The organism is Methylobacterium sp. D48H (genome assembly GCF_053345715.1).
Window position 1 is genome coordinate 219,377 of record NZ_JBKFAP010000003.1, and the last position, 53,232, is coordinate 272,608.

Below are 53,232 nucleotides of genomic sequence, written 5' to 3' on the forward strand. Positions count from 1 at the left end.
GCGGGGGTGCCTGGCGTTCGATGCGGTTTCCGGGTCACCGACCGGTTCCGCCATCCTCGCGAGCGGAGCGAAGCAATCCAGCAGCGCCACACTCTGCACGATGGCGCGACCCTGGGTCACTTCGCTGCGCTCGTGACGACGGAGCGCGCCGTCTGAACCGAGAACCGCCTGAGTCGATGTGGAAAGGCGTCAGGCGGCGGCACCGCGGGACGGTCGGGTGCCCGGCCGTCTCCCGCCCGGCGGACCCGGCGACGCCGGCCGCCGGGCCCCGAGGCGTCAGTTCTTCAGGACGACGGTGAAGTCGGCCTCGGTCTTCCCGCGGATCTCGTCCTCGGTGACGCCGTCGGCGAGCTCGATGAGCCTCATGCCGCCGTCGCCCTTCTTGTCGATCTCGAACACGCCGAGATCGGTGATCACCAGGTCGACCACCTGCGTGCCGGTGAGCGGCAGGTCGCAGGCCTTGAGCAGCTTCGGGCTCTCGGTGCCGTCCTTGTTCTTGGCGACGTGCTCCATCACCACGACCACGCGCTTCACGCCGGCCACGAGGTCCATGGCGCCGCCCATCCCCTTCACCATCTTGCCGGGGATCATCCAGTTGGCGAGGTCGCCGTTGCCGGCCACCTGCATGGCGCCGAGGATCGACAGGTTGATGTGCCCGCCGCGGATCATCCCGAAGGAATCCGCCGAGGAGAAGTAGCTCGTCGTCGGCAGAGCGGTGATCGTCTGCTTGCCGGCGTTGATCAGGTCCGGGTCCTCCTCACCCTCGTAGGGGAAGGGGCCCATGCCCAGCATGCCGTTCTCCGACTGGAGCTGCACCGACATGCCCTCGGGGATGTAGTTCGACACCAGCGTCGGGATGCCGATGCCGAGGTTCACGTAGAAGCCGTCCTCCAGCTCCTTGGCGGCGCGCGCCGCCATCTGCTCGCGGGTCCAGGCCATCGTTCTCGCTCCCTTCCCGTCCGATCAGTGCGTGCCGCCGCCGGCCGCCGCGGCTGGGGTGCTGTCGCCGCGCTTGCGCGTGGTGCGCTGCTCGATGCGCTTGTCGCGCTGCCCGACGTCGATGATGCGCTTCACGAAGATGCCGGGCGTGTGGATCGTGTCCGGATCGATCTCGCCCGGCTTCACGAGGTGCTCGACCTGCGCCACGGTCATCTTGGCGGCAGTCGCCATCATCGGGTTGAAGTTGCGCGCGGTCATCCGGTAGCGCAGGTTCCCCTCGGTGTCGCCCGTGTGGGCGTGGACCAGGGCGAGGTCGGCGAACAGGCCGCGCTCCATGACGTATTGCTCGCCGTCGAACTCGCGGACTTCCTTGCCCTCGGCGACCTTGGTGCCGACGCCGGTCTTGGTGAAGAAGGCCGGGATGCCGGCGCCGCCGGCGCGGATCCGCTCGGCCAGCGTGCCCTGCGGGTTGAACTCGATCTCCAGCTCACCGCCGAGGTACTGCCGGGCGAACTCCTTGTTCTCGCCCACGTAGGACGAGATCATCTTGGCGACCTGGCGGGTGTCCAGGAGCTTGCCGAGACCGACCCCGTCGATGCCGGCATTGTTCGACACGACGGTGAGGCCCTTGACGCCGGAGAGGCGCACCGCCTCGATCAGCTCGTCGGGGATGCCGCAGAGGCCGAAGCCGCCGCACATCACCATCATGTCGTCGCGCAGGAGGCCGGCCAGGGCCGCGGCGGCATCCGTGTAGACCTTCTTCATCGAATCGTCCTTTTCCCGCCGGACCCGACCGGCCGAAACCTCGGGACGCGCGTGTCCTCGCGCCTGCTCTTCCCGATTCCGCGCGCGAAATCCAGTGGTGCACCGCACCGGCCGGCGCGGTCCCGGGCGATCCGTAACCGGCACTGCGCTGGGGAGGGCAGGGCGGCCCTGCGCGGGCGCGGCAGACAAAACCGGCCGGGGACGCTAAGTTGCCCACTCGACGTGCAGACCCTGCCGGGCCGTGGCAGCCCGAGGGGCCGGCGCGGCGCCCGGCTTCCGGCCACAGCCGCCGCCCTCTCGGAGCATGATGTCGCTGCGCCGCCCGATCTTCATCCTCGCTCTCGGGAGCCTGATCGCGGCCGGCCTCGGCCTGCGCGACTGGCCCCTGGAGGATGGCCGGGCCACGGCCTTCGCCCGCCGCGCCTTCGACGCCTACGGACTCGGGCTGACGCTGCAGGGGCCCGCGCGCCTCGCGGTGCTGCCCTGGCCGCGCCTGACCCTCGACCGCGTCCGGCTCGCTGCCGGTTCCGACGGCCCGGTCCTGGCGGATGAGGGCCGTCTGACCATCGATCTCGACCCGCTGAGCCTCCTCGGCGGCCGCGCCGCGGTGAGCGGCTTCCGCCTGGAGGGCGCGCGGCTGTCGGACGATCCTGCCGGCTGGGACGCCCCCCTCGCGCGCCTCGCCGAGCAGGCCCGGTCCGGCGAGACGACCCGGCCGCGCCGGATCGTCGTGCGCGACGCGCGCCTCGCCGCCGGCGACACGGCCCGGGACATCGACCTCGACATCGCGTGGCCGCTCTGGGGCAAGGCCGCCGAGGGCCGCGCCAGCCTCATCTGGCGCGGCGTGCCGACCCGGATCGCCCTCAGCCACCTGCGTCCGGCCGAGATGGCCCAGCGCCGCGGAAGCCCGTTCACCGCGGAGATCACGTGGCCGGACGGCCGCCTCGCGGCGGACGGAACGGTGGCGCCGCCGGCGGAGGGGAGCGCGCTGCCCGTCATGTCCGGGCAGGTCCGGTTCGAGACGCGATCCCTGCCGGAGAGCTTGGCCTGGATCGGCCGCGATATGCCGCTGGCGCCGCTCGCCGGCGCCTTCTCGGTCGACGGCCGGTTCGAGACTGGCGAGCGGTCCGTCTCGTGGCCGAGCCTGCGCATCGGCCTGGGTCAGAACGTGCTCGAGGGGGCCGGCGCCGTCGCGTTCGGGCCCGGCAAGGCGCCGCGCCTCTCGGTGCAGGCGACCCTGGCGGCCGAGACGCTCGATCTCACGCCTCTCGTCGCGGATCTGTCGCGGCTCCTCGACCCCGCGCCCGCGTCGATCGCCCTGGCGCCCTTCACGCGCGGCGACCTCGACCTGCGCCTGTCGGCGGCCGAGGGGCGCGCCGGCGCCGTCCGGGTGCAGGATCTGGCGGCGAGCGTCCTGGTGCGGGAGGCCGCCCTGGAGGTCGCGGTGAACCGGGCCCGGATCCAGGACGGCACGTTCAAGGGGCGCGTCAACCTGACGAGCGGGTCCGATCCGGCCGCGACCGAACTGCGCACGCAGGGAAGCCTCGACCGCGTCGACCTCGGCGCGCTGCTCGGCGAGATCGGCGCGGCCCGCTGGGTGGTGGGGCCCGTGCAGGGGCATTTCGCCCTCGAATCCAGGGCCCGGGACACGGTCGGATTGCTGGCGCACCTGAATGGCCGGGCCACGCTCGCCATGGACGGTGGTGCCATCGCGGGCCTCGATCTCGCCGACGTCATCCACCGCAACGGCGCGGTGGCGTCCGGCGCCCTGGCGCGCCGCAACGGCCGGACGGCCTTCGAACGGGCCGTGGTGACGCTGCGCTTCGCCGACGGCGTGGGCGAGATCGCCGAGTCGGGTCTCCTGGGGCCGAGCGTCGGGGCGACCCTGCACGGCCAAGTCTCGCTGCCGGAGCGTCGGCTCGATGCCAAGGGCGACCTCGTCCTGCGTCCGCCCGGCGATTCCTCCCGCGGGATCCTGTTCGCGGTGACGGGCCCCTGGAGCGCCCTGACGGCTCAGACGGTCGCGCACAGCGAGATCCCCGACCCGGTCGGCCGGTACGGGGGCGCGATGCTCCCCGACCCGCTCAAGCTGCCCGCCACGCTCGGCCTGCCCGGCAACGCCCGCGCGTACGCGCCGTGACCGCGGCGCCATGGCGCTGGCTCCGGCCAAGCTCTAAGATCGGGCCTCGAACGCCTTCATGATCCCCATGCGCCGCCTGCTCATCGAGGAACCCGTGACCCGCGCGGGGCCGCTGGCCCGGCGGCTCGCCGTGTTCTCCGTCATCGCCACCGGGATCGCCCTGGTCCTCGTCCGGGATCCGCGCTCCGACACGGACGCCGCCCTCGTGGCGCTCGTGGCCGGGCTCGGCGTCGCGCTGCTGGCGGCCGCGGCCGCGATCTTCGCCTTCGTGCGGGTCTGGCGCGAGGGCGCCCGCGGTCTCGGGGCCGCCCTCGCCGGATTGATCTTGGCGCTGGCGGTTCTCGGCTACCCCGCCTTCCTGGGCCTGCGCGGCCTGCGTCTTCCCGCCCTGTCGGACATCACCACCGACATCGACAATCCGCCGGCCTTCTCGCGCTCGCGGGCGGCCTTCGCGGCCCGCGGCGGACGCTACCCGGCGAACCCGAGCCCGGCTGCGCGCGAGAGCCAGCGCGGCGCCTACCCGCAGATCGCGCCGCTGACCCTCGATATCGGCGCCGACGAGGCCTTCGAACTCGCCCGGCAGGCCGCCCTGAAGCGGCACTGGCAGATCGTCGAGGCGATCCGGCCGGGCGGCCGGACCGGCAACGGCCGGATCGAGGCCGTGGCGCGGGGGCTGATCCTCAACCTGCCGGACGATGTCACCGTGCGCATCCGCCCCCGCGCCGACGGGGCGCGGATCGACGTGCGCTCGGCCTCGCGGCTCGGCGGCCGCGATTTCGGCAGCAATGCCGACCGGATCCGGGCTTATCTCGACGACGTCGCCAACCTCGCCCTCGCGGTGAAGTGAGCCGCCGCGCCTCTCAGGCCGGCGCGTAGGTGCCGTCGAGGCGGGGGGCGCCGTCGCAGGACGCGAGCCCGCGTCCGACCAGATCCTCCAGGTGGGCGAAGACCGACAGCGCCGCCGCGCCGCGGAGCCGGGGATCGAGCCCCTGGTAGATCGCAGCGACGATGTCGGCGATCCGCCCGTCGCCGGCGGCCAGCCGCGCGCGGATCGCCGCCTCGCGCTGGCGGCGATGCCCGGCGAGCCCGCGGAGGAACCGGGCGGGCTCGCGCACCGGTCCGCCATGGCCCGGCCAGTAGACCGTCTCGTCGCGCCCGCGCAGCTTGTCGAGGGAGTCCATGTAGGCCCGCATCGCGCCGTCGGGCGGCGCCACGATCGTGGTCGACCACGCCATGACGTGGTCGCCCGAGAACAGCGCCCGCGCCTCCGGCAGCGCGAAGGCGAGATGGTTCATCGTGTGCCCGGGAGTCTCGACGGCCACGAGGGTCCAGCCCGGGCCGGAAACGGCGTCGCTCTCCACCATGATCCGTTCCGGCGCGTGGGCCCGGTCTGCGCTCGCGTCGAGCATCGGGGTCTCCGCTTCCGACAGGGCCCGCGCGGCCCTGTGCGGCGCGCATCCGACGATCGGCGCGCCGGTGCGCGCGGCGAGCAGCCTTGCTCCGGGCGAGTGATCCCGATGGGTGTGGGTGACCACGATGGCCTCGACCCGCTCGGTGCCGAGATCCCGAAGCAGCGCGTCGACATGGCCCGGATCGTCCGGGCCCGGATCGATCACCGCGACGCGATCCTGGCCCACCACGTAGGTGCAGGTGCCGCTCGCCGTGAACGGGCCTCCGTTCGGCGCGACCCGCCGGCGAATCAGCGGCGCGACCCGGTCCAGCCGGCCGGCCGGAGGCATCGACGGATCGAAGGTCAGGGTGGTCTCGTCGGTGTCCGCCATCGCGATCCCGTGCGATCGATACGGCGGTTCCTTGGACGGTTCGCGGCCGCGTGGCAATCGCCCCCGGGGCCTAGGGGATGGGAGGCCGCGGCGCGAGGCATTGTGGGATGGCGGCAGGACCTGCCCGCCGTCCTGCCGGTGATCCGGACGCAGGAGTGATGCCGTCCGGCTCCTGTGGTGGGACGCGGAAGGGGGCGCGTCCGCCCCGGGGTCGCGCGCGTCCCGCGATCAGTCCTGCCGGCGCGGTTGCCGTGCGCGCACGCGGACCGGTACGGGCGCCGGTGCCGGCATGAGACCGAGTGCGGCCGCGCGCAGGGCGTCGCCGGCCCTGTCGACGATCTCGGTCACGCGCGCCGCCATCGCGGCGGCCTTCGATCGAACGGCACTCTTGGCAGATTGCAGCATCGCAAATCCCGGATCGAGCCTTAAGACCTATCTTCGAACGCTAGCGCCCCTGTCTCGTTCCGTCACCCCATGTCGCGGCCGGCGCTCGCGCCCGCGGGGACTCACAGGACTTCGCGATGGGGGCGGAACCGGAGCGAAACCTTGGCGTTTTCGTGTTCAGAACGACGCGGCCCGCCCGCGTTGGTACTTTCTAAGGATACGAACCATGCTCGGTTGGGCCGTAACTTTTCTCGTCGTCGCTCTCGTGGCCGCTCTGCTTGGGTTCGGCGGCATCGCCGGCACCGCCATGGAGGCGGCCAAGCTGGTCTTCTTCGTAGCGATCGTCCTGTTCGCCATCTCGGCCGTCGTCGGCCTGATGCGGGGCCGTTCGCCGACACTGTGACCGAGGGCCGGAGCGGCCGGCTCCGTTCAGCGGGCCGGCGCACGGACCCACGGAAGAGCCGTCGCCGCAGGGCGGCGGCTTTTTCCATCGCGGCGCTGCCATCGCGCCTTTGCAGGGGTAGATTGTCCCGGTCACGGGACGAGCGGTTTCAGGCCTTGCGGTCGGCGCTGTCGAGCTTGGCGATCAGTTCGGCGAAGCGATCGGGTACGGGCTGCTGCGTGACCGTGTCGTACATCGCGCGCAGCTGCGCGGCGATGCGGTTCCGGGTCTGATCGCTGAGGCCGCCCTTGCTCCTGGCGCGGTCGGACGGGTCGGAAGCGGCCGTGCCGCCGGAGCTGTTCTCGGACTCCGACAAGCGATCCGAGGCGGTCTCGACGTGCGGATCGCGCGCGCGAAGACCGGCCTCCTTTCCCTGGTCCACCATCAACACGCCCCTTGTTGCCGAAGTCGGCCCGGCCGCATTGTGCTGCGGCTCGACATACGCCATGGCTGCGCCGGCAACGCCTGCGCGCCGGCATCGGTTCCGCTGGGGGGTGGAACGGAGTGCGGGCCTCCGCGTTGGGCGGTAGGCTGCGCAGGACAGAAAGCCGGCCCCGGCAGGCCCTCGGTGACGGATCGAGGCGCTCGCGGCCGGGCAACACGGCGAGGCACAGGGGATCTAATGTCGACATCGCAACTCGTGGTACAGCACCTGCCGTACCTGCGCCGCTACGCGCGCGCGCTCACGGGTAGCCAAGTGGCGGGTGACGCGTACGTCGCCGCCACCCTGGAGACCCTCGTCAACGAGCCGGACACGCTCGGTCGCAGCACCAACATCAAGGCCGACCTGTTCCGCGTCTTCACGCGGATCTGGAACTCGCTCTCGGTCAACGGCCGCAGCGAGCAGGTCCAGCACGACCTGCCGGCGGAGGTCCGCCTCGGCCAGATCACCCCGCTGCCGCGCCAGGCCTTCCTGCTCTCCTGCCTCGAGGGCTTCTCCGAGGAGGACGCGGCGATCATTCTGGGCGTCGACGTGTCCGAGGTTCGCGACCTCGTGGACGAGGCTGGTCGCGAGCTCGCCGCCGACATGGCGACCGAGATCCTCATCATCGAGGACGAGCCCCTGATCGCGATGGATCTGGAGGCGTTGGTCGAGGGTCTCGGCCACAACGTCATCGGTGTCGCCCGCACCCGCACCGAAGCGATCAAGATCGCCGGCGAGGGCAAGCGCCCCGGCCTGATCCTGGCCGACATCCAGCTCGCCGACGGCTCCTCCGGCCTCGACGCCGTGAACGACCTCCTGAAATCCTTCGAGGTGCCGGTGATCTTCATCACCGCCTATCCCGAGCGCTTCCTCACCGGTGAGCGGCCCGAGCCGGCGTTCCTGATCGCCAAGCCGTTCCAGCCCGCCAACGTCTCGGCGGTGATCAGCCAGGCGCTGTTCTTCCAGCAGACCGCCCGTCGGCGGGAAGCCAAGACGGCCTGAGCTGACGGCCTGAGATCCGGCCTGAGGTCAGGCTCGGCGGTTCGCCCCCGGGAGTGACCCGGGGTGCCCGCGACCGAGAGTGGCGACAACGAAAAAGCCCCGGCTCACGCCGGGGCTTTTTCGTTGTCGGACCGCGTGCCCTCATCGGTCGCCGCGCACAAAAAAACGGGCCGGAGAGAGCTCCAGCCCGTCGCGAAGGTTCCGGCCGATGCACAAGGGGAATGCGGGGAGGACCAGGTGGCCGGGTGCACAGAGAACGGGTGCCGGCGCCGGAGGTTCCAGAAGGGGCGCTTTTTCGTGGGGCGTGCCTTTTGTGCAACGAGCCGGGGCTGTGGATAGCGGGCGTGCGCCGCCGCACCAACAGCCGAGCTGCGTTCGAATACTCAGGCTTCGTAGACGCGAGACAGTCTAGGAACCTGCGATTGCAGGGCGCGTTGTACGAACATCCTGTCAAGCTCTCGCAATGAGGTCGGGGCGATGCTGCGGTCTGGTTTCATCCTGGGCGTGAGTGCTCCTGCGGCTCTTCTCACCGTTCTGGTCCAGCCGGTGGTTCGCGACACGGCGGATCGGTGGACGATGCCGGTCCCGACCACGCAGACCATTTCGGCGCCGCTGCCCGGGATGCGACCCGTGTCGCTGTCGATCAGCCCGACGCGGGTGGCGGGGGTGCAGCGCCTCGACAGCCGGAACGCCCCGGTGGCCGGCGAGGCGCAGGATCTCGAGATCAAGCCGATCCTGCGGCAGCCGCCGCGGCGCATGCGCGAGGGGTGCGAGGCGGCGCTGAGCTCCCTGGTCGGTCCCGAGGCGCGCCGCATGACCCCCGGCCGCTGCATTTCCTGATCGGCGCCGACAAGGTCTGGAAATCAGAAGGCCCCGCCGTCTCGGCGGGGCCTTCTGCTGTGTGGATCGGCCCTAGATCGCGATCCCCGGCCTAAACTTGAAACGAAAACGGCGCCCGTCCCGAGGGACGCGGCGCCGCTACGCGGTACGAAACGGCAGCGGCCTCACTCGGCCCGGCCGGTCCCTGTGGACTGACCGCCCTTGCGGCCGGCGGACGAGGCGAGCTCACGGTCCTGCGAGAAGGAGCGCTTCTCGGCCGGAACGCTGCGGCCGCCCTTGCTGGCGATCTCGCGCTGCCGCTCCAGGTCCATCGAGGCAAAGCCTCGCTTCGAGGTCGAATTTCCGGACGCCATCAGTTCCTCCTCAGGCTTCGCTTCACCCCGCAACAACCTTCAGCAATAACCAAGGTTCCTGTCCCGAGACCTGCTCAAGCTTCCGACAGCTAAGCTTGGCAGCAACCCCGACTTGTGTGCCGCGTTGGTCGACATTCGACCTTGGTTGAAGTCCGCGTCGGGTCCGACAGGCCCGGAGGCCCGGCGACTCGTCCCGGGCGGACGGCGCGGCCTCACGGCACGAGAGAAGGGTTTTCGCGCATGACGAACCGCAACATGGTCAAGGATGCCGCTCCGGGGGCACAGGCCACGCAGCCCAACACGCCGTCGCTGCCGCCGATGCCGGCGCCGGAAGATTCCGCCACCCCGACCACCCGCGAGGAGCCGACGGATTCGCCGCACCTGAATGCCAGTCTCAAGCGCGACGCGCCCCCTCCCGGGGGACAGGGGCTCTCGACGAAGCGCTGAGCCGGGCGAGGGCGTTCTCAGGTCCGGCGCCGGTGCGCGAGGCGCGTCAGGCCCGCGACGAGAAGGGCGATCACCAGGATCGTGACGATCCCGGCCACCGTCAGGATCCGCTGGATGAGGGGCGTGTAGACGCCGCGCGCGGCATCGTAGCCGTAGCAGAGCAGGGTGAGCCGGTCGGCGATGCTGCCGACCCGGCCCTCGCCGGCTTCCGTCAGGGCGAGGCGCAGGTCGCGCCCGGTCAGCGCCAGGGGCGACAGCACACGGGCTACCCGGCCGTCGGCGGTGAGGAGAAGCGCCGCCGCGGGATGCGCGAAGCTGTCGGTCCCAGCATCATAGACAGCTTCATAGCCCAGCGCGCCGGTGAGGCGCGCGAGCGCGGCATCCGACACGATGAGCGCCCGGGGCCGGACGGATCCCGCCCGATCCCCGAGCGTCTCCGTCAGCATGCGCCGGGCGGCCGCGGCGTCGTCGCGGGGATCGATCCCGACCAGCACGAGTGCGTAGTCGTCGATCGGCAGGCCGGTGGCCGCCAGCGCGTCCACCGACAGGGACAGCATGGGGTCGCAGACATTCCCGCAGGTGTAATCCACCGGCAGCAGAAGGGCCGCGCGGCCGCCCAGCGCCTGCCCGAGGGTGGTCGGCCGGTCGGTGCGCGCGTCGGTGGCGGCGAGGTCGAGCGAGGCCCGGGCACCCGGGGGCGGCGCGACCGCGACGCGGGCGAGGTCGGCCTGGACGAGGCGGGCCGCTGCCGGCTCCGGTGACAGGACGAGGCACAGTGCCAGGAGGGCGCCGAGACCACACCGACAGGTTGCGTAAGGCGCGGGGCTGGACAAGTGCCTGACGAACCGCATGGATAAGCGGGCCCGTCCGGCCCCGCCGTCCTGGGCGTGAGACCCGTCGCGGAGCCCCCGAATGACCCTCGACACCGAGGTTTCCTCCCTGAAGCAGGTGCCGCTGTTCCGCGAGGTGGAACCGGCGCGCCTGAAGCTCCTGGCCTTCACCAGCGAGCGGGTGCATTTCGAGCCGGGGCAACGCTTCTTCGCCCGCGGCGACGTCGCGGATGCGGCCTACGTGATCCTCTCGGGTACGGCGGACGTCAGCATCGACGGTCCCGCCGGCCCGGTGCGGCTGGCGCTGCTCGGCCAGGACGCCCTCGTCGGTGAGATGGGCATCCTGGCCGAGCAGCCCCGCTCCGCCACCGTGACGGCGCAATCCGCGGTGACCGCCCTGCGTATCGACCGCGGGGTGTTCCTGGAACTGCTGGCCCAGTTTCCACAGATCAGCATCGCCCTGATGCGGGTGCTGGCGCTGCGGCTGGAGCAGACCAATCAGGCGCTGGCCGAGAGCCGGGGCTGATCATCCCGCGTAGGTGATGAATTCCAGGAGCGAGCCGTCGGGATCCCGGAAGTAAACGCTGATCCCCGCGCCCGCGGCGCCGTGCCGCTCCACCGGGCCGAGTTCCACCGGGACCCCGGCGGCCTCGAGATGCGCGATGGCGGTCTCGATCGCGCCCGACCAGCGGAAGCACAGGTCGCTGTTGCCCGGCTGGACGGGTTTCGCCGCGACCGGTACCGGCTCGACGCCCGGCCCGTGGCAATTGAGCTGGACGCCGCCGAACCGGTAGGCGAAGCCGGGACCGCGCTCGAGGATCTCGGCACCCACCACGTCGCGGTAGAAGGCGTTCGAGCGTGCCCAGTCGCTCACGTGGATCACGCAGTGATCGAGGTGTATCGCCGGGCTGAGCGGGACATCGGGAGCGACCGTCGCCTCGGTGGGAAGAGTTTCGGTCTCGGCCATCGTTCACCTCCGCTCCGGGCGCAGTAGAGCACCGCTGCGATTCAGAATTAGGGCACAACCGTGGCCGTGGGAGCGGCCCGCGCACGGCCGGCTGCGGCGCAAAGGCTACATCGTCACAGGCGCAGAGGCGGTAGGCATGGCGCGACGACCGTATCCCGCACGACAGGACCTATGATCGCCACGCTTCCCTCGGCCTGGAGCCGCCTGCGCCGGATCGTTCTCTCGCGAATCCTCCTCGCCGTCGTGGCGATCGCGCCCCTCGCGGCCTGCCAGACCCGTCCGGTCCAGGTCGCCCAGGACGACGAGGCGGCGTGGTACGTCGGCAGCAAGCCCGACAAGCCCTTCGACATTCCGCTGGTCGACACCCAGCGCCTCGATCCGAAGTACCGCCGCCAGCAGGTGAGCTACAACGGCCCCGAGCAGCCGGGGACGATCGTGGTCGACATCGACAAGCGTCAGCTCGTCCTGGTCCAGGCCGACGGCACGGCGATGCAGTACGGTGTCGGCGTCGGCAAGGCCGGTTTCTCCTGGAAGGGCGAGGCTCGGGTCGGGCGCAAGGGCGTCTGGCCGGACTGGAGCCCGACCGTCACGATGGTCTCGCTGCATCCTGACCTGCCGCGCACCCGCAAGGGCGGCCTCGACAATCCCCTCGGCGCGCGCGCCCTCTACCTCTACCAGGGCAACCGCGACATCCTGTTCCGCATCCACGGCACCAACGAGCCGTGGAGCATCGGCGAGCAGATGTCGTCAGGCTGCGTCCGGATGCTGAACGAGGATATCGCCGACCTGTATGAGCGCGTGCCGGTGGGCACCCGCGTGCTCATCAAGCGCAACGGCAAGTACAGGACCTGATCGGGCAGGTGCCGGACCTGAGCGGGCGAGGCGCGGATTCCTGACCGGTCAGCCGGCCGGCGTCCCCGCGGCCGACGCGTCGCGGACCTCGCCGGAGACCCGCTTGGCGAGGCGGTCCAGAGCCGCTCGATCCAGATCGCCCCGATCCGGGCCGCCGGGGGCCGCGGCCGGCTCGCCCGGTCGACCGTCCGGCCCCATGCCGTCGCTGGCCAGCACCGCGGCGGTGGTCAGGCCCGGACTGGTCCGGTCCGTCGGCCGCTCCGGGCCGATCGCGAGGCCGGCCCAGACGAGGAGAGCCGCGCACAGGGCCAGGCTGGCCAGCAGGGTCTTGAGAAAGGTCATGTTTCATAACGAGCGGCTCCGGGCCGTCGTTCCGTTGCCAAGCTTCGCTCCGACGGGCGGAACGCTTTGGCAACCACGGCGGTCGAAACTCGGCATCGCGCTCTCGAGGCCGATTCGGTCGCCCGGCAAATTCGCCACATTGGCCGGGCACCGTCGCGGCCTCGACGCCCCCGTCACCAGCTGACTCGCCACGCGCGTGGACATTCCCGCTATGATCAGACCGATGCTCGCCCTGCTCCTCCTCTGCGGCCCCGCGGCCGCGGCCGGGACGGTCAGCGGCCCCGCGACCGTGATCGACGGTGACACGATCGAGGTGCAGGGCACGCGTATCAACCTTTACGGTATCGACGCTCCCGAGACCGCGCAGCGCTGCGAGACCGCCAATGGCCAGGAGTATCGCTGCGGCAGCAAGGCCGCGCAGGCCCTGCGCGCGCGGATCGGCGGCGGCGCGGTCACGTGCGAGCGGCGGGAGGGCGGCGTGCCCGGTCGCGTCACCGGGATCTGCCACGTCCACGGCGAGGACCTGTCCGCCTGGATGGTCGGACAGGGCTTGGCGCTGGCCAACCGTCAAGTGACGGCTCCCTATATCCGCCAGGAGGGCCACGCCTGGGCGACCCGCCGCGGCATCTGGGCCGGCACCTTCGAGAAGCCGGCCGACTGGCGCCAGGACCGGCGCCGAGTCGAGGCCGCGGCCGGCACGAGCGCGGCCGACTAGCCGCTCCGGCGGCTCAGGCCGTCGCGTCCTGTCCCTCGGTGAATTCCCGCCAGAGGAGGACCAGGGCGGCCATCACGGCCGGCCCGAGGAACAGGCCGAGGAGCCCGAAGGTCTCGACGCCGCCGAGGATGCCGAGGAGCACCCACAGGAAGGGCAACTTGGTCGTGCCGCCGATCAGCGCCGGGCGGATGAAGTGGTCGGCCACGAAAGTCACGACGAGGCCCGCCGCCGCCACCACGAGAGCCGCCGTCACCGACCCGGCCGCCACCAGGAGGAGCGCCGCGATCGCGATGGCCACGGCGGCGCCGAACGGGATCATCGCCGCCACCGCCGTGAAGGCGCCGAGCAGGACCGGGTGGGGCACGCCCGCGAAGTGGTAGACGATCCCGAGCACGAAGCCCTCGCCGAGGCCGACCAGCACCAGCCCGTCGACCGTGCCGTGCACGGAGGCCACCATCTGGCGGGCGACGCGCTCGCCGCGCGGCCCGAACAGCCGGTGGCAGGCGGTGAGCGACTGCTCCCGCACCGTCCGCCAGTCGCGGAACAGGAAGAACAGCGCCACGAGGCTGAAGCCGAACAGGACGATGCGGTGCAGCACCTCGCGGCCGACATTGCGGGAGGCCCCGAGCACCGAGTGGTTCTCGAACCGGCGCAGCAGGTCGGAGCCCGCCTGCGCGTGGCCGAGATTGTCGTTCCACCACGCGGTCGCCTGCGCGGCGCCGTAGGGCAGGTGCTGCAGGAATTCCGGCGCCGGCACCCCGTTCGCCTCGGCGTTCCGAACGAACTCGGCCACGTCGTGGGCCTCGCGGGCGGCCTGGATGCCGAGGATCGCGAGCGGCGCCAGGAAGACCAGCGCCACGGCCGCGGTCATCAGCGTGGGCAGGAGGATGTTGTGCTTGCCCGGCGGGAAACGGTGCTCGAGCCGCTGGTAGACAGGCCAGAGGGCGATCGCCAGGACCACCGCCCAGGCGAGCGCCGGCAGGAACTCGTGCAGGATCCAGAGGCCGAGCGCCGTCAGGGTCAGGACCAGCAGGACCCGGGCCGCTCCCTGGGAGCGCGCGCGCTCCTGCGGCGGCAGGGGCGGCGTCTCGACGCGCGCCGGCGGGGCGGCGGGCTTGGTGATCGGTGGCATCCGTCTGGTCTCCTGAGGACGCGCCTCGTCTCGCCGTCAAGCTAGGGCCGGCGCGTCCGGAGCGTACGCGCGTCCCCGCAGCCGGCGGCGCACGCCTGTGGACAGGCGCTGAAACGCCGGGGAAGCGCCGCGGTTGCCGCTTCTGACACCCTCGTGTAGAGGTCGCCGCCATTCGACCGGGCCGCGTTCCAGGCCCCGTCCACGCGTCGGGCGGCCGCCCGGGCGGCGAGGGGGCTCCCGCACGACCGATCCGGAACTCGAACAGCCCGCGAGAAGACATGTCCGACGAGCCCGCCCACGGCAGCGCCACCTTCGAGCGCGTGGCCGACATCATTGCCGAGACCGCCGACATCCCGCGGGACAAGATCACGCCCGAGAGTCACGCCATCGACGACCTCGGCATCGACAGCCTCGCCTTCCTCGACATCGCCTTCGCGGTCGACAAGGCCTTCGGGATTAAGCTGCCACTCGAGCGGTGGACCCAGGAGGTCAACGAGGGCAAGGTCCCGGCCGAGGAGTACTTCGTCCTCAAGAACCTGTGCGCGCGCATCGACGGCCTCGTGGCCGAGAAGGCCGCCAAGGTCTGAACCGAGGCCGATCCGACCCGTCATGCGCCTCGAATACTTCGAGATGATCGACTCCGTGCGGCTCCTCGACAGGGCCGCCGGCCGCATCGAGGCGCTCGCCCGGGTGCCGATGGCGAGCCCGGTCTTCGAGGGCCACTTCCCCGGCCACCCCCTCGTGCCGGGGGTCCTCCTGACCGAGACGATGGCCCAGGCCTCCGGGTATCTCGTACTCGCCCATCTCGACTTCGCCCGGATGCCGTTCCTCACCGGGGTCGACAAGGCGCGCTTCCGGTCCTTCGTCGGGCCCGGCGCGGACCTCCTCGTCACGGCCACCCTCGAGCACGACGGCTCGGGCTACGCGGTCACCAGGGCGGCGATCAGCCACGACGGCAAGGCGCTGTGCGACGCGGAACTCCGCTTCCGCACCATGCCGTTCCCGGACGGACTCGACGCGCCGATGCGCGAGCGCGCGCGGACCATCGGCCTGCTCCCCGATCCGGCTCCGGCCGAACGCGAGCCCTGAGCCAGCCATGAGCCAGCCATGAGCCGCCCCGTCGTCGTCACAGGCCTCGGCCTCGTCTCTTGCGCGGGCGAGGGCGTCGACGCCCACCTGGCCGCCCTCGCCGGGGAGGCGGCCCCGCGCACCGACAGCGAGACCTTCGCGCCCTATCCGGTCCATCCGGCCCCGGCGATCGTCTGGGACGGCCAGATCCCCAAGCGCAGCGACCAGCGCCAGATGGAGGCGTGGCAGCGGCTCGGCGTCTACGCCGCCGGCCTCGCGCTCGACGCGGCGGGCGTGAAGGACGACGCCGCCTTCAAGCAGGCGCTTCACCTCGTCGTGGCCGCGGGCGGCGGCGAGCGCGACTACGCGGCGGACGGAGCGATCCTGACCGGCCTGCGCGACGCCGCCGATCCGGGCGCCTACCTGAACGAGCGGCTCCAGAACGATCTCCGCCCGACCCTGTTCCTCGCCCAGCTCTCGAACCTGCTCGCCGGCAACATCGCCATCGTGCACGGGGTGACGGGCGCCTCGCGCACGTTCATGGGTGAGGAATCCGCCGGGGTCGACGCCCTGCGGATCGCCCAGGCGCGGGTGGCGTCGGGCCAGATCGACGCGATTCTGGTCGGCGGCTCCTACAGCGCAGAGCGGCCGGACGTTCTGGTGATCCACGAGATGGGCGGCTACCTCGCCCGCGACGCCTACCGCCCGGTCTTCGCGCGGGGCGAGTCCGGTGGCGGAGCGGGCGGGTTCATCCTCGGGAGTTGCGCGGCCTTCCTGATGCTCGAATCCGCCGCTCACGCCGCGGCGCGCGGCGCCCGCGCCCTGGCCCGGCTGGAGCCGGTGGCGAGCGATCGGACCCGGCGCGCGCCGGGCAGTGTCGCCGGCAACCTCGAGACGCTCTGGCGACAGGCCGGCCTCTCGGCTCCCGACACCGTCCTCTCCGGCGCTACCGGGGTGGCCCCGATCACCGCGGAGGAGCGCGGCGCGCTGGCGCGGCTCGCACCGGGCGCGCGCCTGCGCGCCCTCGGGGACGTGATCGGGCACGGGCTCGAAGTGGCGGCGCCGTTCGGGGCGGCCCTCGCCGCCGCCCTCGTCGCCGCCGGCGGTGCGCGCGAGGTCGCCGTGACGGCCGTCGGCCACCGGCGCGGCGAAGGGATCCTGCGCCTCGTCCCGGCCTGAGCGAACCCGCGTCACGGGGCGCATGTCGGCCGCGTCCGATCGTCCGGTCGGCAGCACAGCTTTCGCGCGGATGCGCCGTATTGAAATCCCTTATCCCGTTGTTCAAGCGACCGTTCCGGCGCCGCTCAACCGGAATTTCCGGAAAGAGTTTCCCGCATCGCTGCGGCGCTGGCCGAGGGAAATATTTCTCTGCGCTTGCCAAAGAACCGCCGGCGGTCTACTTCTACCGCATCGGCACGTGTCCGGATATCTTGGACCGTTACGCCTTCGCAGGGCGGTTCTGACTTTCCTATCGCTATCGGTCGATGCCGGCGCCCCCTCGTTCGGGCGGGTGCCATCTCTCACTATGCCTGCGAAGATCAAGGACTTCCATGAGCACCGGAACCGTCAAGTGGTTCAACGAGACCAAGGGCTACGGCTTCATCCAGCCGGATGACGGCGGCAAGGACGTGTTCGTCCACATCTCGGCCGTCGAGCGCGCCGGCCTGCGCGGCCTGAACGAGGGCCAGAAGGTCACGTACGAGCTGGAGACCGACCGTCGCAGCGGCAAGCAGTCCGCCGGTCAGCTCCAGACGGCCTGATCGCCGTCCTCAGCGTTTCTCCGGAAGCCGCTCCTCTGGGAGCGGCTTCTTCGTATCTGCCATCGTGTTTCTAACCCCCCTCTGCGGGTGACGGCCTTCGCCGCACCCGATCCAGGAGTGTCTGTGAGCTTTTTGAACAAGCAGGGTGTCGCCGATCGCCTCGAGACCGCCGCCAAGGCGCGCTCCGAGATGCTGGCCCGGTTCCGGGCCCGCCCGTCCGCCGACGACCCGGCCGTCCTCGCCCGCCAATCCGCCCGCCGCGCTGTGGTCGATGCCCGCGAAGTCCGCGCTGCCGAGCGCGCCGCCCAGCGTCAGGCCGAGATCGAGCGCGCCGCCGCCCTCGCCGAGGCGGAACGCCTCGCCGAGATCGAGCGCAAGCACGCCGAGCAGCTGGCCGCCCAGGAGCGCGCCAAGGTCCTGCAGGCCGAGCAGAAGGCCCAGCGCGACGCGCGCTATCTCGCCCGCAAGGCGAAGGCTCAGAAGAAGCGCTGAGGCGCGTTCCGCAGCGATGCCCGTCCAGGAGCTCGGCATGTCCCACAAGTTCAAGGTCGGCGAGCGCGTCTGCCGCTCCCGCCTGGGCATCCCGGGCGAGACGGGCGAGGCCGAGGTGTTCGAGATCCTGCGGCTGATGCCGGCGGATCAGACCGGCGAGCCGAGCTATCGGATCCGGACGAAGACCGGCGAGCGGGCGATCCGCGAGGGTGATCTCGTCGCCGCCCCGCAGGCCTGATCCGGACGCCTCAGAGCGTCCGGAACATCACCAGCGCGTCGACCGGCCCGAGCGTCGGGTGCCGGAAGGCGCCCGGCAGCCGGCCGACCACGTCGAAGCCGAAGCTCTCCCAGAGCCGGACGGCCCGGGCGTTGGTGCTCACTACGAAGTTGAACTGCATCGCCGCGAAGCCCCGCGCCCGCGCCCGATCGAGGGCGTGCGCGCACATGGCCCGCGCGACCCCGCGGCCGAGGGCGGCCGCTCCCGTCATGAAGCCGCAATTGGCGACATGGGCGCCTCCGCCAGCCTGGTTCGCGCGCAGGTAATACGTGCCGAGCACCGTCCCCGCCTCCTCGGCCACGAAGGTCTCGCGGTCGGGGCCGGTCCAGTACGCGAGGGCCTCGGCCTCGCCGAGGTCGCGGTCCAGCGCGTAGGTCTCACCGGCCCGGATGGTCGGCACGATGATGCCGGTGATGGCCGCGTGGTCGGCCGCCTGCGCGGCCCGGATGTGCAGACTCACCCGAATTGCTCCCGCAGGATGCGCTCGTCGAGGCTGTGGCCGGGATCGTGCAGCAGCACGAGCTCGGTGGCGCGGTCGAGGGACGTCTCCACCGTGCAGACCCGGCGGAACTCCGTGTGGTCGGCCACCGCCGCGACCGGGCGGTGGGGGGCGTCGAGGACGTCGATCCGGATCCGGGCGTAGTCCGGCAGAAGTGCGCCGCGCCAGCGCCGGGGGCGGAAGGCCGAGATCGGTGTCAGCGCCAGAAGCTTGGCGTCGAGCGGTAGGATCGGTCCCCCGACCGACAGGTTGTAGGCCGTGGAGCCCGCCGCGGTGGCGACGAGCACGCCGTCGGCGATCAGCAGGTCGAGCCGGACATTGCCGTCGACGGCGATCTTCAGCTTGGCGGTCTGGTGGGTCTGGCGCAGCAGGTAGACCTCGTTGATCGCCCGCGCCCGGTGGGATCGGCCCTCCGTGTCGAGCACGTCCATCACGAGCGGGTGGATGACGCTGCGCTGGGCGTTCTCCAGATGCTCCAGGAGGTCGTCGTCGCGGAACTCGTTCATCAGGAAGCCGACCGTGCCGCGGTTCATCCCGTAGATCGGCTTCGGGTGGTCCATGAAGCGGTGCAGCACCTGGAGCATCAGGCCGTCACCGCCCAGGGCCACGACGACGTCGGCCTCCTCGGGCGGGACGTGGTCGTAGCGCCGCATCAGGGCGGCCGCGGCCTCGCGGGCGTAGCCGGTCGGGCTCGCCACGAAGGCGATCTTCTGGAAACGCGGCATGGATCAGGCGCAGCCGCGCAGGCGCGTCGGGATCGCCTCAGGGTTCACGTCACGGCTCCAGTCTGACGAGCGAACCGCCCGGTTGACGTCCTTGCCCGGCATGCGCCTCACTCCGCGAGCACACGCGCAATTGGAGGCATAGCATGGAGCGTCCGCTCCTCGTCTACACCACCTTTCCCGACCTCGCCTCGGCGCTGAACATCGGCGAGGCGCTGGTCCGCGAGCGACTCATCGCCTGCATCAACGTGCTGCCGGGCATGCAGTCCGTCTACAGCTGGAAGGGTGCGGTGGAGCGCGGTGCCGAGGTCGCCGCCATCCTCAAGAGCCGCGAAGGTCTGGCCGACGCGCTGGCGGTCGCGTTGAAGGCCCGCCACCCCTACGACACGCCGATCATCCTGCATCTGCCGGTCGCCGGAGCGGACGCCGACACGGCCGCCTGGATCCTGGCGGAGACGCAGCCCGGTGAGCCGTTCGAGAACGGGACCCAGGCGGACTGATCCGGCAGACTGCGCCGCGCTGCTTCCCACCCTGACCCTTCCGGCCGGTTCCGGCAGTGTGCCGGACAGGGTCCAGACGGCTGTGGACAAGCGCGCTTTGCCGTCGGTGCGGGCGACACAATGGCTCGTCAGACACTGGTGCCATTGGCGTAGTCGTGGAATCGAACTAAAAAGACATAAATATACGAATCTATGCGAAAAATATCCGATGTTGAATTATGAAACGAGAATTTATACTGAGCGATTGGAGTAGAAGATTGAATTCATCTGGTGTGCTTGGCTAGAAAACCTCCGTGCGTACACCGCACGCGATGCGACGCGGAGGAAAATCATGGGACGTTTCAGGAATGCAGGACGGTTGGGGTTGGTCCTGCTCGCCGCAGTCGCGGGCGCCGTGCATGCGCAAGCGGCCGGGGCGCCGAAGAGCGAGCCGCTGATGACCGTCGCGCCGGCGCCGTCCGGTCCCGCCGGCCTCGCATCGGCCGATCCGCCCGCCTTGCGGTACGGTGTCCTCTATGCCGACGACAAGGGCCACAGCCATGTCCAGTATTGCGACCTGAAGAACTTCATCTTCAAGAGCTACGCGCCTCCGGCAGCGCCGCAATATGTCGGCTTTCCGCCGGGTGAGGTGACGTCGATCAAGTACGCGGTCCTGCCGGTCGGCTATGTCGGCACGTGGCACACGGCGCCGGGTCCCCAATGGGTGATCACCCTGTCGGGCCGCTGGTCCGTGGAGGCTACGGACGGGTCGGTGCTGGAGCAGGGCCCCGGCGAGGTGGAATTCAACGCCGATATGGGATCGACACCGCAGGGGCCTGAGGGCCATGTCGGACACCTGACCCGACAGGTCGGCGACGTGCCGAACGTGCAGCTCATCGTCTCGCTGAAGCCGCAGGTCGGAAAGGCCCGCTCCACCGATCCGTGCCAGCCGTCCCAGCCGTGAAGCACGGCGCGGGCCGGCGACGCTCGTTCCGCCGGCCCGTGCGGGTCAGCCGCCGCTCACCGGATAGCTGCGGCCCTTCCAGGTCGCCGCGCCGGCCCGTTCGCGGCGCAGGAGCACGTTCCACTGGATCGCCAGGGCCACCGCGACCGCCGCGGGGTGGAGCGGGATCGTCGCCCACGGGGCCCGGACCGCGACGGTGACGGCCGTTCGGGTCGCCAGGGACAGGCCGAGGGCCAGGGCGGCCGGGGTCAGGGCGGAGGCCGGCAGCAGCCCGAGCAGACCGGCCAGGACGAGGAGCGGCGGCAGGATCTGGCCGCAGCCGAGGAGCAAGGTCCAGATCGGAAGGGCGCGGGGCGTGGCCATGCCCTCGTGGGCGTTCTTGGAGAAGCCGGCCCAGGCCTGGGCGAAGCCGTCGTACATCCGGCAGGTGGCCAGCGCGGCGGCGGCCACGAGATCCGTCCGGTAGCCCGCGGCCCGGAACAAGCGGGGCAGGCGGACTCCGTCGTGCAGGGAGGTGCGGATCGCGCCGTGGCCACCGGTGGCCGCGTAGGCCCCCCGATCCATCAGGATCAGTTGACCGCAGGCCGCGCCGAGCGACGGGTCGGACAGGCGGCGCATCAGCGGCACGGGCAGGAAGCCGAGGAGCAGGAAGTCGATCATCGGCACCGTCAGCATCTCGCCGACCGTGTCGGTCCGCTGCCGGGGCACGCCGCTGACGAGGGCCGCGCCGGTGCGGCGAGCCTGCGCCGCGAGGGCGGCGGCTGCCACGGCCTCGAGGCGCACATCGGCGTCGATGAACAGCAGGTGATCGCCGCGGGCGAGCCCGGCCATGTGGCTGCAGGCGTGGTTCTTGCCCGTCCATCCGTCGGGCAGGGCCGGCACCGGGACGAGACGCAGGCGCGGGTCGCCGACGGCGCGCACGATCTCGGCGGTCGCGTCGGTGGAATGGTCGTCGCCGACGATCACCTCCACCGGGACCGCGACGCTGGCGAGCGCCGCCCGCACGGTGGCGTCGATGTTGCCGGCCTCGTTGCGCGCCGGGATCAGGATCGAGACGAGGCCGGCCCCGGTCTCCACCACGGGCCGGCGCAGGACCGCGAGATTCACCGCCGCCAGGATGGCCGGCAGGAGGGCGGTGGCGAGGCAGAGGTACGCCAGGGCCGTGAGGATCGAGTCGGTCATCGTCTGCGCCGGCAGGGGAGCGCGCCACGATAGGGGATCGGGCGGGATCTGGCGCGCGCGGGCGGTCTCATCCGGCGCGATCCTGACCGCCCGCGGCGCGGTGCGCCGGATCGAACCGGCGGCCGGAGAGGCGGGCCGACAGGCGCCGCCACAGGTCGTAGAGGCCGCCGACGCCCTTCCGGCCGGAAACCAGCGTGCGGAAGCGTCCGGGCTCCCGGCTGATCACGTCGGCGCTCAGGCGGTCGAGGGTTCGGGTCAGTTCGGATTCCAGGCGCGCGAGGCGCTGATCGCGCGGGAGCGCGGCGAGTTCGGATCCGGCGATCCCCGGCCCGAAGGCCGCGAAGGCTCCCGCGCCGCGCTCGTCCCAGAAGGTGTACTCGACGGCGAGCGGGACGAAGAGCGCGTCGGGGGCGATCTCGGCGAGCCGCGCGACGCCGGGACGCAGGGCCAGCGGCCGCGCGCGGGCATCGGCGAAGCGGCCCTGCGCGGTGATCCAGAGCATGCCGTCGGGGGCTCCGAGGATCGACCGTGCGGCGGCCAGGAACTGCGCCGCCCCGCGCGGGCTGTCGAGGTCGACGCCGAAGGCGCCGATCCGCTCGAAGATGCGGTAGCGTGCCAGCATCGCGGCGTCGAACGGCGCGCGGCTCGCCCGCTCCGGATAGAGCCGGCCGCCCAGCACGATGATCAGCGCGGCGTCCCACCAGGCCGGATGGTTGCAGTAGACCACGATCGCGCCGGGATGGTTCGCGTCAGGCGGCGCGCTCCAGAGGGGCAGCCGCAGGGCGTCGAGGTGGCGGTGCAGGTAGCGCTCGAACCACGCCACCATGAAGGCGCGGATCCGGGGCGAGACCGGGGTCAGGGGGGCGCCGCGCGCGCCTCTCGCGCCCCCCGCACCGGGGGGCGGAGATGGCGGCGTCGCGGTCACGCCGAGGCGCGCAGGGCGCCGCGCGCGTCCTGGTCATGCGCGTCGGCGGCGATCCAGCCCGACATCATCACCATCGGCATGCCGGGCCCCGGATGGGCGGCGCCGCCCGCGAGGTAGAGGCCGCGCACCTGCCGCGACCGGTTGCCGGGCTTGAACGCCCCCATCACGCGCCCGTGGGAGGCGAGGCCGTAGATCGCGCCGTTCAGGACCTTGTAGCGCTCGTGGATGTCCTGCGGCGTGAGGTGGCGCTCGACGACGATACGCTCTTCGAGGTCCGGCATGCCGGCGGTGCGCTTGAGCTTGTCGAGGATCGTGCGGCGGTAGTTCTGGAACAGCGGCCCGTCCGGGCGCCAGTCGTGGTGCGGCCGCAGATACGGCGTGTGCACGAGGACGTAGAGCGCCTCGCCGCCCTCGGGCGCCACGCTCGGATCGGTGGAGGAGGGAGCTGCCAGATAGGCGGTGGGGTCCGGGGCGGGCTCGCCCTTGTTGTAGATGTAGTCGAACTCCTCCTCCGGGTCGCGGGAGAAGACGAAGTCGTGGTGGTTGAGGTGCTCGTAGCGCTTGTTCAGGCCGAGATAGAGCACCACGCCCGAGCAGGCCGGTTCGGGGTTCTTCTTGGCGTAGGCCTTGGCGGCCTCGCCGCCCACGAGCTCGCGGTAAGTGCGGACCGAGTCCATGTTGGAGATCACGGCGTCGTAGGGCGTGACCCCCGCGGCCGTCCGCACGCCCCGGACCGCGCCGTTGGCGGTCTCGATCCCGGTCACCTCGGTGTCGGTCTTGCACGTGGCGCCGAGTTCCTGGGCGAGCTTCGCCAGCCCCTCGGCGACGGCGCGGGTGCCGCCCATCGGGTACCAGACGCCGTCGGCCGTCTGCATGTGGGCGATGGCGCAGAGCACCGCCGGCGCGCCGTAGGGCGAGGAGCCGACATACTGCACGAAGTGGTCGAGCATCTGCGCGAGCCGCGCGTCCTTGACCTTGCCGCGGATCGTCGAGGCCACCGAGGCGTGCATGCGCAGCGACAGCACGTCGCGCAGCGTGCCCGGGTTCATGTTGGCGCGGATGTTGATCGTGTCGAACAGGTCCTCGACCGGCTTCCAGAAGAAGAATTTCTCGGACACGCCGTGAAGATGCTCGGAGATGGTGATGAACTTCTTGTAGCCCTCGCCGGTGCCGGGAGCGAAGCGCTCCATGTCGCCGGCCATCCGCTCGACGTCCTGCATCAGGTCGATGTGGGTTCCGTCGTCGAAGAAGCAGCGCCACTGCGGGTCCAGGCGGCGCAGGTCCATGTAGTCGTGGACCGAGCGGCCGGACTCCGCGAAGATCCGCTCCAGCACCCGGGGCACGGTCAGGATCGTCGGCCCCATGTCGAAGCGGAAGCCGCTCTCGTGGAGTACCGCCGCCTTTCCGCCGAGCCAGCCGTTCTTGTCGTAGACCGTCACGCGGTGGCCCCGCGCGGCGGCGACGCACGCGGCGGCGAGTCCGCCGAGCCCGCTGCCGATGACGGCGACCGTGGAATCCTGGCTCATCCTGCTGGCTGGCTCCCCGGGCCGAGGAAGGCGTGGCCCGCAGAGCGAAGCTAGACCTGGGGCCGGGCGGGTCAACGCGCCACCCGGTCGCGGTCGCCTAGTGGCGGCGCTCGCCTGTGGACAGGCGCGCCAGGAAGTTCCCGATCTCCCGCCGGCGGAGCCCGGCCTCCAGCACCTCGGGCCCGACGCCGTGACGCCAGGCCAGGCGGCGCGCGGTCTCCGGGTCGTGGCCCTGGAGCGTCGCGACTTCGTCGGCATAGGCGGCCACGGCCCGCGAGTTCTCGGCGAGTCCCGCCTCGACGATAGCGGTGTCGCAGAGGCGCAGCATCGCGGCCAACTCGTCGAGGTCGAGCTCGGGATGATACTGCGTCCCCCAGAACCAGCCGCGATCCCGGCGGATCTCGAGGGCCTGGATGCCGAGAACGCGGTTGCCGGCGAGCACGCGGGCGCCCGGGGGCGGCTCTAGGACGGCGTCGGAGTGGATCGCCGGGGCGTCCCAGGTCGCCGGCCGTCCGGCGAGCAGAGGGTGAGTCCGGCCCTCCTCGGTCGGGGTGATCGCCCGGGCGAAGCCGTATTCCGGCCCGCGGGGATTCTCGGCGGCGCGCCCGCCCGCCACCGTGGCGGCGACCTGCACGCCCCAGCACGAGCCGAAGACGGCGCGCCCGGCCTCGAAGGCCGCGCGCATCAGGTCGAGCTGCCGGTTCACGGCCGGCGTGCCCTCCGAGACCTTGAGGGTCGAGCCGGTGAAGATCAGGCCATCGAACTCCGCGAGACCCGCCGGCAGGGCCGCGTCGGCGTCGGCGGCGTTGACGTGCCGGCAGACGGAGCCCGGCGCGAGGTCCCGCACCACCGCCGCGTAGGACTCGGCCGAGGTTCGTCCGGTGGCCGCGACGTGGCGGTCGCGGGCGGCGCGATCGTTGCCGTCGGCGATGAGCAGGCGGAGCATGCGGGATACCGGGGAGCGCGGCCGTAGCGGAGGCGCCTCTATGTCGGTGCGCACCGCGTCGCAGGAACGGCGCGGATCGTCGCGGGAGGCGAGCGCTGAAATCGGGCCCGACTCCTCCAAACGGGTGATGCGCCCCGCGAGGCCGGGTTTACCCCTGCCGTCTCGGACTCCGAGGAACGATCAGCGCGGAGGACAGGATGCCAGATCTCGCCGAGGTGGAGCTCTACTGCGCGGAAGCCCGGGATATCCTCGCTCACGCGGAGAACATCGTTGCCGACCTGGACCGGAGAGGTGCCTGCGAGGGGCACTGCCTGATGGCGAACCAGGGCCTCGCGGCGCTGCGGAACCTCGACCGCATCATCGAGCGGCACCGCAGGCGGCTGGCGTTCCTGGCCCTGCCCAACGCGGTCGGACCGTCCCCACCTCCGTCCCATCCGCGGAAGCGGAACTGGCTGCTCTTCCTCCGGCGGCGCGGCGGGTACGCGGGCCATGGCATCGAGGCGCATTCCTAAGGCTTCCCCGGAGGATCGGGCGAGCCAGGCGAGGCGCGCAGATCCCCGGCTGCCGGCGACGCGGCGGTGCGACGGCCTGTCTAGAACCCTGCTGGTCGGGGTCGTGCTGCTCGTCCTGGGGTTGGCCATCCCGGCCACCGCCCGGCGAGCACCCCCGCCGTTGCACCAGGCGGCCGAGATCGAGGCCCTGGTCAACAGGGCGGCCGACATGCTGGAGGCCGAGGGCGCGCAGGCGTTCGACGCGTTCCGGCGCAAGGGGAGCTCCTGGCGATACGGGGATGTCTACCTGTTCGTCGTCGACCTGCGGGGGATCGTCCTCTTCAACGCCGCCCATCCGAACCGCGAGGGGCACGACCTGCTCCACGAGCGCGACGCCGACGGGAAGCAGTTCCACCACGATTTCATCGACGCCGTCACGCGGTTCGGGTCCGGATGGGTCGACTACATGTTCCCGAAGCCCGGCCAGTCGGCGCCGAGCGTGAAATGGAGCTACGTCTGCGCGACGCGCGTGGCCGGCGTGGAGGCGCTGGTCGGTGCCGGCGTCTACGTGGAGTAGGGCCGTCCGGGTCGGGACGGCGGGCCCTAGGCCGTCCGCCGCGCCGCCAGCGCGAGGGCGAACGCGAGACCGGCCAGGGTCAGCGCCGCCAGGACGCCCAAGGCCGGGGCCGCGGCGGAGAAGCCCTCGCCCAGGGCGCTCTGGTAGGCCTCGATCGCCCAGGCATTGGGGGTGAGCCATCCGGCCTGCTGCAGCCAGGGCGGCATCAGGAACCGCGGGACCATCGAGCCTCCGACCGCCGAGAGCAGCAGCACCCCGAAGGTCGAGGCGAGATGCGCCTGCTGGCGCGAGGCCGCGAGCGCGCAGGCCGCGAGCGCCAGACCGGCCGCCATCGCGGAGACCAGCAGGCAGGCGGCCAGGAAGGCCGGCCAGTGCGGACCGATCTCGACGCCGTAGAGAAGCGCGGCGGCCAGGAAGATCAGTCCGGCCTGGACGAACCCCTGCAGCGTCAGGAAGGCGAACTTTCCGAGCACCACGACGGGCAATCCACCCGGCCCGGCCATCAGCCGCTCGGTGAGGCCCGTCTCGCGCTCCTCGACCAGGGACATGGCGCCCTGCATGGCGGCGAAGAGCAGGAACACCGCGGTGATCGCGCCGGCGTAGTAGCTCACCCGGGCATTGGCGGTCCCGGACGCGGTGCTGCGGCGCTCCACCAGGGAGGCGAAGCTGAACGGTTCCTTCTTGGCACGCTGCTCGGCGAAGGCCTCGTCGAGGAACCGGCGCTCGTCTGGACCGATCTTGCCCGTGCGCTCGACGTCGGCGACGACCCGCGACAGGACCACGTCGGGCAGCGCCTCGTTCAGGACCCGCTGGAGCTGGCCGAGGGCGATCGGTGTCGCCAGCGCCTTGGCGGGGTTCTCGACCAGCACCACCGGCTGGTCCGCGGAACCGGGCGCGGCCTCAGCAGGGGCGGCGATCAGGTCTCCGCGCAGGACCAGCGCCACGTCGACCTCGCCGGCCCGCACCGCCTGCGCTACGGCGTCGATGTCGGTCGCGGGCAGCCGCGTCACGCGGAGCGAGGGATCGGCCGCGAGCGCGTCGGCGAGGCGCTGTGTCGCCGCGGTGTGGACGAGGTCGGCCAAGCCGAGATGGATGCGGATCCGGTCGCCGATCGCCCCGGAGAAGATCGCCGCGAAGATCGAGAAGATCACGGTCGGCAGCACGAAGGCCATCACCAGCGCGGCCCGGTCGCGCAGGAGGGTCAGGAGCATCACCCGGAAGGCGGCAGCGATCATCCGGCGGCCCCGACCCGGAGCGGGGTGGCTTCGGGATCCGTCAGTTCCCGCGGGCGGAGGGCGTCGAGATAGAGCGTCTCCAGCCGCGGCGCCCGCACCCGGATCTCGGCCACCGGAACGTTCTGGGCGCGCAGGGCGCCGAGCAGTGCCGCGCCGTCGAGGCCGGCCCGTTCGACCGACCGCCAGACGAGGCCGCCAGCCTCGGCGGGCACGAAGCCGGCCCGGCGCAGCACGCCCTCTGCCTGTCCCGTCACCGGGCCGGTGAGGCTCAGCTCCCGCTCGGGCGCGCCCGTGCGCAACTGCGCGAGTAGGTCGGCGAGACGGCCGGCACGCACGACTCGGCCCTGGGCCAGGAACGCTACCCGGGAGGCGAGGCGTTCCGCCTCGGCGAAATCGTGGGTGGCAATCAGGATCGCGGTGCCGGCGGCCTTCAGGCGGTCGAGCACCGCGTGGATCGCGGCCCGCGCTGCGAGGTCGACGCCGCTGGTCGGCTCGTCGAGGAGCACCAGCCGGGGCCGGTTCATAAGGCTCGCGGCGATGTTCACCCGGCGCCGGTACCCGCCCGACAGGACGCCGACCGGGCGCCGAGCCACGTCGCCGATGTCGGCCATGGCCAGGGCGGCCTCCACGGCCGCCTTCCGGTCGCGGCGGGCAACCCCCGCCAGCTGCCCGAACACGCCGAGATTTTCCGACACCGTCAGCCGCGGGTAGAGGGCGATCTCCTGCGGCACCCATCCGATGGCGCGTCGGGCCTGTCCCGCGCGGTACGGGTCCGCTCCGGCCACGCGCACCGATCCCGCACTCGGGGCGAGGCGCCCCGCCACGAGGCGCATCAGCGAGGACTTACCGGCCCCGTTCGGTCCGAGCAGCGCCAGGGTGTCGCCAGTGCCGAGGTCGAGATCGATCTGATCCAGCACCCGTCGGCCGCGGAAGTCGAGGCCGACGCCCGCGAGCCGGACGAGGGGGGCGTCCATCGGTTCACCGACCCGGCAGGGCACGGCCGAGGCGCACCCGCACGGCGGCGCCGGGCTCCCGGAGGGCGAAGGCCGCCTCGGCGAAATCGGGTCGCGCCCGCCGCCCGACGGCCCCCGAGAAGCCGTAGGGCTCCAGCGGCAGTCCGAGGCCGGTCCGGTCGAGGCGCCCGTTGCCGTTGGCGTCCTGGTAGGCCGCCACCGCGTAGGTGCCCGGCGGGACATCTAGGAAGGTGAACCGCGCCCGGTCGGCGGTGGCCGGCGCGTCGTCGCCGCGCAGGCACGACGTCTCCGAGAGGCCGCCCTGGCAGAGGGCGACGCGCACCTGGCCGCCCCCGGGCTCGATGCCGTCGACCTCGACCTGCACCGCGGCGGCCCAGGCGGGCAGGGTCGCGGCGCAGAACCAGGCCGCCACGGCAACCGTCACGCGTCCTCTCGGCCTCCGGAGAAGGCTCCGGTCGGTCGCCGCGCTCACGAGGCCTCGCTGGAGGTGGCCAGCGGGGCGGTGTCGGGGATGCCGGCCGCGGCGGCGGCGCGGGCACCGGCAAGCTCCTCGATCAGCAGCCGGGCCGAGATGCGGGCTCCCTCGTAGATCACCGGCAGGCCGGAGCCCGGATGGGTGCCGCCACCGACGATGTAGAGCCCCGGTCCGAAACGATTGTGCGGCCGGAAATACAGCATCTGCATCAGGTCGTGGGCGAGGTTGAAGGTGGCGCCTTCGTGGACGGCGAAATCCTCCTCCCACTGGGTCGGGTCGATGATCCGCTCGTAACGGATGCGGGACTCGAGATCGTCGATTCCGAGGAGCTTCAGCCGTTCCAGGATCAGGGCGCGGTAGGTCTCCCGCATCGCCGCCCAGTCGATCCCCGCCTTCAGGTTGGGCACCGGCACCAGCACGTAGAGGGCCGTGTGTCCGGGCGGCGCCATCCCGCCATCCGTGTAGCCCGCGTGCTGCACGTACAGGGACGGCTGCATCGGCAGCGTGCCCTCCGTGATCTCGCGGATGTTCTTCTCGTAGCCGTCGGCCAGGAGGATCGTATGATGCCCGAGGCTGTCGGGCATTTTCCCCTCGAGGCCGAGATACAGCATGAAGGTCGAGCAGGAGAGCCGAGCCTTCCGGATCTTGGCGTCGCGCCAACGCGGCCGGTGCCGCTCCGGGACGAGGGCGCGCACGACCTTCGCGAAGTCACCGTTGATCAGCACCGCGTCGGCGTTGAAAGTCTCGCCGTCCGCTACCAAACCGGTGGCGCGCTTGCCGTCGAACAGCACCTCCTCGACGTTGCTGTTGAGCCGGAGGTCCACGCCCATGCGACCGGCCAAGCCCGCCATCGCCTCGGAGACGGCGCCGCAGCCGCCCACCGGGTGATAGACCCCGTGCTCGTATTCGAGGAACGACAGGATGGTGAACAGGCTCGGGCACCGGAACGGCGACATGCCGAGATACTTGGTCTGGAACGAGAAGGCGAGGCGCACCCGCGGGTCGGCGAAGTGGCGCTTGAGGTCTCGGTCCACGCTCCGGCCCGGATGCAGGTAGGGCAGGGCGGCCAGCATGGCCGGGCTCGCCATGCTGCGCAGGGTGTGGAAGGCCTGTTCCAGGACCGGCTTGAAGTAGTTCAGCTTGGTCCGGTTCTCGGAGAAGAAGGCCTTGACGTTCTTGGCGTCGTCCGGCGCGAGGCGGGCGATCTCGCGCTCCAGGCGCTCGACGTCGCCGGTCGCGCGGATCGTTCCCGAGATCCCCTCCGCGCCCTCGAACACGAGGTGGTACTGCGGGTCGAGCCGCTCGAGCTTGACATGATCTTCCAGCCGCTCGCCGCAGCTCGCGAAAATATCCGCAAGAATCTGTGGATAGAGGAAGAACGTCGGGCCGATATCGAATCGGTAACCGCCGGGAGCCTCGACGGTCTTCGTCCGACCCCCGACCTGCGGGTCCTTCTCGAAGATGGTGACGTGGATCCCGGCCCGCGCGAGCAGCAGGGCGGCGGCCAGTCCGCCCGGTCCGGCCCCGACCACGGCCACCCGGCGTCCGGTCAGCGCCCGCAACCCATCCCCAGACTGAAGCAACGTCCCCGACTCCTCACAGAATCCCGATACCCCGTGCAGCCAAGCTAGCTTCGCATCATCGCGCGGCAATTGCAGCCGTTTGTCGCGCGCACAACGCTGTATACGATCATACCGTGGATACACATCCGCAAGGTTTCTCGAGGCGAGCCGCGTCGCGGGCCGCCCGTGGCCTCGCCGGCGGCCTCGCCAGCGCCGGATCGCGTGTCGGGCCGTCCTCGGTGGAGCGGGCGCCTCAGCGCTGGCCCAGACGCTCGTACCAGGCGTGGGCCTGGGCGGGCGTCTGCTCGAACGTCCGGGTGCCGTGGGGCCTCCGCGTCTGGCGCCATTCCCGCGGCGTCACCCCGAAACGAGTGCGGAAGGCGCGGCTCAGGTGTGCGGGATCCTTGAAGCCGTGCTCGCTCGCCAGGCGCGCAAGCGCCCGCGTCTCGAGCGGATCCTCCAGGGCGATCCGGATCGCCTCCAACCGTTTCTCCCAGACGCGGTGCATGACGCCGCCGACGTTCTGGAAAGCGCGGTACAGCACGGTCCGCGAGACGCCCGCCCCGTCGGCGAGCCGGTCCGGCGAGAGGTCGGGCGAGGCCAGGTGGAGATCCATCAGGCGCTCGACGAGGGCGACGAAGCCGGCATCCAATTCCGGGCCCTGCAGCACGTCCGAGGCCGCGGACGGATCGAACAGGCGGCGGACGAAACCGGTCAACTCACCCGCGATTGCCGGCTCGTCGTCGGCGGCAGCCGTCGGCAGCCGGCGGTACAGGGCGTGCAGCCGGGCGACGAGCAGACGGTTCCGCTCCCTGTCGAGGAAGATCGGGATCCGCTCGACCGCGCAGTCGGCCAGCAGGCGCCGCGGGATGGTCAGCCCGATCGCGCTGGAGCTCACCCCGCGGGCATCGAGTTCCCGGCCCATATTGGCGGCCATGATCCGGTTGCGCTGCTGCACCACCGGGCTGCCCGCGACGTCCCCGGACAGGCCACCCGACACGTAGAGCATGAACGTGAAGTGATCCGGCGTCGCCGCGGCGTGGCGGCGATCGCGGACCATGTGCTGGGCCGAGAAGACCATCCGGCTGGCGAGGATGTCCCCCAGGACCGTGCAGGACAGGTTCCCGCGCGGCACCGGAGCCCCTTTGATCTGCTCGATCCGAACGATGGGTGCCATCAGATCGCGCCAGGCCGCGAAGGCCTGCGCGGGTTCGAGGGGATCGGTGTTGAAGTGAAGCGTCGGGAGACTCGACATGCGATCCGGCGCGGCGTCGTGACGGTCTTGAGATCTCAGCTTGCGCACACCCGCGCGTGGCGTCGAGATGTCCATGTGTTGCAGGCGGACGATTGTGCGCCGGCCCTGTTCGGCGGCGTCCGCGCGGAGAATACTGAGTTCAGGAAACGGCCGGCCCGGGCGGAGGGAGCTGTCGTCGCGGCGCGTTCACGGCCTGCCGAGGCGCCCCTGGCCGCGCGCGATGGTGTAGAGGGCGACGCCCGCCGCGGTGGCGACGTTGAGCGAGTCGAAGCCGGCGGCCATCGGGATCCGGATCGGACGCGCCCGGGCCAGCGTCGCCGCATCGAGGCCGGGTCCCTCGGTGCCGAGGATCAGGAGCGCGCGCGCCGGGACGTCGAGCGTGTCCAGAGTCTCGGTCGCCCCCGGGCTGAAGGCCAGCGGCTGGAGATCGAGGGTTTCGGCGAGCCGCAGCCAGTCCTGCCCTTCCGGCAGCCGCGCGAAAGGCTGGATCAGGGCGGCCCCTGTGGAGACGCGGATGCTCTTGCGGTAGAGCGGGTCGCAGCTCGCCCCGTCGAGGAGCACGGCGTCGGCCCCGAAGGCCGCCGCGTTGCGGAAGGCGGCGCCGACATTGTCGTGATTGGTCAGGCCCGCGAGGCCGACCACGAGGGCGGGGGCGGGCGGCGGCGGTACGAGGTCGGCCGCGCCGGGCTCCGGCCCGCGCAGGCCGACCGCGAGGACCCCGCGGTGGATCGGGAAGCCCGTCACGGCGCTCATCACCGCCTTCGAGGCGCCGAACACGGGCGGCGGCTCCGCGGCGGCGGCGACGTCGGCGGCGAGTCCGGGCCAGCGCTCAGGCGCGAGGAGGATCGATTCGGCGCGGAAGCGGCTGCGGCGCCCGAGGAGCAGCCGCAGGGTCACCTCGCCCTCGACGATGAAGCGCCCGGCGCGGCCCACGAGGTCGCGCTCGCGCATCCGGGTGTAGGGCTCGAGGCGGGGATCGTCCGGGTCGGCGAGGAGCTCCGGGACCGGAGTCACCTCAGCCCTGGGACCGGTCGGAGCGGTTCGCCAGCGGGTCGGCCTCAGCCTTGGTCGGCACCTTCACCAGGGCCTCGCCGTCGAGGACTGTCTCACCGCCCACCGAGCACTTGCAGGCGAGGCGCGCGCGCCGCCGCTCGGGCATGAGTTCGGCCACCGTCACGGTGACGTCGACGACGTCGCCGATCCGCACCGGGGCGCGGAAGTTCAGGGTCTGGGAGATGTAGACGGCGCCGGGCCCCGGCAGGCGGGTGCCGAGCACCGCCGAGATCAGCCCGGCCGTGTAGAGGCCGTGGGCGATGCGGGTGCCGAACGGCGTGCGCGCGGCGAAGTGCTCGGACAGGTGGATCGGGTTGCGGTCGCCGGTGATCTCGGCGAAGCCCACCACGTCCGAGGAGGCGATGGTCTTCGAGAGGGTCTCCGACAGGCCGACCTCGAGATCCTCGAAATAGAGCACGCGCAGTTCGGGCAGCATGACGCGGCAGACCTCCGGTTCCGGCCGGTCATTCGTCTCGTGCAGCCGGCTCCGGCAACGGCGTCGCACGATCCAGGCGGCGAATCCACCCGGACAAAGGCGTAACGGCGTCGAACTTTCTTGAGCCGCGGACAGGCTTTTCTCAACGGCCGCTCGACAGCGCCGCGCGCGTCGGCGAAGAGGCGTCCCGTGATCGCCGATGATGCGCCCCGGCCCGCGCCGCCCGCCCTCCGCCCGGTCGTCGCCCGCGTGGCGGCGCTCAACCTCGGCTATTTCGGCATCGAGATCGCGGTGGCGCTCGCCATCGGCTCGGTGGCGCTGATCGCCGACAGCCTCGATTTCCTCGAGGACGCGGCGATCAACCTGCTGATCTTCGCGGGTCTCGGCTGGAGCGCGCGCAACCGCGCCCGCCTCGGGACCGCCATGGCGGGGATCCTGCTCCTGCCGGCGCTGGCGGGGGCCTGGGCGGCCTACGGCAAGATCGCAGATTTCACCGCCCCCGCGGCACTGCCCCTGACCCTCGCGGGGCTCGGCGCGCTCGCCGTGAACCTCACCTGCGCGCTCATGCTCGCCCGGCACCGCTCCGGCTCGGGCAGCCTGACCCGGGCGGCCTACCTCTCGGCGCGCAACGACGCCGTCGCCAACCTGGCGATCATCGCCGCCGGCCTGGTGACGGCCCTCCACCCGTCCCCCTGGCCCGACCTCGTGGTGGCGGCCGGGATCGCGATCCTCAACGCCGACTCGGCCGCCGACATCCTCAAGGCCGCCGCGGCCGAGCGCAGAGCCGCGCGGTAGCGGTCCCGAGCGGCGACACGGCAGCGACCATCATGCGCATCTTCCCCATCTCGGACCTGCACCTGGAGCGGCGCCGCCTCGACCGGATCGCGCCGCCCGCGGAGCCGTTCGACCTGCTCGCCTGCCCGGGCGACCTCCACGAGGGACATCCCGAGCGGGGGCTCGCGGCGCTGCTGCACCTCGCGCAGAGACGGCCGATCGTGCTGGTGCCGGGCAACCACGAGCGCTACGCGCCGACCGGGGACCGGCGGACCGCGCCGGAGCTGATCGCCGCCCTCGAGGCCGAGGTCGGTCGCCTCAACCGGCTCGGCGCGCGGATTCATCTGCTCCAGCACGCGCGGAGCTGCGTCATCGACGGTGTCCGCTTCGTCGGCACCACCCTGTGGAGCGACTGGACCCTCGCGGGGCGCTGGCTCGCACCGGACGCGCCGAACCGGCCCGACGATCCGGTGGCCTACGCGGCGTCGCGCATGACCGACCCGGTGACGGGCTCGCGGGAGTATCTCGGCTCGATCCGCAAGGCCGACGGCAGCCCCTGGCAGCCGGCGGACGCGATGGCGGAACACCGGATCGAGCGGGCGGCCCTGCACGCGGCGCTCCGGACCCCGCACGACGGACCGACCGTGGTGGTGACCCATCACCCGGCGAGCCCGCTCGCGGCCGACCGCTTCCGGGACGCGCCCGGCGTCCCCTGGTGGGTGCCGGCCTTCTACGCCAGTACGGCCCTCGACGACCTCGCGGAGGTCGAGCGGCCGGAGCTGTGGATCTCCGGGCATTTCCACGCCGGCCACGACCTGCGCATCGGCCGTTGCCGCTGGATCTCGAACCCGGTGGAGGGCACGACCTACCGCGGCGACTTCGTCGTCGAAGTCGAGGATCCGTGATTTAGTCCTCCCGCCAAGAGAACGGTCTGTCGACGCCGTGCGATCGCGCACGGCTTGGCCGTAACGGCGGGATGCTGTCGGAGTGAACGCCCGTCAAACCCTGATCGGCCCCGAATGACGGGGCTCAGGTTCGGGGTTTTCATGGCCGGATTTAGCCTGACGTCACGTTGGGTCGCGGCGGCGGCTCTCGCCGTCTCGGCCCCGATCGCCGCCGCGTCGACGGCCACGACCGCGCGGGCGGCGTCCGCGGCGCAGCCGGGACAGACGGTCGGCCTGCCGGTGGGCGACCAGCTGCCGGTCGGCCTGTATTTCGTGAACCTGTCGAGCTTCGGCGTGCGCGGCACGCTCCCGCGCGACTCGTCGACCAACGTCAACCTGCCGACCTTCGCGTGGGCGACGCCCTGGGATGTCGCCGGTGCGCGCCTGCAGTTCTTCTTCACCCAGCCGGTCGCGGCGGCGAGCAGCCAGGGCGCGCCCTATCAGAGTGGCGTCGGGCAGCAGCTGCTGGCGGCCCAGCTCGCCTGGGACCTCGGCGGCGACGTCGGCTTCAGCTACCTGTTCGGCGGCTACCTGCCGATCCAGACGCGATTCCTGACGCAGTCGGCCTCGCTGACCCACCGCTTCGCGCTGAGCTACACCGGCCAGGGCTGGAACCTCACGGCGAACCTGCTCTACGGCGTCTTCCTCGACACGCGCTCGCCCAGTGGCACCCTCTATCCGGACTACATGAACCTCGACCTGACCATGACGAAGAAATTCGGTTCCTGGCAGATCGGCGCGGTGGCCTTCGGGTCGACGGACCTTCCTACCGGCGTGGCGAGCTACCGTCCGCAGGGCCAGATCGCGGTGGGCGGTCTCGTCGGCTACAATTTTGGGCCCGTGAACCTGCAGGCCTACCTCACGCACGACGTGGTCGAGCGCAATTACGGCGGCCGCGAGGTCCGCGGCTGGCTGCGCGCGATCGTGCCGCTGTACCAGGACAAGAACGAGGTCGAGCCGGGCCGCACCCTCGTGACGCGGCGGCAGGCCGAGTAGCCGAGCCGGCTGAAACTCTCCGGGCCGGTGTCATCCCTGGCATAGGCCGCGGGGCCGGGCGGGGGGACGTACGAACGGGGCCTCCGAGATCGTCGCATCTCGGAGGCCCCGTTCGTGCGTTCAGGACGGCGCCGCCGATCCGGCGCGGATTCGCGCCCCGACTGACGGGGCGCGGCGGAAGCCTCAGCCGTGCACCAGCACGTTGCGGAACTGCCAGGGATCACTGGTGTCGATGTCCTCCGGGAACAGGCCCGGGCGGTCGGTGAGCGGCGTCCAGTCCGTGTACACGCCCACGACCGGGCCGAGATACGGGGTCTGGACCTCCAGGCAGCGGCGGAAGTCCATCTCGTCGGCCTCGACGATGCCGGCCTCCGGATTCTCCAGGGCCCAGACCATGCCGGCGAGCACCGCCGAGGTCACCTGCAGGCCGGTGGCGTTCTGGTAGGGGGCGACCCGGCGGGTCTCCTCGATGGAGAGCTGCGAGCCGTACCAGTAGGCGTTCTTCGCGTGGCCGTAGACGAGCACGCCGAGCTCGTCGATGCCGTCGACGATCTCGGTCTCGTCGAGGATGTGGTGCTGCTCCTGCACCTGGGCCGCCTTGCCGAACATCTCGTGGAGCGACAGCACGGCGTCGTCGGCCGGGTGGTAGGCGTAGTGGCAGGTCGGCCGGAAGACCGGCTTATCGCCCTCGCGCACCGTGTAGTAGTCGGAGATGGAGATCGCCTCGTTGTGGGTGACGAGGAAGCCGAACTGCGACCCGGCGGTCGGCACCCAGGTGCGCACCCGCGTGTCGGCGCCCGGCTGCAGCAGGTAGATCGCGCAGCGCGACCCCTTCTCCTGCTCGCGGGCGTTGGCGGGCTTCCAGGTCTCGTGCGTCCCCCAGCCGAGCTCGGCCGGCTGGTTGCCCTCGGAGACGAAGCCCTCGACCGACCACGTGTTCACGAAGACGCCCCGCGGCTTCGGATTCTTGGCGCGCTGCGTGTCCCGCTCGGCGATGTGGACGCCCTTCACGCCCAGATCCTTCATCAGGGCGGCCCACTCGGCCTTGGTCTTTGGCTCGGGCCGCTGCAGGCCGGTATCCTGGGCGATGTTCAGGAGCGCCTGCTTGACGAACCACGAGACCATGCCGGGATTGGCGCCGCAGCACGACACGGCCGTGGTGCCGCCGGGCTTCTGCGCGCGGGCGTCGAGGATGTTCTCGCGGAGCGCGTAGTTGGTGCGGTCGCCCTGGCTCTTGGTCTTGTCGAAGTAGAAGCCCGGCCAGGGCTCGGCCACGGTGTCGATGTAGAGGGCGCCGAGCTCGCGGCAGAGCTCCATGATGGCGCGCGAGGAGGTGTCGACCGACAGGTTGACGCAGAAGCCCTGGCCGCCGCCCTCGGTGAGGAGCGGGGTGAGCACGTCGCGGTAGTTCTCCGGCGTCAGGGCCACCTTCTCGAAGCGCAATCCGTGCTTCTCGGCGAGGGACCGATGCGTGTCGACCGGGTCGATCACGGTGAAGCGGGCGCGGTCGTACTCGAAGTGGCGCTCGATGAGCGGGAGGGTGCCGCGGCCGATCGAGCCGAAGCCGATCATCACGATGGGGCCGGTGATCCGGCCATGGATCGGGTGATGGGTCGGCTGGTCGGTCATGCGGGATATCCTCGTCTGGCGGACGCCGGGCGCGTCCGCTCATCTGCTCGCGGGCGGGTTATGGCGCGCGTGTGACAGTGCGGCGACAGGCCCGCGCCGCCGGAGCGGTGCCGGTGCGGTCCAGGGCCCGAGTCGCCTGAAACGCGCTCAATGGCGGCTTGCCCGTCGCCGGTCAACCGCGCCCCCATTACCCTTCGTTAACGCGCCCTCACCGAAACGTCGCGCGAAGTATGAATCCAGCGCATGCGTACCCCATCATCTGCTCAGTGGCAGTCTCTTGGCGCGGGCCTCATATTGCAATGCAGCAAGGCCGCGCAGAGGGCCGCAGAGTTGGGGAGCGACGAAACGCCCGGGATCTCGCACCTGGAGTCCGTCATGCTCGCGCTCATCACCGCCCGGATCCCCGGCCCTGCCGTCGAGACCGCCGATCGCGATCCCGGCTTCCTGACCCTCGTCTTCGCGGTCGCCCGCACACTGCGCGTCGGCGCGGAGAGTGCCTTCGCCCGCCGCTGCGCGCTCGCGCGCTCGATCGGTGGCCCGAATCCTCTCTGAGACGCGCGCAACCCACCGGCGCCGCCTCCGGCGATTGCGTCGCCCCGGCTTGGGCATTAGGCGGCATTGCCGCCCAATGGCTCTCCGGGGGATCGTGATTCCATGTCGACATTTCGTGCGCTTCTGCGTCTCAGCCTGATCGCGACGTCGCTTGCGGCGGTCCCGAACCTGGCGGCGCGCGCGCAGGATGCCGAACCCGACGCCGCTCCGGCCGCCGAGGCGCCCGCGAAGCCGAAGCCCAAGCCGCGGCCGAAGCCGGCTCCCCACAAGGCGGCCAAGCCTACCGAGGCGGCGAAGCCCGAGGAGGCCGCGACGCCGGCGGCCGCTGCGGCGCACGCCGTGTGGCCCGCCGGCGCCAGCACCGTCAGCGAGAGCTACGGCGACTGGACGATGACCTGCACGCGCCCGAGCGACAAGGTCACCTGCATCGTGGCCCAGTCCCAGGGCGATTCGCGGACCGGCCGGCGCAAGTTCGGCTTCGAACTGCAGACGCCCGCGAACGGCCGGGCCGAGGGGATCGTGCTGATGCCCTTCGGGCTCGCCATCGAGCCGGGCGTGACCTTCAAGCTCGACGAGCAGACCCTCGGCAAGGGCGCCCCCTACACGACCTGCAGCGCCGAGGGCTGCATCGTGGCGATCAGCTTCCCGACGCTCGCCCTCGACGGCATGCGCACCGCCAAGGCCCTCACCGTGACCGGCGAGAAGGCGGGCGGGACCGAGCCGGCCACCGTCACGGTGCCCCTAACGGGCTTCTCGCAGGCCTTCGATCGCGCCGTCGCCCTCGGCGGCTGAGCCGCGCGGCGGCCCGCGGCCTTTTCCGGTTACGGTTAAGCCAGCGTTAGCCGCGGTCGAGCAGGATCCCGCCGAGAAGTGGCGCCGCGCGCCGCGGTCCCTCGGGTGCCGCGCGCCGGGTTCGGATCGGCGAGGCGATGGGATCGGTGGGCGGGCGACCCCGGAACGGTCGAGGACGCGGCGCGCGGGTGCTGACCGCGGCGCTGGCGCTGCTCGCCCTTCTGGCAGGGATCGCGCCCGCGCTGGCCGCGCGGCTCGTCAGCACCAAGGGCAGCGAGGTCGGCACCGGGGCCGGCGGCTACGGCCGGATCGTGCTCACCTTCGACAAGCCGGTCGCGGTCAAGGCGAAGCTCGCCGGCGGCGTCCTGCTCTTGAGCTACGGCGAGCGGGTGGCGCCCGGGCCCGAGCACCTCACGGACGAGATGCCGGCCTTCATCGCCAGCGTCCGCCGCGATCCCGACGGCACGGGGCTCCGCCTCGCCCTGCAGCGCCCTTACCGGGCCAACGTCCAGTCGGCCGGCGAGCGCGTGTTCGTGGACCTGCTTCCGGAGGGTTGGTCCGGCCTCATGCCGCCGCTGCCGGCCGAGGTGATTGCCGACCTCGCCCGCCGGGCCCGGGCGGCCGAGGAGGCGCTCAGGGCGCGCACGCCGGAGCCGGTGCGCCGGGCGCTGTCGCTCGAGCTCGCGCTGCTTCCGACCCTGACGCGGCTGTCGCTGCGCCTCCCCGCGGAGGCCGTCTCCACGGTGACCGCCGAGGGACCCGTGACGCGCGTGCGGGTGATCGGTGCCTGGACGATCGATCCGAGCGGCACCCGCGGCCGTCCGCGCCCCGGAATCGCCAAGCTGGCGACGGAGACCGACGCGAACTCGGCGAGTCTGCTGATCACGCCCGAGGACGGGTTCAGGATCGGCACCGAGCGCGAGGACGGCGCCATGTACGTGGACGTGGTCCGCCCCAAGCCTCTGGAGCCGGCCGCGACCGCCGTCGACGTGCCGGGTCCCGCCGCCGCGAAGCAGGCGCCGCCGCTGCCGGTCGCGCCGCGCCCGGCCCAGGCCAGTGCGCCAGTCACTGTGCCAGTCACGGCGCCCGTCGCTGCGCCAGTCACTGCGCCGGCGGTCGCGCCGCGCTCCCCCGAGCCGCCGCCGACGCGCCGGGCCGGCGGAGGCTTGCTCTTCCCGTTTCAGACCCTCCCGCCGGCGGTCCTGTTCGAGCGCGGCGGGATCGCGACGCTGGCCTTCGAGACCGGCGAGCCGGTGGTCGTCCCGCCGTCGAGCCAGGGCCTCGCGCCGATGGGCGCACCCGCCCGGACGGGGCCGCTCACGGTCGTGCGGTTCCCGGTTCCGCCGGGTCGGCTCGTCGATCTCAACGCCGTCACCACCGGGACCGGCGTGGCCTGGGAACTCTCGGCGGGCAGTGCGCTCAGTCCGAGCGACACGATCGATCCCGTACGCAAGCCCGATCCGTCCGGCCGCATCGCCGTCACCCTGACGCTGCCGCATCCCGGATCGGCGACGTGGCTCGCCCTCGACGATGAGCGGATCGCGGTGGTCACGTCGGCCGCGCAGCGCCCCGTCGGCAATCCGAAGAACCGTCGCTTCGTCGATTTCGAGATCCTGCCGAGCCGGCACGGCCTCGCGGTGCTCGCCGGCGCCGACGATCTGGCGGTGCGGCCCGAACTCGACGGGGTCTCGATCGGCCGCGAGGGCGGGCTCGCCGCGTCCATGGCGGCGCGCAAGCCGGACGTGGCGCTCGTCGACGCGGGGGCCCTCGCGATCGCGAAGGAGCCCTGGGAGCGCGCCAGGATGGGGAATGTCCGCGCGACCCTGCGCGGACTCTTCGACGCGGCCGTCGCGGCGACGCCGACCGAGCGCGGTCCGGCCCGCTTGGCGCTGGCCCGCGCGGATCTCGCCAACGGCCTCGATTACGAGGGCCTCACCGCACTGGAGATCGCGGCCGCCGACGATCCGCTCCTGGCCATCCAGCGCGATACTGCCGTCCTGCGGGGCATCGCCCTGGTCCGGATCGGCCGGAGCGCGGAGGCGCTGAAGGCCCTCAGCGTCCCGCTCCTGAGCGACGATCGCGAGGCCGCCCTGTGGCGCGCGATGGCCTCGGCCGGGGCCGGCGACTGGAAGACGGCGGAAACGGGCTTCCTCAAGGTGCTGCCGCTGGCCGACGGCTATCCCGCGGACGTCGCGCAGACGATCCGGGCCCGGGCCGCCGAATCGGCGATCGAGAACGGCGATGCCGAGACCGCCGCCGCGCGCGCCGAGGCGGAGCGCGACCTGCCGCCCTGGATCCGTGACCGGCTGGCGATGGTTCGCGCCCGCGTGGCCGAGGCGACCGGCCAGACCGAGGCGGCCCTGGACGCCTACGCGCGCCTCGACAACTCGGCCGTCCGTCCGGTCGCGGTCGAGGCCGCGCTCAGGGGCGCGCTCCTGGCGCAGGCCTCCGGCAAGCTCGCGCCCGACGCCGCCATCGAGCGGCTGGAGCGGCTCGCCCTGACCTGGCACGGCGGCCCGGTCGAGGACGGCATCACCGCCGGTCTCGCCCGCCTCTATCTCGCCGCCGGCCGGTGGCGCGACGCTTTCACAGTGGTGCGCCGGGCCAACGTCTTCGCGCCGAACGCCCCCGCGACCGCGGCCCTGGCGCGGGACGCGCAGACGGCCTTCGAGAACCTCTACCTCACCGACAAGGGCGACAAGCTCTCCGGGATCGAGGCCGTGTCGCTCTTCTTCGATTTCCGTGAGCTGAGCCCGATCGGGCGGCGCGGCGACGAGGTGGTGCGCCGTCTGGCCGACCGCCTCGTGACCCTCGACCTCCTCGATTCGGCCGCCGACCTGCTGCAGTACCAGATCGACAACCGCCTCACCGGCCCGGCGCGATCCGCGGTGGCGGCGCGGCTCGCGACGGTCCGGCTGATGGACGACAAGCCGATGGAGGCCCTGAAGGTCCTCGACGCCACCGAGCTGCCCGAGCTTCCGGGCGAACTCAAGCGCGCCCGCGGGCTGGTCCGCGCCAGGGCCCTGTCGGACCTGACCCGCACCGACCTCGCGCTGGAAACGATCGAGGACGAGAGCGGTCCGGATATCGAGCGTCTGCGCGCCGACATTTACTGGGGCGCGCGCCGCTGGCGCGAGGCCGGGGAGGCCCACGAGGCCCTGCTGGGCGATACGTGGCAGTCCGGCCAGCCGCTGGACGATCAGGCGCGCGCCGACATCGTGCGCGCCGCGATCGCCTACGATCTCGCGCACGAGGCCGTGGGCCTGGAGCGGCTGAAGGCGAAATTCTCGGAGGGGATGGCGGCGAGCCCGGACGCCCGCACCTTCGCGCTCCTGACCGGCACCGACCCGACCCGGGCACCGGGCTTCCGGGACATCGCGGCGCGCGCCACGAAGGTCCAGACGCTGTCGGCTTTCCTCGCCGAGTATCGCAAGCGCTATCCGGATGCCGCCGCGCCCGCGCGCGGTCGACCCGAGGCGCCGGGTGCGGGCGGCGAGGCGCCCGCCGCCGGTGCCCAGGGCGGACAGCAGCAGAGCAGCGCCGGGACACCCGGTGCGCCGCCCGGGTGAGCGCGGCGGTCGTCATCGACCCGGACGCCTTCCTCGAGACCGAGCGCGGCCGCGTCTGGACGCCCGAACGGAACGCCGAGGCGTGGCGGCTGGCCCTCGCGGCGCTGCGCGCGGCGCTCGCCGCGGACTCGGTCGAGCGGCTCGTGGTCGTGTGCGGGCTGCAGGGGGCCGGCAAATCGACATGGATCGCCCGGCAGCGGCCCCGGCTCGGCCGCGTCTACTTCGACACCGCCTTGCCCGGCCGGCGGCACCGTGCGCCGATCCTCGCCATCGCGAGAGCCTGCGGCGTCGCCGCGGAGGCGGTCTGGATCCGCGCGCCGCTCGCGGTCGCCCTCGAGGGGAACCGGCGGCGCGCCGCCGACCGACAGGTTCCCGAGGAGAGCATCCGCTCCGTCGACCGTCTGTTCGAGCCGCCGTCGCGCGCGGAGGGCTTCGCGGCGGTCCGGATCGTCGACGCGACGTCCCGCGCCGGCTGACGGCCCGGCACGGCCGCCGTCAGCCGCCGTAGCTCTGGACCAGGGAGCCGGCCACCAAGGTCCAGCCGTCGACCAGCACGAAGAAGATCAGCTTGAACGGCAGCGCGACCGTGGCCGGCGGGACCATCATCATGCCGACCGCCATCAGCACCGAGGCGACCACGAGGTCGATGATCAGGAACGGGATGAACAGCAGGAAGCCGATCTCGAAGGCGCGGCGCAGCTCCGAGATCATGAAGGCCGGCGTGACGATCTCCAGGCCGACATCCTCGGGGCCCTTCGGCGTCGGCACCTTGGCGAGGTCGAGGAACAGCTTCAGGTCCTTCTCGCGGACGTTGCGCAGCATGAAGGTCTTGAACGGCGCCGAGGCGCGCTCGAACGCCTGCGCCTGCGTGATCCGGCCGGCGATCAGCGGCTCGATACCGGCGCTGTAGGCGGCGCGGCCGGTCGGGGCCATCACGAAGGCGGTCAGGAACAGCGCGAGGCTGACGAGCACCGCTGTCGGCGGCGCCGTCTGGGTGCCCAGCGCCGACCGCAGGATCGACAGCACGACGACGATGCGGGTGAAGGCCGTGGCCATCACCAGCACCGAGGGGGCCACCGCCAGGACGGTGATCAGCGCCACGAGCTGGAGGGCGCGCTCGGTGGTGCCGCCGGCACCGAGATCGAGGGTGACGCTCTGCGCGAGGGCCGGACCGGCCGCGAGCACTCCGCCGGCCAGCGCGACCAGTGCGGCGAGCGCGACCGGCGGCAGGCGCAGCTTCGGAACCTGGCACATCAGGCGTGTCGGCACGGGAAGGTCTCGGGTCACGGACGGTCGCAGGTGGGTGTGGCCGGGCGAACGCCGGCGCGGCGGGCCTCGAGATTTTGCCAGACGAGGAGGGCCGGCAGGCCGAGCACCACGTCGGGCACGCGGCGCGCGAGCGACAGGGCGAGGGCGGTCCCCGCATCGATGCCGAACAGGCCGCAGACCAGCACCAGTCCGCCCTCCTGGACGCCGAGCCCGCTCGGGACCACGAAGGCGGCGGCCTTGATCGCCTGGCTCAGCGCCTCGATCACGAGAATGTCGGCCCAGCCGACATGGTCCACGCCGATGCAGGCGAGGACGACCGCGACCTCGACCGTGCCGAGCAGCCAGGCCAGGGCGTGGAGCGCGAACGATTGAGCGAGGTGTCCCCGGCGGCCCGGAGCCCAGACCGTGTCGAGGGCGCCCTGGATCCGGCGGTTCGGCTCGGGGCGCGCCTCGGCGTCGCGCACGAAGCGCCGGCCGAGGGCGGCGAGGCGATCCTCGAGCACTCGCACGATGCCGGTCCGCTGGAAGGCGAAGAAGGCCGCCACCGCCAGCCCGGCCACGACGAGCGTCCGCAGCGTCCAGCTGGCGAGGGCGGCCGCCTCGGCGCCCTCGACCCGGCTCAGGAGGCCGGCGCCGAGGCCCGCGAACAGGGCGAGCGTTCCCACCTGAAACAGCATGTCGGCCAGCACGGAGGCGGCCGCCAGGGAGCCGGCGACGCCCCAGAAGGTGAGGAGGCGGGCGCCCAGCACGTCGCCGCCCACCGAGGCCACGGGCAGCAGCACGTTGATGCCTTCGCGGACGAAGCGCAGGATCATGCAGGCCGAAGCCGTCGCGGGCGCCAGCCCGTCGAGAATGCGCGCCCAGGCGAGGCCGCAGAGCAGGATCACCACGATCCGCACCAGCGTGACGCCGGCGAAGCCCGCCACGCCGATCCGTCCGAAGGCCGCGGCCACCGCGGCGAGATCGTTGGTGGCCACGAGCCAGACGGCGAGGCCGAGGCCGATCAGGGTGCCGAACAGCGGCAGGCGACGCAGCACGGCGTGGGCCGCCCGCCGCTTCCGGGAAACAGGGTCGCCGGTCACGGTGTGCGGGCCTCGCGTCGAGAGGCGGGCAAGAGCGCGCTCCAAGTTGTGCCGGTTAGCGGACCGGCGGCGATTCGTCGGGTGGTATCGCCGCTAGAGCGGTATTGGGGCCGAATTCGGGGACCCTGCGACGCGGCAGGACGGGATTGAGCACCGCGGCGAGCGCCTCGGCGGGCCCGGCGGCGGGATCGAGCAGGACGACCCGGCCCTCGGCCAGGCTCGCGCCGGTCGCGACCGCCACGGCGCGCTTCGGACAGGGGCCGAGGCAGCCCGATTCCACGATGCACAACTTCCGCCGGCGTGCGCCGCCGTCGCGGGCGGCCCGCTTCCCGGCCTTCTTCAGCGCCGCGCGGAGGTCCCGCCCGCGCAGGCCCTGCCGCTTCGCGCATTTCGAGCAGACGACGACGATCTCGGAGAGTTTGGTCTTGGCCGTGCGGCCGGTCGGGCAGCCATCAGGGGAGCCATCCGGGGCCGCGGCACGCGGTTCTGTCATCATTCGGAGACTGTAGGACGCGATACCGGCCCCGGGCTACGGCGCCCGTCGCCGCGGTGCAGCAGTCGGGCCGGGCGCCATAAAAAGGGCCTAAAAGAACGGGATTCCGGTAACCGCGCACGGGCCGCCCCTCGGCCGGCGCCGCGGCAGCGGAACCGGCGCAGACCCAGGAACAAAGAGCGGATGAGCTTCGACGACGTCAAGGACGACACGCGCGAAGGCGAGATCGTGACGTTCGCCGCTCCGACCATGACGGAGCTGCGGCGCAGCGCGGAGACGATCCGGCCGGTGCCGGAGAAGCGGACCGCCCGGGCCCTCGTGGCGACCGTGCGGCAGCGCCTCGACTGGAGCCGTCTGCCGGGCCTGCGTCCCCGCGAGGAGGACACTTCGACCTACGGCGCGCGGATCATCCGCCGCGTCGGACTGTTCGTGCTCCTGCCGACCCTGGTGGTCGGCCTGTACCTGTTCGCGTTCGCGTCCAATCAGTACGTTGCGGAAGCCCAGTTCGCGGTCCGCGGCAACGTCGAGCCGATGGAGAACATCTCGCTCGGCCAGTACACGAACCTCATCCAGAAGCACAACAGCCAGGACAGCTTCATCGTCCGCGACTACATCAACAGCCAGACGCTGGTCGAGGCACTCGAGAAGAGCATCGGCATCTCCAAGATGTTCTCGCGGTCCGAGGCGGATTTCTGGGCCCGCTTCGACCCCAGTGATCCGATCGAGGACCTGACCAAATACTGGCGCAAGCACGTCGAGGCGCATATCGACTCGATCTCGGGCGTGATCCGCCTGTCCGTGCGCGCCTTCACGCCGGAGGACGCCCTGACCATCGCCCAGGCGGTGGTGTCGCGCTCCGAGGCGCTGATCAACGACATCTCCAAGCGCGCCCAGGCCGACATGGTCGCCCAGGCCGAGGCCGACGCGAAGGTCGCCCAGGACCGGCTGCGCAAGGCGCACGTGGCGCTGCAGGCATTCCGCAATCAGTGGGGTGTCATCGATCCGATCAAGACCGCCGAGGGCACGCTGACCACGCTGACCCTGCTGCGGAAGGACAAGCTCAAGGCCGAGAACGACCTGCAGGTCCTGCGCGGCTCCAGCCTCGACGAGCGCTCGCGCTCGATCCAGACGCTGGTGGCCAACATCGCGGCCATCGACCAGCAGATGAAGTCGCTCCAGGACGAGCTGACGAGCGCCAACGCCGCCGCCGGCGGCCAGAACATGACCGAGGCGCTGCTCCAGTACGAGGGCCTGCTGGTCGAGCGGACCATCGCCGAGAAGCTGGAGGAATCGGCCCACAGCCTGCTCGACCGGGCGCGCATCTCGGCGAGCAAGCAGCACATCTTCCTGGCCACGTTCGTGCCGCCGGTCCTGCCGACCGACAGCCTCTATCCCGAGCGGGGCCACTCCCTCCTGGTATCGTTCTTCTGCTTCCTGGTGATCTGGAGCTCGTCCGCGCTGCTGATCGCCGGCATCCGCGACCAGAGGATGTAGCGGCATCCGCGGCTCCCGGGATCTGGATCCCGGGCCGCGCGATCTGTAGAGGGAGGCGGCCCGGCCAACCGGGCGCACCTGGATGAGCGAAGTCTAACGGTCCATGTCGGATTTCTCCGATCTCGTCGCGAAGGCGATCCAGCCGTCGATGACCCGTGAGGAGCGCGAGGCGGTCTACACGGTCGTGCGGCAGGCCGTGCTCCGGCTGCAGGAGCGGGAGGCGTTCCCGCCGGACGACCCGCGGGTCGCCCTCCAGCGCCACCTCGTTGAGGAGACGATCCGCGACGTCGAGGGCGACGTCGCCCGCTACGAATCCCTGCGCAAGCTCGACGCGGCTTTCGCGGCCCAGGCCGAAGCCCACAAGGCGGCCCAGAGCGGGCGGCGCTAGGGCGTCACCGCCGCCGGTCCGCCCCCGTTACGGCACGAGTACGCCCGGCCCTTCACATCCGTGACGTTCGCCGTCGTCCGGCGCGTCCGCGCCGGGGCCGCTCCGTGGATGCGCGTCAGCCGCAGGCGACGCTCGCCCGGACGCTGCCGGGCTCGGCCACGTCGAGGCCCGCCGACACGTACTCGTTGAGCTTGTTGCGCAGGGTCCGGATCGAGATGCCGAGGATCTTGGCCGCGTGGGTCCGATTACCGAGGCAGTGGTCCAGCGTGTCGAGGATCAGGTCGCACTCGACCTGCGCCACGGTCCGGCCCACCAGCCCGCGGGTGGCGGCCTCGGCGACCTGGGCGGCGCGCGCGGCCGGCCCCTCAACCGCGAAGGTCTCGCCCTCGGGCGACAGGATCGCCTCCGGGCCGATCGCGTCGCCCGAGGCGAGCAGCACCGCCCGGTGCAGGGTGTTCTCCAACTCGCGCACGTTGCCGCGCCACGGGTTCCGCAGCACGAGCGCCCGGGCCTCCGCGGAGAGCGGGCGGACCGGCATCCCGTTCACCGCGGCGTATTTCCGGGCGAAGTGGGTGGCGAGTTCGAGGATGTCGGCCGGGCGCTCGCGCAGCGGCGGGAGCCGCAGGCCGACGACGTTGAGCCGGTAGAGCAGGTCCTCCCGGAACGTGCCCTTGCGGACCTCCTCGGCGAGGTTGCGGTTCGAGGTGGCGAGCACGCGGATGTCGACCCGCACCGGGGCGGTCCCGCCGACCCGGTCAATGACCCGCTCCTGCAGGGCGCGCAGCAGCTTCGCCTGCAGGCGCACGTCCATCTCGGAGATCTCGTCGAGGAGCAGCGTGCCGCCATTGGCCTCCTCGAACCGGCCGATGCGCCGGGCGACCGCGCCGGTGAACGCGCCCTTCTCGTGGCCGAACAGCTCGGATTCGAGCAGGGCCTCGGGGATCGCCGCGCAGTTCACCGAGACGAAGGGCTTGCCCGCCCGGTTGGACTTCTGGTGGACGTGCCGGGCCAGCACCTCCTTGCCGGTGCCGCTCTCGCCGGTGATCAGCACCGAGGCCTCGGAGCGGGCGACCTGCTCGGCGAGCTTGACCACCCGCTCCATGGACGGGTCGCGCCAGACGAAGGCGGCGCGGTCGGTGGCGACCGCCTCCAGCACCGCCGCGATCATCTCGGGATCGGGCGGGAGCGGGATGTACTCCTTGGCGCCCGCCCGGATCGCCGCCACGGCGGCCGAGGCGTCCGCCGAGACGCCGCAGGCGACCACCGGCGTGCGGATCCGCTCTCCCTCCAGCGCGGTGACGAGGTCGCGGATCGGCAGACCCACGTCGATCATGATGAGATCGGCGCCCCGCGCGCGCAGGACGGTGAGGCCCTGCGGCACGGCGTCGGCCTGCGTGACGGCGGCGCCGCGCTGCATCGCGATCTTCGAGGCGGTGATCAGCTCGCCGTTGAGCCGCCCGATCATCAGGAGCCGCATGGTTCGTCCCTCTCAAAACCCGCGCGCGGACAGCACACCGGCGTCCGCGGCTGAAAATCACTCACCCTTGACGATCTCGGTCATCGTCACGCCGAGCCGGTCCTCGACGAGGACGACCTCGCCGCGGGCCACCAGCCGGTTGTTGACGAACACGTCGATCGCCTCGCCGACCTTCCGGTCGAGTTCGAGAACCGCGCCGGGCGCGAGCCGGAGCAGGTCGCCGATCGGCATCCGGGCGGAGCCGAGCACCGCCGAGACCATCACGGGCACGTCGAAGAGCTGCTCCAGGTCGGCCGCGGTCTTCGGGGTGGTGGGCGCGTCGCGGATCGAGCCCGCGGCGTAGTCGGTGTCGTGCTCACCGAGCTGGGGCAGGCTGAAATCGTCGGACATCAGGATCTCCTCACGGGCCCGTCGGCAGGCCGAGGGCGTCGAGCACCGCCGCCTCGATGCGGGCGCGCTCCCGAACGATGCCGCCGTCCGCCCACTCGATGCGGGCGTCGCCCGCCGCCATGTCGGGGTCGCCCAGCACCACGAGCCGGCCCTCGTAGCCGCGCTCGCGCGCGAGGCGCTTCACCAGGGTCTCGGCCTCCTCGACCAAGCCGTCGTGCACCCGCACCACCAAGTGCGGCACGCCGCGCAGGTGCTGGAGCGCCGTCCGGGCCGCCTCGCCGATGCCGGCGAGCGGGGCGGCGTCGAGGGCGTCGCCCGCGACCTTGCGGGCGATCAGCATCGCCACCTCGACCGCCTGCGCCTCGCGCTCGGCGTCGCGCGCGTCGGCCTGGGCGATCAGGCCCGCGGCGGCGAGCGCCAGGCGGGTCATGGCGTCGGCGAGCCGGCCCTGGACCTGCGCCTCGGCCTGGACCCGGCCCTCCTGCATGCCGCGGGCATGGGCCTCGGCCTCGGAGCGGGCCGCGGTCTCGGCGGCGCGCAGGGCCTCGGCGCTGGGGCGGCCGCTGCGGAAGTCGGTCTCGAACAGGAACGGCTTCGCGCTCCGGGCGGATTGGGCGCTCAATAGACCAGCTCCTCCTCGGCGCTATTCTTGGCGATCATGATCTCGCCCTTCTCGGCGAGGTCCTTGGCGATCTCGGTCATCTTGGCCTGCGCCTCATCCACCTCCTTGAGGCGGACCGGCCCGAGCGAGGCCATCTCGTCCGTGAGGTTCTTGGCCGCGCGGGTCGACATCTGCCTCAGGAAGAAGCCGCGGGTCGGCTCGTTGGCGCCCTTGAGCGCGCGGCACAGGGTCTCGTTGTCGATGCTGCGCAGCAGGGTCTGGACGCTGCCCGGATCGAGTTTCAGCAGGTCCTCGAAGGTGAACATCAGCTCGCGGATCCGCTTGGCCGAGCCGCGGTTCGCCTGGTCGAGGGCGGCGAGGAAGCGGCCCTCCGTCTGCCGGTCGAAGGCGTTGAACACGTCGGCCATCATCTCGTGGGCGTCGCGGCGCTGGGTCTGGGCGATAGTCGACACGAACTCGACCCGCAGCGTCTCCTCGATGTGGCGCAGCGCCTCCTTCTGCACCGTCTCCATGCGCAGCATCCGGTTGAGGACGTCGATGGCGAAGTCCTCCGGCAGGATGGTGAGCACCTTCGCGGCGTAGTCGGCGCGCACCCGCGACAGCACCACCGCCACGGTCTGCGGGTACTCGTTGCGCAGGAACGATGCGAGGATCTCCGGGTCGACCTGGGCGATCGAGGCCCAGACGCGCTTGCCCGACGCGCCCTTGATCTCCGCCATGATCAGCGAGACCTGATCGCTGGGGAAGATCTTGAGGAGCAGCGCCTCGGTCCGCTCGAAGTTCGACGAGATGCCGCCGCTGTTGCCGAGCTTGGTCACGAACTCGATGATGAGCTTCTCGACGGTCTGCGCCTCCAGCGTGCCGAGCTGGACCATGGCGGCGCTGACCTTCTTGATCTCCTCCTCCTCGAGCATCTGCCAGATCGGAGCGCCTTCCTCCTCCCCGAGCATCAGCAGGAGCGCGGCGGCGCGCTGCGGCCCGGGCATCGACGCGAACGAATCGCCGCCCGCCGTCGCCAGCGTGTTCGCCAGACCCAGTGCCGCACCTGCCGCCATCGTGTCGCCCTCGACGCCCTACGCTTCACTCTTCCTGGATCCAGGTGCGCAGCACCTCGACGGTCTCGGACGGGCTCGCCCGGACCATGTCGACCACGCGCTGGACCGTCTCGGCCTGGACCTGGCCGTTGATCTTGGCGAACTCCATCAGCCGCGCGGTCGGGTTGTCGCGGTCGATGACCGTCACGGTCTGGCCCGGACCCGCGACCGCGGCGGCGTCGCCGGGGAGCGCCATTCCGGACGCCGTCAGGACCGGGGCCTCTGGGACCGGCGCGAGCACCTGGCGCACCAGGGGGCGGACCACCGTGAGCAGGACGATGAGCGTCAGCAGCGCCAGGACGGCGAGCTCGGCCATGCGCAGCACGTCCTCCTTGGTGGGGGCGAGCAGCGACTGGATCAGCGTGGGCTCGGTGAATTGCGGCACGCTCGGCGCCTCCGCGAAGCGCAGGTTCACCACCTCGATCTGGTCGCCGCGGGCCTTGTCGAAGCCGACGGCGCCGCGCACCAGCGCGGTGATCCTCTCGATCTCGGCGGGCGTGCGCGGGCTGTAAGTCTGCTTGCCGTCGGGGGCGGTGGCGTAGACGCCGTCGAGCACCACGGCGACCGACAGGCGCTTGATCCGGCCGCTCTCGGCGATCTCGGTCTTGGTGACCCGCGAGATCTCGTAGTTGGTGGTTTCCTCGTTCTTGTTGGTCGCGTCCTTGGGCGTCGGCGTCTTGTCGCCGCCATTGGCGCCGGGCAACTCGTTGCCGACGCTGACCTGTCCCTCGGCATTGCCGGTGACCGCCGATTCGGTGCGGGTCTGGGCGGAGCGCACGACCCGGCTCTCGGGATCGAAAGTCTCGGAGCGGCTCTCGACCCGGTTGAGGTCCAGTTCCGCGTTGACCTGGACGCGGGCCCGGCCCGGGCCGACGATTCCGGCGACGACGTCCTCGATCTGGCCGCGCAGGCGCCGTTCGAGGCCGACCTGCCGGTCCTCGAACCCGCCGGCGACGTCGGCCGCGGCGTCCCGGGCGCCGTCGGCCAGAAGCCGGCCGCGCTCATCGACGATCGAGATCCGTTCGGGCTTGAGGCCCTCCACCGCGGAGGCCACGAGATGGCGGATCGCCCGGACCTGCCCGGAATCGAGATCGCCCATCAGCTTCAGCACGATCGCCGCGCTCGGGCTCTCCCGGTCCCGCTCGAACAGGCGGCGCTCCGGCAGCACGAGATGGACGCGGGCCGCCTGGACCCGCCCGATCGCCCGGATCGAGCGCGCCAGTTCGCCCTCCAGGGCGCGCAGATGGTTCACGTTCTGAACGAAGTTGGTGGACGAGAACGCGTCGCCCTTGTCGAAGATCTCGTAGCCGACGCCGCCCTGGGTCGGCAGGCCCTTGCCGGCGAGGTCCATGCGCAGCTTGGCGAGGTCCGGGCGGGGGGCCAGGATCGTCTGCCCGGCATCGCCCCGCGTCTCGTAGCGGATGCCGCGGCTGTCCAGCTCCCGGACCACGGAGGCCGAGTCCTGCATCGACAGGTCGGAAAACAGCACGCCCATGTCGGGGCGCGAGACCCGCAGGATGATGAAGGCGAAGAAGCCGATTAGCGTCAGCGTCACCGCCGCCATGGCGGCGATTCGGGCCGGTCCGAACTTCGTGACGAGATCGAGAACCGGCTTCACGGGAGGATTCGCTGCACTCTAACGCTGGCGGACCCCGGCGGCCCGCTCGGCAGAAATTGCCCAGGTCGTGGTTAGCGGGTCGTTAATGCGGAGGCGTCCCACGGGCTCGGATGCGGGCGCCGGAACGACCGAAGCCGCGCCCGGGGTCCGGACGCGGCTTCGTGAGTCCTCGGATTCGAGCGGGCCAGCCCCTCGGCGCCGTCTGAGGTCGTCGCTGCGGGCGGGTGGCCTTCGCGTCGGTCCGGGGCCGCGAAGCGGGTCCCTCGACCAGAGTCGCCGAGGCGCCGGGTCCGGCACCCGCGGCCTCGATGAGACCCGGAAGCGCCGGCGGCGTCCCGGGATAGGGGCGCCCGGCACGGGCGCCGCGGATCAGTGACGGTAGTGCTGGATCCGGGTCGTCCGCAGGCCGGCGAGGCCGTGCTGGTCGATGGAGAACTGCCAGCTGAGGAATTCCTCTGTGGTCAGCGTGTAGCGCTTGCACGCCTCCTCCAGGCTGAGGAGGCCGCCGCGCACCGCGGCCACGACCTCGGCCTTGCGCCGGATCACCCAGCGACGGGTGCTCGGGGGCGGAAGGTCCGCGATCGTCAGGGGGCTGCCGTCGGGCCCGATCACGTACTTCACTCTCGGGCGGCTCGGTTCGGTCATGATACGCTCTACACTCGACTGACCTGTCGAGCATTGAAGGTACTTGTGCCCGCTTAAGAGATGTTGAAGCGAGTCACTCGGATGTGATTCGTTAAGTGCCACTTGTGGACAACCCGATGGTCTGGACGCTGGACAGCGGCACGCGCTGCGA

62 protein-coding genes (1 of these 62 running past the window's edge) are annotated in these 53,232 nt (G+C 71.8%); 28 read left to right on the forward strand and 34 right to left on the reverse strand.

The features are described from left to right. Positions 1-276: 276 nt before the first annotated feature. Complete coding sequence (locus ACLBX8_RS09765) at positions 277-939, reverse strand: 3-oxoacid CoA-transferase subunit B (protein ID WP_447698273.1); 663 nt, start codon at positions 937-939, stop codon at positions 277-279. Between the two features lie 24 nt (positions 940-963). After that, positions 964-1,704: a CoA transferase subunit A gene (locus tag ACLBX8_RS09770; protein WP_020090888.1), complete on the reverse strand. Its 741-nt coding sequence runs from the start codon at positions 1,702-1,704 to the stop codon at positions 964-966. A gap of 304 nt (positions 1,705-2,008) precedes the next feature. On the opposite strand from ACLBX8_RS09770, the gene ACLBX8_RS09775 reads away from it, so the two are divergent. Both ACLBX8_RS09775 and ACLBX8_RS09780 read left to right on the forward strand, forming a co-directional pair. Continuing rightward, a complete protein-coding gene (locus ACLBX8_RS09775; protein WP_447698274.1) occupies positions 2,009-3,844 on the forward strand; it encodes an AsmA family protein in 1,836 nt (611 codons plus the stop codon). Between the two features lie 67 nt (positions 3,845-3,911). Beyond that, a complete protein-coding gene (locus tag ACLBX8_RS09780; protein WP_447698562.1) occupies positions 3,912-4,691 on the forward strand; it encodes a DUF1499 domain-containing protein in 780 nt (259 codons plus the stop codon). A gap of 13 nt (positions 4,692-4,704) precedes the next feature. Here ACLBX8_RS09780 and ACLBX8_RS09785 read toward each other — a convergent pair whose 3' ends face one another. Then, positions 4,705-5,583, reverse strand: a complete 879-nt coding sequence (locus tag ACLBX8_RS09785; protein ID WP_447698563.1) for an MBL fold metallo-hydrolase — start codon at positions 5,581-5,583, stop codon at positions 4,705-4,707. A gap of 270 nt (positions 5,584-5,853) precedes the next feature. Then, positions 5,854-6,030, reverse strand: coding sequence for a hypothetical protein (locus ACLBX8_RS09790; protein ID WP_170855067.1), 177 nt, complete (start codon positions 6,028-6,030; stop codon positions 5,854-5,856). A gap of 205 nt (positions 6,031-6,235) precedes the next feature. On the opposite strand from ACLBX8_RS09790, the gene ACLBX8_RS09795 reads away from it, so the two are divergent. Further along, positions 6,236-6,412, forward strand: a complete 177-nt coding sequence (locus ACLBX8_RS09795) for a DUF1328 domain-containing protein (protein WP_007568853.1) — start codon at positions 6,236-6,238, stop codon at positions 6,410-6,412. 148 nt (positions 6,413-6,560) lie between these two features. Here ACLBX8_RS09795 and ACLBX8_RS09800 read toward each other — a convergent pair whose 3' ends face one another. Continuing rightward, the gene (locus ACLBX8_RS09800; protein ID WP_244435369.1) at positions 6,561-6,899 is read right to left on the reverse strand and encodes a NepR family anti-sigma factor; all 339 of its coding nucleotides are present in this window, start codon (positions 6,897-6,899) and stop codon (positions 6,561-6,563) included. Between the two features lie 174 nt (positions 6,900-7,073). Here ACLBX8_RS09800 and ACLBX8_RS09805 point away from each other — a divergent pair, with 174 nt between their 5' ends. Next, the gene (locus ACLBX8_RS09805) at positions 7,074-7,877 is read left to right on the forward strand and encodes a response regulator (protein ID WP_012321915.1); all 804 of its coding nucleotides are present in this window, start codon (positions 7,074-7,076) and stop codon (positions 7,875-7,877) included. Positions 7,878-8,507: 630 nt separating this feature from the next. Beyond that, a complete protein-coding gene (locus ACLBX8_RS09810; protein WP_244491985.1) occupies positions 8,508-8,717 on the forward strand; it encodes a hypothetical protein in 210 nt (69 codons plus the stop codon). Between the two features lie 164 nt (positions 8,718-8,881). On the opposite strand, the gene ACLBX8_RS09815 is transcribed toward ACLBX8_RS09810, so the two are convergent. Next, the gene (locus ACLBX8_RS09815; RefSeq protein WP_010683678.1) at positions 8,882-9,070 is read right to left on the reverse strand and encodes a con-10 family general stress protein; all 189 of its coding nucleotides are present in this window, start codon (positions 9,068-9,070) and stop codon (positions 8,882-8,884) included. A gap of 240 nt (positions 9,071-9,310) precedes the next feature. On the opposite strand from ACLBX8_RS09815, the gene ACLBX8_RS09820 reads away from it, so the two are divergent. Further along, positions 9,311-9,517 carry a hypothetical protein gene (locus tag ACLBX8_RS09820; protein WP_447698276.1) on the forward strand — a complete coding sequence of 69 codons (207 nt, stop codon included), beginning with the start codon at positions 9,311-9,313 and terminating at the stop codon, positions 9,515-9,517. Between the two features lie 17 nt (positions 9,518-9,534). Here ACLBX8_RS09820 and ACLBX8_RS09825 read toward each other — a convergent pair whose 3' ends face one another. After that, positions 9,535-10,350 carry an electron transporter gene (locus tag ACLBX8_RS09825; protein WP_447698277.1) on the reverse strand — a complete coding sequence of 272 codons (816 nt, stop codon included), beginning with the start codon at positions 10,348-10,350 and terminating at the stop codon, positions 9,535-9,537. A 79-nt stretch (positions 10,351-10,429) separates the two neighbouring features. Here ACLBX8_RS09825 and ACLBX8_RS09830 point away from each other — a divergent pair, with 79 nt between their 5' ends. Then, positions 10,430-10,873, forward strand: coding sequence for a cyclic nucleotide-binding domain-containing protein (locus tag ACLBX8_RS09830; protein WP_020090878.1), 444 nt, complete (start codon positions 10,430-10,432; stop codon positions 10,871-10,873). On the opposite strand, the gene ACLBX8_RS09835 is transcribed toward ACLBX8_RS09830, so the two are convergent. Beyond that, positions 10,874-11,314: a VOC family protein gene (locus ACLBX8_RS09835; RefSeq protein ID WP_020090877.1), complete on the reverse strand. Its 441-nt coding sequence runs from the start codon at positions 11,312-11,314 to the stop codon at positions 10,874-10,876. A gap of 171 nt (positions 11,315-11,485) precedes the next feature. Between ACLBX8_RS09835 and ACLBX8_RS09840 the strand changes: the two genes are divergently transcribed. Beyond that, the gene (locus tag ACLBX8_RS09840) at positions 11,486-12,166 is read left to right on the forward strand and encodes a L,D-transpeptidase (protein ID WP_020090876.1); all 681 of its coding nucleotides are present in this window, start codon (positions 11,486-11,488) and stop codon (positions 12,164-12,166) included. Between the two features lie 48 nt (positions 12,167-12,214). Here ACLBX8_RS09840 and ACLBX8_RS09845 read toward each other — a convergent pair whose 3' ends face one another. Then, a complete protein-coding gene (locus ACLBX8_RS09845) occupies positions 12,215-12,508 on the reverse strand; it encodes a hypothetical protein (protein ID WP_447680811.1) in 294 nt (97 codons plus the stop codon). A gap of 211 nt (positions 12,509-12,719) precedes the next feature. Between ACLBX8_RS09845 and ACLBX8_RS09850 the strand changes: the two genes are divergently transcribed. After that, positions 12,720-13,223 carry a thermonuclease family protein gene (locus ACLBX8_RS09850; protein ID WP_026604576.1) on the forward strand — a complete coding sequence of 168 codons (504 nt, stop codon included), beginning with the start codon at positions 12,720-12,722 and terminating at the stop codon, positions 13,221-13,223. 13 nt (positions 13,224-13,236) lie between these two features. Here the strand turns inward: ACLBX8_RS09850 and ACLBX8_RS09855 are convergent, their stop codons facing one another. Next, entirely contained in the window at positions 13,237-14,355 is a 1,119-nt protein-coding gene (locus tag ACLBX8_RS09855) for an AI-2E family transporter (protein WP_447698278.1), read from the reverse strand. 278 nt (positions 14,356-14,633) lie between these two features. On the opposite strand from ACLBX8_RS09855, the gene ACLBX8_RS09860 reads away from it, so the two are divergent. The 6 genes from ACLBX8_RS09860 (at position 14,634) to ACLBX8_RS09885 (ending at position 17,913) form a co-directional block, all read left to right on the forward strand. Continuing rightward, the gene (locus ACLBX8_RS09860; protein WP_010683687.1) at positions 14,634-14,942 is read left to right on the forward strand and encodes an acyl carrier protein; all 309 of its coding nucleotides are present in this window, start codon (positions 14,634-14,636) and stop codon (positions 14,940-14,942) included. A 22-nt stretch (positions 14,943-14,964) separates the two neighbouring features. Then, positions 14,965-15,444 (forward strand): 3-hydroxyacyl-ACP dehydratase FabZ family protein, encoded by a 480-nt coding sequence (locus ACLBX8_RS09865; RefSeq protein ID WP_447680813.1) that lies wholly within the window; start codon positions 14,965-14,967, stop codon positions 15,442-15,444. Positions 15,445-15,462: 18 nt separating this feature from the next. Continuing rightward, positions 15,463-16,602 (forward strand): beta-ketoacyl-ACP synthase, encoded by a 1,140-nt coding sequence (locus ACLBX8_RS09870; protein WP_447698279.1) that lies wholly within the window; start codon positions 15,463-15,465, stop codon positions 16,600-16,602. Positions 16,603-16,973: 371 nt separating this feature from the next. Then, entirely contained in the window at positions 16,974-17,183 is a 210-nt protein-coding gene (locus tag ACLBX8_RS09875) for a cold-shock protein (protein ID WP_020090869.1), read from the forward strand. Positions 17,184-17,306: 123 nt separating this feature from the next. Further along, a complete protein-coding gene (locus tag ACLBX8_RS09880) occupies positions 17,307-17,675 on the forward strand; it encodes a DUF6481 family protein (RefSeq protein WP_447698280.1) in 369 nt (122 codons plus the stop codon). Positions 17,676-17,712: 37 nt separating this feature from the next. Next, positions 17,713-17,913, forward strand: a complete 201-nt coding sequence (locus tag ACLBX8_RS09885; RefSeq protein ID WP_026604574.1) for a hypothetical protein — start codon at positions 17,713-17,715, stop codon at positions 17,911-17,913. Between the two features lie 10 nt (positions 17,914-17,923). On the opposite strand, the gene ACLBX8_RS09890 is transcribed toward ACLBX8_RS09885, so the two are convergent. Then, positions 17,924-18,406, reverse strand: coding sequence for a GNAT family N-acetyltransferase (locus ACLBX8_RS09890; RefSeq protein WP_026604573.1), 483 nt, complete (start codon positions 18,404-18,406; stop codon positions 17,924-17,926). A gap of 2 nt (positions 18,407-18,408) precedes the next feature. Beyond that, a complete protein-coding gene (locus ACLBX8_RS09895) occupies positions 18,409-19,176 on the reverse strand; it encodes an NAD kinase (RefSeq protein ID WP_020090865.1) in 768 nt (255 codons plus the stop codon). A 143-nt stretch (positions 19,177-19,319) separates the two neighbouring features. Here ACLBX8_RS09895 and cutA point away from each other — a divergent pair, with 143 nt between their 5' ends. After that, positions 19,320-19,673, forward strand: coding sequence for a divalent-cation tolerance protein CutA (gene cutA / locus ACLBX8_RS09900; protein ID WP_091926487.1), 354 nt, complete (start codon positions 19,320-19,322; stop codon positions 19,671-19,673). A gap of 364 nt (positions 19,674-20,037) precedes the next feature. Beyond that, a complete protein-coding gene (locus ACLBX8_RS09905) occupies positions 20,038-20,616 on the forward strand; it encodes a hypothetical protein (protein ID WP_244435367.1) in 579 nt (192 codons plus the stop codon). A 45-nt stretch (positions 20,617-20,661) separates the two neighbouring features. Here the strand turns inward: ACLBX8_RS09905 and ACLBX8_RS09910 are convergent, their stop codons facing one another. The 4 genes from ACLBX8_RS09910 to ACLBX8_RS09925 form a co-directional block, all read right to left on the reverse strand. Beyond that, entirely contained in the window at positions 20,662-21,798 is a 1,137-nt protein-coding gene (locus tag ACLBX8_RS09910; protein WP_447698282.1) for a glycosyltransferase, read from the reverse strand. A gap of 67 nt (positions 21,799-21,865) precedes the next feature. Further along, positions 21,866-22,624 (reverse strand): lysophospholipid acyltransferase family protein, encoded by a 759-nt coding sequence (locus ACLBX8_RS09915; protein WP_447680816.1) that lies wholly within the window; start codon positions 22,622-22,624, stop codon positions 21,866-21,868. 95 nt (positions 22,625-22,719) lie between these two features. Further along, positions 22,720-24,249 carry a phytoene desaturase family protein gene (locus ACLBX8_RS09920; RefSeq protein WP_132368091.1) on the reverse strand — a complete coding sequence of 510 codons (1,530 nt, stop codon included), beginning with the start codon at positions 24,247-24,249 and terminating at the stop codon, positions 22,720-22,722. A 97-nt stretch (positions 24,250-24,346) separates the two neighbouring features. Beyond that, complete coding sequence (locus ACLBX8_RS09925) at positions 24,347-25,195, reverse strand: type 1 glutamine amidotransferase (RefSeq protein ID WP_331300279.1); 849 nt, start codon at positions 25,193-25,195, stop codon at positions 24,347-24,349. 197 nt (positions 25,196-25,392) lie between these two features. On the opposite strand from ACLBX8_RS09925, the gene ACLBX8_RS09930 reads away from it, so the two are divergent. Together ACLBX8_RS09930 and ACLBX8_RS09935 are read left to right on the forward strand one after the other, a co-directional pair. Continuing rightward, positions 25,393-25,707, forward strand: a complete 315-nt coding sequence (locus ACLBX8_RS09930) for a hypothetical protein (RefSeq protein ID WP_447715039.1) — start codon at positions 25,393-25,395, stop codon at positions 25,705-25,707. Between the two features lie 103 nt (positions 25,708-25,810). Further along, positions 25,811-26,263: a cache domain-containing protein gene (locus tag ACLBX8_RS09935; RefSeq protein WP_447715040.1), complete on the forward strand. Its 453-nt coding sequence runs from the start codon at positions 25,811-25,813 to the stop codon at positions 26,261-26,263. A 26-nt stretch (positions 26,264-26,289) separates the two neighbouring features. Here ACLBX8_RS09935 and ACLBX8_RS09940 read toward each other — a convergent pair whose 3' ends face one another. From ACLBX8_RS09940 to croR, 7 genes are all read right to left on the reverse strand, one after another. After that, positions 26,290-27,498: an ABC transporter permease gene (locus ACLBX8_RS09940; RefSeq protein ID WP_447715041.1), complete on the reverse strand. Its 1,209-nt coding sequence runs from the start codon at positions 27,496-27,498 to the stop codon at positions 26,290-26,292. Next, a complete protein-coding gene (locus tag ACLBX8_RS09945; protein ID WP_447715042.1) occupies positions 27,495-28,472 on the reverse strand; it encodes an ABC transporter ATP-binding protein in 978 nt (325 codons plus the stop codon). The genes ACLBX8_RS09940 and ACLBX8_RS09945 overlap by 4 nt, the downstream gene beginning before the upstream one ends. A 4-nt stretch (positions 28,473-28,476) precedes the next feature. Continuing rightward, entirely contained in the window at positions 28,477-28,896 is a 420-nt protein-coding gene (locus tag ACLBX8_RS09950) for a DUF2141 domain-containing protein (protein WP_447715043.1), read from the reverse strand. Between the two features lie 44 nt (positions 28,897-28,940). Next, positions 28,941-30,530: a phytoene desaturase family protein gene (gene crtI, locus ACLBX8_RS09955; protein ID WP_100250553.1), complete on the reverse strand. Its 1,590-nt coding sequence runs from the start codon at positions 30,528-30,530 to the stop codon at positions 28,941-28,943. Positions 30,531-30,762: 232 nt separating this feature from the next. Further along, positions 30,763-31,764 (reverse strand): helix-turn-helix domain-containing protein, encoded by a 1,002-nt coding sequence (locus ACLBX8_RS09960; RefSeq protein WP_447698288.1) that lies wholly within the window; start codon positions 31,762-31,764, stop codon positions 30,763-30,765. A gap of 186 nt (positions 31,765-31,950) precedes the next feature. Further along, positions 31,951-32,778 carry a TrmH family RNA methyltransferase gene (locus tag ACLBX8_RS09965; protein WP_447698289.1) on the reverse strand — a complete coding sequence of 276 codons (828 nt, stop codon included), beginning with the start codon at positions 32,776-32,778 and terminating at the stop codon, positions 31,951-31,953. A gap of 1 nt (position 32,779) precedes the next feature. Beyond that, a complete protein-coding gene (gene croR / locus ACLBX8_RS09970; RefSeq protein WP_020090850.1) occupies positions 32,780-33,253 on the reverse strand; it encodes a 3-hydroxybutyryl-CoA dehydratase in 474 nt (157 codons plus the stop codon). A gap of 189 nt (positions 33,254-33,442) precedes the next feature. Between croR and ACLBX8_RS09975 the strand changes: the two genes are divergently transcribed. From ACLBX8_RS09975 to ACLBX8_RS09985, 3 genes are all read left to right on the forward strand, one after another. Further along, a complete protein-coding gene (locus tag ACLBX8_RS09975) occupies positions 33,443-34,048 on the forward strand; it encodes a cation transporter (protein ID WP_091676268.1) in 606 nt (201 codons plus the stop codon). A 32-nt stretch (positions 34,049-34,080) separates the two neighbouring features. Beyond that, a complete protein-coding gene (locus ACLBX8_RS09980) occupies positions 34,081-34,932 on the forward strand; it encodes a metallophosphoesterase (protein ID WP_170862887.1) in 852 nt (283 codons plus the stop codon). Between the two features lie 141 nt (positions 34,933-35,073). Beyond that, entirely contained in the window at positions 35,074-35,967 is an 894-nt protein-coding gene (locus ACLBX8_RS09985) for a transporter (RefSeq protein ID WP_020090847.1), read from the forward strand. Positions 35,968-36,150: 183 nt separating this feature from the next. Here ACLBX8_RS09985 and ACLBX8_RS09990 read toward each other — a convergent pair whose 3' ends face one another. Then, on the reverse strand, positions 36,151-37,596 hold the full coding sequence (locus ACLBX8_RS09990) for a homospermidine synthase (protein ID WP_091676273.1): 1,446 nt from the start codon (positions 37,594-37,596) through the stop codon (positions 36,151-36,153). Between the two features lie 375 nt (positions 37,597-37,971). On the opposite strand from ACLBX8_RS09990, the gene ACLBX8_RS09995 reads away from it, so the two are divergent. From ACLBX8_RS09995 to ACLBX8_RS10010, 4 genes are all read left to right on the forward strand, one after another. Further along, positions 37,972-38,148 (forward strand): hypothetical protein, encoded by a 177-nt coding sequence (locus ACLBX8_RS09995; RefSeq protein ID WP_020090845.1) that lies wholly within the window; start codon positions 37,972-37,974, stop codon positions 38,146-38,148. A 102-nt stretch (positions 38,149-38,250) separates the two neighbouring features. After that, positions 38,251-38,940 (forward strand): invasion associated locus B family protein, encoded by a 690-nt coding sequence (locus ACLBX8_RS10000; protein ID WP_056531428.1) that lies wholly within the window; start codon positions 38,251-38,253, stop codon positions 38,938-38,940. A 137-nt stretch (positions 38,941-39,077) separates the two neighbouring features. Further along, on the forward strand, positions 39,078-42,509 hold the full coding sequence (locus tag ACLBX8_RS10005; RefSeq protein WP_447698290.1) for a hypothetical protein: 3,432 nt from the start codon (positions 39,078-39,080) through the stop codon (positions 42,507-42,509). Continuing rightward, the gene (locus ACLBX8_RS10010; RefSeq protein ID WP_447715044.1) at positions 42,506-42,985 is read left to right on the forward strand and encodes an AAA family ATPase; all 480 of its coding nucleotides are present in this window, start codon (positions 42,506-42,508) and stop codon (positions 42,983-42,985) included. The genes ACLBX8_RS10005 and ACLBX8_RS10010 overlap by 4 nt, the downstream gene beginning before the upstream one ends. A 19-nt stretch (positions 42,986-43,004) precedes the next feature. On the opposite strand, the gene fliP is transcribed toward ACLBX8_RS10010, so the two are convergent. The 3 genes from fliP to ACLBX8_RS10025 are packed head-to-tail and all read right to left on the reverse strand — an operon-like array spanning position 43,005 to position 45,356. Next, positions 43,005-43,763, reverse strand: a complete 759-nt coding sequence (fliP, locus tag ACLBX8_RS10015; RefSeq protein WP_447715055.1) for a flagellar type III secretion system pore protein FliP — start codon at positions 43,761-43,763, stop codon at positions 43,005-43,007. A 29-nt stretch (positions 43,764-43,792) separates the two neighbouring features. Then, on the reverse strand, positions 43,793-44,860 hold the full coding sequence (locus ACLBX8_RS10020; RefSeq protein ID WP_056531434.1) for a lysylphosphatidylglycerol synthase domain-containing protein: 1,068 nt from the start codon (positions 44,858-44,860) through the stop codon (positions 43,793-43,795). A 55-nt stretch (positions 44,861-44,915) separates the two neighbouring features. After that, positions 44,916-45,356, reverse strand: coding sequence for a hypothetical protein (locus ACLBX8_RS10025; protein WP_447715045.1), 441 nt, complete (start codon positions 45,354-45,356; stop codon positions 44,916-44,918). Positions 45,357-45,536: 180 nt separating this feature from the next. On the opposite strand from ACLBX8_RS10025, the gene ACLBX8_RS10030 reads away from it, so the two are divergent. Together ACLBX8_RS10030 and ACLBX8_RS10035 are read left to right on the forward strand one after the other, a co-directional pair. Then, positions 45,537-46,847: a capsule polysaccharide transporter gene (locus ACLBX8_RS10030; RefSeq protein WP_020090838.1), complete on the forward strand. Its 1,311-nt coding sequence runs from the start codon at positions 45,537-45,539 to the stop codon at positions 46,845-46,847. Positions 46,848-46,950: 103 nt separating this feature from the next. Then, positions 46,951-47,235 carry a hypothetical protein gene (locus ACLBX8_RS10035; protein WP_020090837.1) on the forward strand — a complete coding sequence of 95 codons (285 nt, stop codon included), beginning with the start codon at positions 46,951-46,953 and terminating at the stop codon, positions 47,233-47,235. Positions 47,236-47,350: 115 nt separating this feature from the next. Here the strand turns inward: ACLBX8_RS10035 and flbD are convergent, their stop codons facing one another. The 7 genes from flbD to ACLBX8_RS10070 form a co-directional block, all read right to left on the reverse strand. Beyond that, complete coding sequence (gene flbD / locus ACLBX8_RS10040) at positions 47,351-48,712, reverse strand: sigma-54-dependent transcriptional regulator FlbD (protein WP_020090836.1); 1,362 nt, start codon at positions 48,710-48,712, stop codon at positions 47,351-47,353. Between the two features lie 57 nt (positions 48,713-48,769). After that, positions 48,770-49,102, reverse strand: coding sequence for a flagellar motor switch protein FliN (gene fliN / locus ACLBX8_RS10045; protein WP_012321962.1), 333 nt, complete (start codon positions 49,100-49,102; stop codon positions 48,770-48,772). Between the two features lie 10 nt (positions 49,103-49,112). Further along, a complete protein-coding gene (locus tag ACLBX8_RS10050) occupies positions 49,113-49,724 on the reverse strand; it encodes a FliH/SctL family protein (RefSeq protein ID WP_020090835.1) in 612 nt (203 codons plus the stop codon). Beyond that, a complete protein-coding gene (fliG, locus tag ACLBX8_RS10055; RefSeq protein WP_020090834.1) occupies positions 49,721-50,779 on the reverse strand; it encodes a flagellar motor switch protein FliG in 1,059 nt (352 codons plus the stop codon). The genes ACLBX8_RS10050 and fliG overlap by 4 nt, the downstream gene beginning before the upstream one ends. Positions 50,780-50,804: 25 nt before the next feature. Continuing rightward, positions 50,805-52,436, reverse strand: coding sequence for a flagellar basal-body MS-ring/collar protein FliF (fliF, locus tag ACLBX8_RS10060; RefSeq protein WP_091926505.1), 1,632 nt, complete (start codon positions 52,434-52,436; stop codon positions 50,805-50,807). Between the two features lie 369 nt (positions 52,437-52,805). Next, entirely contained in the window at positions 52,806-53,081 is a 276-nt protein-coding gene (gene sciP / locus ACLBX8_RS10065) for a CtrA inhibitor SciP (RefSeq protein ID WP_007569077.1), read from the reverse strand. A gap of 91 nt (positions 53,082-53,172) precedes the next feature. After that, positions 53,173-53,232: the 3' end of a flagellar hook assembly protein FlgD gene (locus ACLBX8_RS10070; RefSeq protein ID WP_447698293.1), read on the reverse strand. It continues 627 nt past the right edge of the window; only the last 60 of its 687 coding nucleotides appear in the window; the start codon falls outside the window, past its right edge; it ends in the stop codon at positions 53,173-53,175.

Excerpts from the sequence above, each read along its gene's own strand:
- ACLBX8_RS09765 (WP_447698273.1), bottom strand. The coding sequence starts at position 939 with ATGGCCTGGACCCGCGAGCAGATGGCGGCGCGCGCCGCCAAGGAGCTG.
- ACLBX8_RS09770 (WP_020090888.1), bottom strand. The coding sequence starts at position 1,704 with ATGAAGAAGGTCTACACGGATGCCGCCGCGGCCCTGGCCGGCCTCCTG.
- ACLBX8_RS09775 (WP_447698274.1), top strand. The coding sequence starts at position 2,009 with ATGATGTCGCTGCGCCGCCCGATCTTCATCCTCGCTCTCGGGAGCCTG.
- ACLBX8_RS09780 (WP_447698562.1), top strand. The coding sequence starts at position 3,912 with ATGCGCCGCCTGCTCATCGAGGAACCCGTGACCCGCGCGGGGCCGCTG.
- ACLBX8_RS09785 (WP_447698563.1), bottom strand. The coding sequence starts at position 5,583 with ATGCCTCCGGCCGGCCGGCTGGACCGGGTCGCGCCGCTGATTCGCCGG.
- ACLBX8_RS09790 (WP_170855067.1), bottom strand. The coding sequence starts at position 6,030 with ATGCTGCAATCTGCCAAGAGTGCCGTTCGATCGAAGGCCGCCGCGATG.
- ACLBX8_RS09795 (WP_007568853.1), top strand. The coding sequence starts at position 6,236 with ATGCTCGGTTGGGCCGTAACTTTTCTCGTCGTCGCTCTCGTGGCCGCT.
- ACLBX8_RS09800 (WP_244435369.1), bottom strand. The coding sequence starts at position 6,899 with ATGGCGTATGTCGAGCCGCAGCACAATGCGGCCGGGCCGACTTCGGCA.
- ACLBX8_RS09805 (WP_012321915.1), top strand. The coding sequence starts at position 7,074 with ATGTCGACATCGCAACTCGTGGTACAGCACCTGCCGTACCTGCGCCGC.
- ACLBX8_RS09815 (WP_010683678.1), bottom strand. The coding sequence starts at position 9,070 with ATGGCGTCCGGAAATTCGACCTCGAAGCGAGGCTTTGCCTCGATGGAC.
- ACLBX8_RS09820 (WP_447698276.1), top strand. The coding sequence starts at position 9,311 with ATGACGAACCGCAACATGGTCAAGGATGCCGCTCCGGGGGCACAGGCC.
- ACLBX8_RS09830 (WP_020090878.1), top strand. The coding sequence starts at position 10,430 with ATGACCCTCGACACCGAGGTTTCCTCCCTGAAGCAGGTGCCGCTGTTC.
- ACLBX8_RS09835 (WP_020090877.1), bottom strand. The coding sequence starts at position 11,314 with ATGGCCGAGACCGAAACTCTTCCCACCGAGGCGACGGTCGCTCCCGAT.
- ACLBX8_RS09840 (WP_020090876.1), top strand. The coding sequence starts at position 11,486 with ATGATCGCCACGCTTCCCTCGGCCTGGAGCCGCCTGCGCCGGATCGTT.
- ACLBX8_RS09845 (WP_447680811.1), bottom strand. The coding sequence starts at position 12,508 with ATGACCTTTCTCAAGACCCTGCTGGCCAGCCTGGCCCTGTGCGCGGCT.
- ACLBX8_RS09850 (WP_026604576.1), top strand. The coding sequence starts at position 12,720 with ATGATCAGACCGATGCTCGCCCTGCTCCTCCTCTGCGGCCCCGCGGCC.
- ACLBX8_RS09855 (WP_447698278.1), bottom strand. The coding sequence starts at position 14,355 with ATGCCACCGATCACCAAGCCCGCCGCCCCGCCGGCGCGCGTCGAGACG.
- ACLBX8_RS09860 (WP_010683687.1), top strand. The coding sequence starts at position 14,634 with ATGTCCGACGAGCCCGCCCACGGCAGCGCCACCTTCGAGCGCGTGGCC.
- ACLBX8_RS09865 (WP_447680813.1), top strand. The coding sequence starts at position 14,965 with ATGCGCCTCGAATACTTCGAGATGATCGACTCCGTGCGGCTCCTCGAC.
- ACLBX8_RS09870 (WP_447698279.1), top strand. The coding sequence starts at position 15,463 with ATGAGCCGCCCCGTCGTCGTCACAGGCCTCGGCCTCGTCTCTTGCGCG.
- ACLBX8_RS09875 (WP_020090869.1), top strand. The coding sequence starts at position 16,974 with ATGAGCACCGGAACCGTCAAGTGGTTCAACGAGACCAAGGGCTACGGC.
- ACLBX8_RS09885 (WP_026604574.1), top strand. The coding sequence starts at position 17,713 with ATGTCCCACAAGTTCAAGGTCGGCGAGCGCGTCTGCCGCTCCCGCCTG.
- ACLBX8_RS09895 (WP_020090865.1), bottom strand. The coding sequence starts at position 19,176 with ATGCCGCGTTTCCAGAAGATCGCCTTCGTGGCGAGCCCGACCGGCTAC.
- cutA (WP_091926487.1), top strand. The coding sequence starts at position 19,320 with ATGGAGCGTCCGCTCCTCGTCTACACCACCTTTCCCGACCTCGCCTCG.
- ACLBX8_RS09910 (WP_447698282.1), bottom strand. The coding sequence starts at position 21,798 with ATGACCGACTCGATCCTCACGGCCCTGGCGTACCTCTGCCTCGCCACC.
- ACLBX8_RS09915 (WP_447680816.1), bottom strand. The coding sequence starts at position 22,624 with ATGGTGGCGTGGTTCGAGCGCTACCTGCACCGCCACCTCGACGCCCTG.
- ACLBX8_RS09920 (WP_132368091.1), bottom strand. The coding sequence starts at position 24,249 with ATGAGCCAGGATTCCACGGTCGCCGTCATCGGCAGCGGGCTCGGCGGA.
- ACLBX8_RS09925 (WP_331300279.1), bottom strand. The coding sequence starts at position 25,195 with ATGCTCCGCCTGCTCATCGCCGACGGCAACGATCGCGCCGCCCGCGAC.
- ACLBX8_RS09930 (WP_447715039.1), top strand. The coding sequence starts at position 25,393 with ATGCCAGATCTCGCCGAGGTGGAGCTCTACTGCGCGGAAGCCCGGGAT.
- ACLBX8_RS09940 (WP_447715041.1), bottom strand. The coding sequence starts at position 27,498 with ATGATCGCTGCCGCCTTCCGGGTGATGCTCCTGACCCTCCTGCGCGAC.
- ACLBX8_RS09945 (WP_447715042.1), bottom strand. The coding sequence starts at position 28,472 with ATGGACGCCCCCCTCGTCCGGCTCGCGGGCGTCGGCCTCGACTTCCGC.
- ACLBX8_RS09960 (WP_447698288.1), bottom strand. The coding sequence starts at position 31,764 with ATGTCGAGTCTCCCGACGCTTCACTTCAACACCGATCCCCTCGAACCC.
- croR (WP_020090850.1), bottom strand. The coding sequence starts at position 33,253 with ATGCTGCCCGAACTGCGCGTGCTCTATTTCGAGGATCTCGAGGTCGGC.
- ACLBX8_RS09980 (WP_170862887.1), top strand. The coding sequence starts at position 34,081 with ATGCGCATCTTCCCCATCTCGGACCTGCACCTGGAGCGGCGCCGCCTC.
- ACLBX8_RS09985 (WP_020090847.1), top strand. The coding sequence starts at position 35,074 with ATGGCCGGATTTAGCCTGACGTCACGTTGGGTCGCGGCGGCGGCTCTC.
- ACLBX8_RS09990 (WP_091676273.1), bottom strand. The coding sequence starts at position 37,596 with ATGACCGACCAGCCGACCCATCACCCGATCCATGGCCGGATCACCGGC.
- ACLBX8_RS09995 (WP_020090845.1), top strand. The coding sequence starts at position 37,972 with ATGCTCGCGCTCATCACCGCCCGGATCCCCGGCCCTGCCGTCGAGACC.
- ACLBX8_RS10000 (WP_056531428.1), top strand. The coding sequence starts at position 38,251 with ATGTCGACATTTCGTGCGCTTCTGCGTCTCAGCCTGATCGCGACGTCG.
- ACLBX8_RS10005 (WP_447698290.1), top strand. The coding sequence starts at position 39,078 with ATGGGATCGGTGGGCGGGCGACCCCGGAACGGTCGAGGACGCGGCGCG.
- fliP (WP_447715055.1), bottom strand. The coding sequence starts at position 43,763 with ATGTGCCAGGTTCCGAAGCTGCGCCTGCCGCCGGTCGCGCTCGCCGCA.
- ACLBX8_RS10025 (WP_447715045.1), bottom strand. The coding sequence starts at position 45,356 with ATGATGACAGAACCGCGTGCCGCGGCCCCGGATGGCTCCCCTGATGGC.
- ACLBX8_RS10030 (WP_020090838.1), top strand. The coding sequence starts at position 45,537 with ATGAGCTTCGACGACGTCAAGGACGACACGCGCGAAGGCGAGATCGTG.
- ACLBX8_RS10035 (WP_020090837.1), top strand. The coding sequence starts at position 46,951 with ATGTCGGATTTCTCCGATCTCGTCGCGAAGGCGATCCAGCCGTCGATG.
- flbD (WP_020090836.1), bottom strand. The coding sequence starts at position 48,712 with ATGCGGCTCCTGATGATCGGGCGGCTCAACGGCGAGCTGATCACCGCC.
- fliN (WP_012321962.1), bottom strand. The coding sequence starts at position 49,102 with ATGTCCGACGATTTCAGCCTGCCCCAGCTCGGTGAGCACGACACCGAC.
- fliG (WP_020090834.1), bottom strand. The coding sequence starts at position 50,779 with ATGGCGGCAGGTGCGGCACTGGGTCTGGCGAACACGCTGGCGACGGCG.
- sciP (WP_007569077.1), bottom strand. The coding sequence starts at position 53,081 with ATGACCGAACCGAGCCGCCCGAGAGTGAAGTACGTGATCGGGCCCGAC.